Genomic DNA, 56,937 nt, shown 5'->3' on the forward strand with positions numbered 1-56,937 from the left:
GCTGCTCGGAGTGCACATCTTCGGCTCCGATGCCACCGACCTGGTGCATATCGGGCAGGCGGTGATGGGCTGCGGCGGCACCGTCGAATACCTGGTAGACGCGGTTTTCAACTATCCGACGTTCTCGGAGGCCTACAAGGTGGCCGCGCTGGATGTGATGAACAAGATCCGCGCGCTCAACCAGTTCAAGGCCTGAGGGATTTCGCGCTCGGCGAATACGCTGCGCGCCTGGAATTCGCATCCCGCCTGGGCCGTTGAGCCCGTAGGTACATTCGCCGTTTGCCTGCCGGTAAGGGACACTGGTGGGACGAGGACGCGAAGGGAGGCGTAACCATGAACAGCAATGAGGGCGCAGAGCCGCAGCCGTACAAGCCGGACCAGGACGGTCTTCGCGCAAGCGGGTCATCCAGCATGTACGAGCTGGAGTTTCCAGGCCCGCAGCTGGCATCTGCCGATGGCCGCGGCCCGGTTCTCGTGCACGCGCTGCAGGGTTTCTCCGACTCCGGCCATGCCGTGAAGTTGGCCGCAGCGCATTTGCGCAACACGCTCGAGAGCGAGTTGGTGGCCTCATTCGCGATCGATGATCTGCTGGATTACCGATCACGCCGGCCGGTGATGACGTTCAAGAGTGATCACTTCACCGAATACGCCACTCCCGAGCTCAATCTGTACGCGCTCAAGGACACCAAGGGCACGCCATTCCTGCTGTTGGCCGGGCTCGAGCCGGATCTGAAATGGGAGCGGTTCGTCAACGCCATCCGGCTGTTGGCCGACCAGCTGGGCGTGCGCAAGACCATTGGGCTGGGCGCCATTCCGATGGCAGTTCCGCATACCCGCCCGATCACCCTGACCGCGCACGGCAACGACCGTAAGACGCTCGACGAGCATCCGGGCTGGATCGACGAGGTTCAGGTACCGGGCAGCGCATCCAATCTGCTGGAATTCCGCCTGGCTCAGCACGGCCACGATGTGGTGGGCTTCGCCGTCCACGTTCCGCATTACCTGGCGCAGACCGACTACCCGGAGGCCTCGCAACGCCTTCTGGAGGAGGTGGCGCGGACCGGCGATCTGGATCTGCCGTTGCAGGAGCTCACCGAGGCGGCCGCCAAGGTGCGCAACCAGATCAACGATCAGGTGGAAGGCAGCGAGGAAGTGGCCCAGGTGGTCCAGGCACTGGAGCGCCAGTACGACGCCTTCGTCGCGGCACAGGAGAACCGCTCGTTGCTGGCACGGGATGAGGAGCTGCCTAGCGGCGACGAGTTGGCCGGCGAGTTCGAGCGATTCCTGGCCGAACAGGCCAAGTTCGGTGATGACCCGTCCGGGCAGTCGCCGGATGGCCCGATTCTCTAGCCCGGTTAAGCGCTCGCCGCGCCAAATTTGCGGCGAAGGGTGAAAATACTTCACATGAACCCTCCCCCGCGGCTGCTGCGTCCGGTGCCGGACGCCGAGCGCATCGACGGGGTCGGTGGCGACAACACCGATTCCGCCGCCGGCACACCGACGCAGCCGCGGCTGGCGTTCCGCACCATCCATGGCTATCGTCGCGCGTTCCGGATCGCCGGGTCCGGGCCGGTGCTGCTGCTCATCCACGGGATCGGCGACAACTCGGCGACATGGGACAGCGTGCACGCAAAGCTCGCCGAGCATTTCACCGTGATCGCCCCGGACCTGCTGGGGCACGGGCAGTCGGACAAACCGCGGGCCGACTACTCGGTTGCGGCCTATGCCAATGGCATGCGGGATCTGTTGGCCGTCCTGGACGTCGACAGAGTCACGGTCGTCGGACATTCGCTGGGCGGCGGCGTCGCGATGCAATTCACGTACCAGTTCCCGCACCTGGTGGAGCGACTAATCCTGGTCGCGCCGGGTGGGGTGACCAAGGACGTCAACATCGTATTGCGTTGCGCATCACTGCCGTTCATCGGAGATGCGCTGGGACTGTTGAGGTTGCCGTTGGCAATGCCCATGGTCCGGCTGACCGGTGCGGTGGCGCGGGCGACCTTCGGACGGGCGGGAATGGCTCGCGACATCCCCGACGTGCTGCGAGTTCTGGCCGACCTACCCGAACCCCGGGCCTCGGCCGCGTTCACCCGGACGCTGCGCGCCGTGGTGGACTGGCGCGGCCAGGTGGTGACCATGCTGGACCGATGTTATTTGACCGAATCTGTTCCTGTGCAGCTGATTTGGGGCAGTGACGACCTGGTTATCCCCGTCAGCCACGGGCATCTCGCCCATGCCGCGATGCCCGGCGCGACGCTCGAGATCTTCGACAAATCTGGGCATTTCCCCTTCCATGACGATCCCGAACGATTCATCGGCATCGTGCGCCAATTCATCGCATCGACAGAGCCCGGTGAATACAACGAGGACGAATTGCGCCGATTGTTGCGCACCGGGGTCACCGAACACGCCATCGGCGGGGCCGCACGCACCCGCATGGCGGTCCTCGACGCCATGGGCACCGACGAGCGCAGCGCCACATAACCTCGAGAGCTGAAGCGCCACCAAAGATTTGCCCTGTTCACGGGTACCGTCGCAGGTAGCGCATGCGGGACGTAGAGTCGAGGAATGAGCGTTGACGTCGCGGTTGTACGCGTATTCACCGACGAGACAGGCAACTTCGGCAATCCCTTGGGGATCGTCAACGGTGCCGACGTAGCGGCGCCGGATCGACAGCAGATCGCTGCCCGGTTAGGTTTCAGCGAAACAGTTTTCGTCGATCTTCCAGCCGAAGGATCCAACACCGCACATCTACGGATCTTCACTCCGGCAGCCGAGCTTCCCTTTGCCGGGCATCCGACAGTGGGGCTCGCATGGTGGCTGCGCGAACGCGGAACACCGGTCAACACCCTGCAGGTACCCGCGGGCGTGCTACCTGTGAGCTACGACGACCGCACGTGGATACAGGCCCGGTCCGATTGGGCCCCAGAGACCGATTTCCACGAAACGGACTCCCCTGCCGATGTGGAGGCCGCCGACCCCGCCGACTATGCGGACGAGCTGTTGCATTGCGTATGGGCGTGGCAGGATCGCGACGCCAGCCTGGTGCGATCACGGGTGTTCGCATCCGACCTGGGGGTCAGCGAGGACGAAGCGACTGGGTCCGTAGCGGCACGGATGACTGATTTGTTGAGCCGCGACCTGATCATCAATCAGGGCAAGGGATCGCAGATTCTCACGCAGTGGAGCCCTGAGGGCTGGGTGACGATCGGTGGCCGCGTCGTCGCCGATCAATCGCTCACATTGGATTAGCGCAACCGACACCGCGCCGGCAGGTCAGGATCCTGTCGGCGCGTCCCGATGCGCTCTCAGCGCGGCGATTTCACGTTCGAAGTCCTCGGCGGAGCTGAACCCTCGATACACCGAGGCGAAACGCAGGTATGCAACCTCGTCCAGGTCGCGCAGCGGGCCGAGTATCGCCAGGCCCACCTCATTGCTAGGGATTTCCGGGGATCCGGCAGCCCGGACGGCGTCCTCAACCTGCTGGGCCAGCAGATTCAGCGCATCGTCGTCGACATCGCGGCCCTGGCAGGCCCGGCGCACACCCTTGATGACCTTGTCGCGACTGAACGGCTCGGTGACGCCACTGCGCTTCACCACGGCCAGCACAGCGGTCTCCACGGTGGTGAAACGACGGCCACACTCCGGGCACGATCGGCGGCGCCGTATCGCCTGGCCCTCGTCCGCCTCACGGGAATCGACAACGCGCGAGTCAGGATGACGGCAGAACGGACAGTGCATTACTGCTCCTTCGCCGGTTCTGAACTCCATGTCGTTGGCCCGGGCGGGCTGACGCACCGCGCAGCGCGCCCAGACCGGTGTCGAGGATACCCGTGCTCCCGCACGCCCGAAGGTCACGTCCGTGCGCCGATCAGCCGACCGGAGAAACCAGCGTCTGACCGGCTTGCACTGTCGCCGAGTCGAGTTCATTGAGTTCACGAATCTTGGAAACCACCGCTGAGCGCGGCGCCTCCGGCGCAACACGCGAGGCCACGTCAGCCAGGGTCTCTCCAGGCGCGACCTGAACGACCGCCACACGATCCGGCACACCCGCTCCACCGACTCCTGCGGCGCTGACCTGGCCGAGCATCAACAGCCACATCGTCGCGACCGCAGCGCCCACCGCGACGACAAGGGTGGCTTTCAGGCTCACGGGGCGGCGACCATGAACTGCGGCCGAGACGCGGATACCGGTACCCCGGTACGCGACCGGCCGCCCGGCGGGCCGGCGGTAAGCGACCGTGCGCACCGGCAGTGCCCGACGCTGAGTCCGCGGATATTCCGCGCTGTACGCCCGTACTTGTGGCGCGCATTCGCGCGTCGTGTTCGCGCGGACGTGAGAACTACGTGGCGTGGCGAGAACGTTTGTGCTCATCTGCAATGCCTTCCTGTCCTGTCGATCGGTTTGCCCGTTCGCTCTTATGTTCGAATGTACTCGATCATGTGTTCGATATCCGAACATGTGATCGATTTGTAGCATTCACCACCGACAAGCGCCTCTGACCAGTGCAGATGCGCCGCTCAGCCGACCTGCCAGGCAGGATGCACGACACGCATCGAACACATGTTTGATAAATGTCGTCGACAGGTCTAGATTCGGGCCCATGAGCGATACACCCAGCAAGGGACCCGCCACCGGTTCACTGACCGAGCGCCAGCGGACCATCCTGGAGGTCATCCGCGCATCGGTGAATGAACGGGGCTACCCCCCGAGCATCCGCGAAATCGGAGACGCCGTCGGGCTCACCTCCACCTCATCGGTCGCCCATCAGCTACGCACCCTCGAACAGAAGGGATTCCTGCGGCGCGATCCCAATCGTCCGCGCGCCGTTGATGTTCGAGGACTCGAGGAAACCCGCGGCGCATCGGTCACCACCGACGTCATCGGCTCGGGCGACCTGCCGGAACCGACATTCGTGCCCGTGCTGGGGCGTATCGCGGCCGGTGGTCCCATCCTGGCCGAGGAGGCCGTCGAGGATGTGTTCCCACTCCCCCGTGAGCTCGTCGGCGAGGGCTCGTTGTTCCTGCTCAAGGTCGTCGGTGAGTCGATGGTCGACGCGGCGATCTGCGATGGCGACTGGGTGGTGGTTCGCCAGCAGAACGTCGCCGACAACGGCGATATCGTGGCGGCGATGATCGACGGCGAAGCGACCGTCAAGACATTCAAGCGGACGGCGGGTCAGGTCTGGCTGATGCCGCACAACCCGCTGTTCGAACCGATTCCCGGTAACGACGCCGCCATCCTCGGCAAGGTTGTCACCGTTATCCGGAAGATCTAGGCCTGTCCGGGCGGTGGCCCGGGCGCGGAATCATCATCCGCATGACCGTCCGAGGGCGGCAGAAATAGCTGGAAATACGCAACGTCCTGCCAGCTGCCCAGCTTGTAGCCAATCCTGCGGTAGAGCGCGACCTGCTCGAATCCCATTGCCAGGTGCAGCTTTTCGCTCGCAGCGTTGGGCACTACGACACCCGCCAGCACCGTGCGGTAACCAAGATCGCGAAGCCGGTCAAGCAATGCCGTGTACAGCTGGCGGCCCGCGCCGCGCTGGCGTCGCGCACCATCGACATACACGCTGACCTCACAGGCCCATCGGTAGGCCGAGCGTGCCTTCCAGGGCGCCGCATAGGCATACCCGAGAATTTCCCCGCCATCCTCGGCGACCAGCCAGGCGTGGCGGTGGGCCGCCGTCTGGATGCGTTCGGCAAGAACGACATCCGACGGCGGCACCTCCTCAAACGAAATAGCCGTATCGGTCACATACGGGGCATAGATCGCCGCACACGCGGCCGCGTCAGCGGCTGTGGCGTCACGAATATGCATAGGCGACTAGAGCGAACGCCCGATGATCTCCTTCATGATCTCGGTGGTTCCGCCATAGATCGTCTGGATACGGGAGTCCATGTACGCCCGGGCCACCGGGTACTCACGCATGAAGCCGTAACCACCGTGCAGCTGCAGGCAGCGGTCGATCAGGTGGACCTGCTTCTCGGTGCTGTACCACTTGGCCATCGCTGCCTGCTCAACACTCAATTCCTTCTTGTTGAGCAGCGTGATGAACTCGTCGACCATGATCCGGATCATCGTGGCATCGGTGGCGAGTTCGGCCAACACAAAGCGGCTGTTCTGGAAGCTCTTGATGGGCTTGCCAAACGCCTTACGTTCGGACGTGTACTGGATGGTCGCCTCAAGCATGGTTTCCATCGCGGCGGCCGCGACGACGGCAATCGACATGCGCTCCTGGGGCAGGTTCTGCATCAGGTAGATGAAGCCCTGGCCCTCGTCACCCAGCAGGTTGGCGGCGGGCACGCGGACATCGGTGAAGGACAGCTCGGCGGTGTCCTGTGCGTCAAGGCCCATCTTGTCGAGCTTGCGGCCGCGCTCAAAGCCCTCCATGCCGCGCTCCACGACGATGAGGCTGAAGCCCAGCGCACCCTTCTCGGGGTCGGTCTGTGCGACCACGATGACCAGATCGGCGTTGATGCCGTTGGTGATGAAGGTCTTGGACCCATTGAGAATGTAATGATCGCCGTCCTTGACGGCGCGGGTCTTGATGCCCTGCAGGTCACTACCGGTGCCCGGCTCGGTCATCGCGATTGCCGAGATCAGCTCGCCGGAACAGAATCCCGGGAACCAGCGGGCCTTCTGCTCGTCGTTGGCCAGATCCCGGAAGTACGGACCCGCGACATCGTTGTGCAAAGTGAAACCGATACCCGACTGACGAGCCTTGGTGATCTCTTCGCCGATGATGGCGTTGTAGCGGAAATCGACAAGGCCGCCGCCGCCGAACTCCTCGGGCATGTCAGTGCCCAAAAAGCCCTGCTTGCCGGCCTCGACCCACAGCGAGCGGTCGACGATCTTGTTCTCGTCCCACTCCTCCCGGTACGGCTCGGCATGCCGTTCCAGGAAGGTCTTGAACGACTCGCGGAACAGTTCGTGCTCGGGTTCGAAAATGGTGCGTTTGAACTTGACGGCGCCGGCCATGATCACCTTCCGGTTTGGGTTTACGTACTCGGCAGAATGTATACCAACCCACTGGTCGGTTGGTACTCGCCTACCTGGTTTCGACGGACAGAAAGCCTAGGCTGATCAGGGTGACCAGGCCGGCACTTTCACATACCCACTGGGGGGCATTCACGCCCGAGGTTCGTGACGGCGAAGTGATCGGCGTCACCCCCTTGGACACAGACACCGACCCTTCCCCGCTGCTGCACAACATCCCCGGCTCGATCCGGCACCGGGCTCGGGTGACGGCGCCGTCGGTCCGCCGCGGCTGGTTACGCGACGGTCCCGGCCCCAGCGCGGCGCGCGGTTCCGACGAGTACGTGGAGGTGTCTTGGGATGAGCTCACCGAACTGCTGGCCGCTGAGCTACGGCGCATCGTCGACACCCACGGCAACGAGGCCATCTACGGCGGATCGTACGGCTGGGCCAGCGCGGGGCGCTTTCACCACGCGCAGAGCCAGGTTCATCGATTCCTGAAACTCCTTGGTGGGTACACCTTTTCCCGTCACTCGTACAGCCTCGGTGCGACCGGCGTCATCATGCCGCACGTGATCGGAACCCATGACGGACTGTTCAAGAGGTCAACGTCCTGGGATGTCATCGTCGAGAACACCGATCTGCTGGTGTCATTCGGCGGAATCGCCCTGAAGAACACGGGCGTCAACCACGGCGGAACCACCGCCCACCCCGCGCGCGATGCCCTCAACCGGTTCCGCGGCCGTGGTGGACGCATCGTCTCGTTCAGTCCACTGCGCGACGATATCGACGGCGAATGCGAATGGCACGCACCAGTTCCCGGAACCGATGTCGCGGTCATGCTCGCGCTGGCACACGTGCTCGCCACCGAGGGCCTGGCGGACTTGACCTTCTTGCGCACCTATTGCACCGGTCACGAACGATTCGAGCGCTACCTACTGGGCACCGACGATGGCGTGCCCAAGAGCCCGGAATGGGCGCAGAACCTCAGCGGTCTGGACGCCGGCGGGCTGCGCAGCTTGGCGCGCCGCATGGCGGCCGGGCGCACCCTGGTGACCGTCAGCTGGTCGCTGCAACGGGTACGCCACGGCGAGCAGGCGCCATGGATGGGACTCACCTTGGCCGCGATGCTCGGTCAGATCGGCATCCCCGGAGGCGGTTTCGGACATGGCTACGGGTCGATGAACGAGCCCGGGCTGGCCCCGGTGAGTTGCCCGCTGCCGACCTTCCCGCAGGGACCCAACCCCGTCGAGACGTTCATCCCGGTGGCGGCCATCAGCGAGCTACTGCTGCGACCCGGCGAGACGTTGGCATACAACGGCCAAACACTGACCTTGCCGGATATCAGATGTGTGTACTGGGCGGGCGGAAATCCCTTCCACCACCACCAGAATCTACCCAGGCTGCGCCGTGCGCTGGCCCGCGTCGACACCGTGGTGGTGCACGATCCGGTGTGGACGGCGATGGCCAAACACGCCGACATCGTGGTGCCGTCCACCACCAGCCTGGAGCGTGACGACTTCTCCGGCAGCCGCAATGATCCGTTGCTGGTGGCGATGAAAGCTGTGGCACCGCCGTATGCCAACTCCCAGGACGATTACACGACGTTCTCGGCGCTGGCCGACCGGCTCGGGTTCGGCGCGCAGTTCACCGAAGGGCGCACCGCCTCCGAGTGGTTGCGCCACATCTACGCCGAATGGGCTGCCGCCCTGAATTTCCCGGTGCCGTCCTTCGACGAATTCTGGGACAGCGGCTCCCTGGAGTTGCCGACCGATCCCGGTTTGACCCTGCTGTCGGACTTCCGCGAGAACCCCGACGCGCACCCACTACATACCCCCAGCGGACGTATCGAGATCTTCTCGGAGACTATCGACGGGTTCGGATACGCCGACTGCGGCGGACACCCCCGCTGGTATGAGCCCACCGAATGGCTCAAGGGAAAACGGGCCGAACACTTTCCGCTGCATCTGATCGCCAACCAGCCGCGTACCCGGCTGCACAGCCAGCTCGACTTCGGCCGCACCAGCCAGGGATCGAAGGTCCAGGGACGCGAACCCTTACGTATCCACCCGGACGACGCCGCCACACGCGGTATCGCCGACGGTGACGTGGTGCGGGTATTCAACGACCGTGGCACTTGTCTGGCCGGGGCGGTTCTCGACGAGGGCCTACGTCCCCGGGTCGTGCAATTGTCCACGGGGGCCTGGTTCGACCCCATCGATCCCGCCGACCCGGATTCGCCCTGCGCGCATGGCAATCCGAATGTGCTGACCGATGACTCGGGAACCTCGTCGTTGGCGCAGGGCTGCACCGGCCAACACGTGCTGGTGCAAATCGAGCGCTTCGAGGGAACGCCGCCGCCGGTGCGGGCACACGTCCCGCCGCGGTTCGTCCCGCGCGACCAAAGCCCTTACTAACGGCCCAGGAGGACAGCCGCCAGCGCGTGCGGCACCCGGCCAACGACCCGTGTGCCATCCGCCAGGTGCTCGGTGGATTGCACTTGGCCCTCGGTATGAATTCGGGCCACCAAATCGCCACGCTCGTACGGGATCACCACATCGACGGGCACATCTCCGCGCGGCACCGCATCGGCGATGGCCTCACGCAGCGCGGCGACACCGTCTCCGGTGTGCGCCGACACGAACAACGCCTTGGGCAACGCGCGACGCAGCTGCGCCAACGCCAGATCGCCCGCCGCGTCGATCTTATTGATCACCAACAGCTCCGGCGCCGCCGAGGCATCGTGGTCCGCGACAACCTCGCCGATCACCGCGCGTACCGCCTCGATCTGTGCCAGCGGCGCCAGATCGGCGCCGTCCACCACGTGCACCAGCAGGTCCGCGTCGGCCACCTCTTCCAAGGTCGACCGGAACGCCTCCACCAGCTGGGTGGGCAGGTGTCGCACAAAGCCAACAGTGTCCGTGATGACGAATTCGCGCCCGTCGTCGAAGGTTCCGCGTCGCGTCGTCGGCTCCAGGGTGGCGAAAAGCGCGTCCTGCACCAGCACCCCGGCTCCGGTGATCGCGTTCAGCAGGCTCGACTTTCCGGCGTTGGTGTACCCGACGATCGCGACCGACGGGGTGTCGCTTTCCAGCCGGCGGCTGCGCTTGGTGTCACGCACCGTCTTCATCTCGCGGATCTCGCGCCGCAGCTTCGACATTCGCTCGCGAATCCGGCGCCGGTCGGTCTCGATCTTCGTCTCACCGGGGCCGCGGGTACCCACACCGCCGCCGGCCCCACCTGCCCGTCCGCCCGCCTGCCGGGACATCGATTCACCCCAGCCGCGCAGCCGGGGCAGCATGTACTCCATCTGCGCCAACGCCACCTGAGCCTTGCCCTCGCGGCTGGTGGCGTGTTGGGCGAAGATGTCCAGGATCAACGCGGTCCGGTCGATGACCTTGACCTTCACCGCCTTCTCCAGCGCCACCAGCTGCGCCGGGCTCAGCTCGCCGTCGCAGATGACGGTATCGGCACCGGTGGCCAACACGATCTCACGCAGCTCGATGGCCTTACCGGAGCCGATATACGTTGCCGGATCCGGCTTTTGGCGACGCTGAATCAGGCCTTCAAGCACCTCCGAACCGGCGGTTTCGGCGAGTGCGGCCAGCTCGGCCATGCTGGCATCGGCCTCCTGCGCGGTCCCATCGGTCCAGACACCTACCAGCACAACCCGTTCCAGGCGCAGCTGCCGATATTCGACCTCGGTGACATCGGCGAGTTCGGTGGATAGCCCCGCCACACGTTTGAGCGCGGCGCGGTCTTCCAGCGCAAGTTCGCCGTCGGTGGGCGTTTGGTGTGTCGTACGCATATTGGCTACCGATGCTCCCACCCCGGGCTCATCGAGCGCATCTGAATTATCCACAGGCGCCAATGCCGCCCCACCATTCGTCAGAAATATCGCCATCGGCCAGCAACATAGAAGGCCCGCGCAGGAAGCTGGATTCGTCGGTGATCGTCACCCGAACCTGCCCACCGGGGATGTTGACCACGATCTCGCCGGTCTGGTCTCCACGGTGTCGCAGTGCCGCATAGGCGGCCGCAACGGTCCCTGTTCCGCAGGAACGTGTCTCACCGACACCGCGTTCATGAACCCGCATGTGCACGGCGCCCGCCGGCCCCGCGGACGGCGCCGTCAGCACCTCGACATTGACCCCGTCGGGAAACAGCTGCTGGTCGAACGTGACCGGTGCGGCCACATCGAGCATGCGTAGCTGCTCGGTGGTCAGATCCGCATCCACGCAGGCCAGGTGCGGATTGCCCACGTCGATGGCCAAACCAGAGAATCGGCGCCCGCCGACGGTGGCTTCACCCGCACCGAATTCCTTCACCGGCCCCATGTCGACGGTGATATCGGCCGTGAGTTGGCTCCAGGAATTGATGCGCACCGGCCGCGGGCCGGCCAGCGACGCGACCACGAACTCATCGCGGTGTTCCAGTCCCACCGAACGCAGGTAATGGGCGAACACCCGCACGCCGTTTCCGCACATCTCGGCTATCGAACCGTCCGCATTGCGGTAGTCCATGAACCAGTCTTCGCTGCCTACCCCGGCAGGTTTCTCGGTCAGTACCCCGCCCTCCAGGGCGGCGCCCACGGTGGTCACGCGCAGCACGCCATCGGCGCCCAGACCGCGTTGCCGGTCACATAGCGTCTGCACAGCAGCCACCGACAGGTCACGTTTGATGTGGACATCCGGCAGCACCACGAAATCGTTCTGGGTGCCGTGGCCCTTGGTGAACTTCACGTATTCGAGGATAGGCGCCAGCGCGACTCGATTTTGCCCGCCAGCCCGCCGCTCTCCGCGGACCCGCCCGCCAGCCATGTGACGCGATGATCGCGTCCGAACCACGATCGCTGACGACGAACGTAGCGGCGGGTGCCGATGAACGTCAGTTCCCGTGCCTGCGCCAGCTCATCGGCTCCTCCCCCAGCCTCCAAAGCCGCGATGACCTGCGCGTATCCGATGGCGCGTGATGCGGTCACACCGTCACGCAACCCGACACCCAACAGATGCTCGACCTCCGCGACAAATCCCTGTTCGAACATCAGATCCGTCCGCCGTGCGATCCGTTCGTCGAGTTTCTCGGTCTCCCAATCCAATCCGACGATCAATGTGTCCCATCGCGGGGGGCCGATGGTCGGCGCCGAGGCCGCGAACGGTTGACCGGTGAGCTCGATCACCTCCAGCGCGCGCACCGTACGACGCCCATCGGTGGGCAGGATGATCGTGGCCGCTGCCGGGTCGCGCGCGGCGAGTTCGGCATGCAGCGCGGCGACACCGATCTGCGCCAGCCGTTCCTCCCAACGCGCGCGGACCTGCGCATCCGTGGCCGGAAAGGCCCAATCATCAAGCAAAGCCTGGACATACATCATGGATCCGCCGACGATCACCGGCACACGCCCCCGTGACCGGATGTCGTCGATTGTCGCGACGGCCTGTTCCTGATAGGTGGCCACGGTGGCGGTCTCGGTCACCTCGAGCACGTCGAGCATGTGGTGCGCGATGCCCCGGCGTTCGGCATCCGGCACCTTGGCCGTGCCGATATCCATGCCGCGATACAGCTGCATCGCGTCGGCGTTGACGATCTCTCCGCCCAGCCGCTCGGCCAGATCCAATGCAAGCGCCGACTTGCCGGTGGCGGTGGGACCGATGACGGCTATGGGCCGCATCACGACACCTGCCACGTGCCCGCGAAGTAACCCACCCCGTACGGAGACCCTTGGTAGAGGCAGCGGGCCTCGACGGCGTCTGACCCCACCAATCCGGTAAGCACCTGGTAGGCGGCGCTCCCGGTGATGACATCCGGTGAGTGGTGCAACACGGCCGCATCTCCCCGCGTGAGGGCGTCGACGAGGGCGAGCTGCGCCCGTTGGGCTTCGGGCCGGTAACCGCCGGGCGCCTTATCGGTGAGGGTGTTGGCGCCATCGGCGACGATGAGCACCCCCGGAGGGTTCGGCTGCGCCTCGATCTCCACGCGCAACGCCCGCCCCAGGGCGACGCCGTCACCGTGAGCGGCACCAACAAGCCGCACCTCGACCTCACCGGCTCCCGCACGCGCACGCAGCCACCCGGCGATCAGCACCGGTAACGGGAGCTCGACGGGCTCGGTAGGCGCAGCGACCGGTCCTAGTGAAACGCGCACGTCAACCCCGTATCCGGCGAGGGTGCCCAACACCTCACCGCGGTACCGGCCGGCCCCCACGCCGATCGCGATCCATCGTGTCGGCAGACTTCGCGCCGCCGTGATGGCGGCCTCACGCAGGTCAGCGGTTTCCTCGGCGGCCTCCCCGCCCAATTCGGGCACCAGCAGCGGGGTCGACGGGCAGATCGCTATCGACAGATCCACAGCCCTAGGTGGCCTTCCGAGGCGGGGGCAATGCGATATCCACCTCGGACATCGCAGCCTCCTTGCGGAATCATCTGGCATATGTTCGCCCGTGCGGCGATGACACCTGTTTGAATGAACGGTGTAGTGAGCTTAGGGCGCCGTGCTGCGCGGCAACAATTGTAGGAAGAGGTTTCGATGCCGGATCAGTCATCACAGCAAGAAAATGTCACTCCCGCCCCCCAGGCCGGAGTTACCCCCGTCCCCCGGCCGGGGCCGAAACCTCATCCGGTGCCGCGGCGTCCCGCCGCAGCGGCGCCCGCCCCCGCGGCTCATCATGTTGATCCCCACAAGTTCGGTCGGGTGGACGATGACGGCACCGTCTGGCTGATCACGAGCGCCGGCGAGCGCCAGATCGGGTCGTGGCAGGCCGGGGACGCCGCCGCGGCATATGCACATTTCGGACGCAGATTCGAAGATCTGGAGACGGAGATCCAGCTCCTGGAGCTGCGACTCGGATCGGGATCGGGTGACGCGCGCAAGATCAAAACGGCCGCCGAACACCTCGCCGAGACGCTGCCCACGGCAGCGGTGCTCGGTGACGTGGACTCCCTGTCGGCGCGGCTGTCGGCGCTGACGGAGTCCGCGGACGCTCAGGCCGCAGCGGCACGCGCGCAGCGCGACGAGGCGCGCTCGGCGAGCATTTCCCGCAAGGAGGAGCTCGCCGCCGAAGCCGAGGAACTGGCCACCAATTCCACCCAGTGGAAGGCCGCTGGTGATCGGATCCGCGTGATCCTCGACGAGTGGAAATCGATCCACGGTGTCGACCGCAAGACCGACGATGTGCTGTGGAAGCGGTACTCGACGGCGCGCGAGACGTTCAACCGCAGACGCGGAGCCCATTTCGCCGAGCTGGATCGCGAACGCGCCGGGGCTCGGGAGAAGAAGGAAGACCTCTGTAAGCAGGCCGAGGCGCTATCGGACTCCACCGATTGGGGCGCCACCGCTGCGACCTTCCGCAATCTGCTCAACGACTGGAAGGCCGCCGGGCGGGCACCCCGGGAGACCGACGACAACCTGTGGCACCGCTTCAAGGCCGCTCAGGACAAATTCTTCGCCGCCCGCAACGCCGAATCCGCCTCCCGTGACGCCGAATTCGTGGCAAACGCGGATGCCAAGCGCGCGCTGCTGGTTGAAGCGGAGAAGATCGATCCGGACACCGATGTCGACGGTGCCCGGGCGGCGCTGCGCGCTATCGGGGACAAGTGGGACGCCATCGGAAAGGTTCCGCGCGAGCAGCAGGCCGATCTGGAACGACGGCTGCGTGCAGTGGAGAAGAGGGTGCGCGAGGCCGGCGAGTCCAACTGGGGTGACCCCGAGGCCGAGGCACGTGCGGAACAGTTCCGCATTCGTGCCCGCCAGTTCGAGGAGCAGGCCGCCAAGGCAGAGGCCGCAGGCAAGACCAAGGATGCCGAGAAGGCACGGGCCAGCGCCCAGCAGTGGCAGGAATGGGCCGACGCCGCGGTGGCGGCGGTCAAGAGCCGGTCGCGCTAGCTACTCGTCCTATTTGTCCCGGTCCTCGTCGTCCTCGAAGGCGTCATCGAGGAAGCTGCGCTGATCGCGCTTGGCGGCCTCGCGCCGCTCCTGCTCGGCTGCTAGCTGCACCGCGGTACGTGACCAGACCACCCGCGCCCAGTGGAAGGTCAGCAAGATGACGGCGATCCAGGCGATCACCAGCCCGATCCCCGGGCCAGGATGCCCGGTTCCGGCGGTCTGACGCGTCCAGATCGCCAGCATGCCAATCACACTGGAGACAAACGAGCCTGCCAGTGCAATCCAGGACAGCACCCATCGGCGCGTCAGCAGTGCCAGCATGGAAAACCCGACACCGAAGATCATCGCGAGCCACACGAAAATCCGGGACGGCACCCGCACGGATTCCTGATCGGCAATCGCGCCGTTCACCAGAACGTCGAATCCTCTGGCATGACCGGTGTGTGGGAGCACGAAGGTCAGTAGCAGCGCGAAGACCAAGACCGCGACCACCATGGCGCGGGCGCCGGGATCGATTTCGCCGGCAACCTTCTTTTCGGCCGCGTCGATATCCTTTTGGAACGCCGCGAACTCGTCAGGCTCGGCGTCTTCTTTTCCCGATCCGGAGTCACTCATAGCCCGCACCCTGCAACCTCAATCTGCTCTGTCTTCGGCGCCCCGATTCCGGGCATTCCCAAGCCAATCCCCGGGGTACTGGGCTTCGTGCCCGATTCGTGTGCGTCGCCGGCACGGGTGCGCCGGTGACCGAGCACTCCCCCATCGGCGATCAGATGGTGCGGCGCGGCGCCGGTCACCTCGACGGTGATGACGTCGCCGGGACGCAGGGCCCCGTCGAGTTGTCCCTGCGGCCGGAAATGCACCAGACGGCCGTCTCGGGCTCGCCCGCTCATCCGGGCAGTCTCGCCGTCCTTGCGCCCCTCGCCGGTGGCGATCAGCACCTCGATCGTGCGACCGATCTGTTTCTGATTCTCCTCGAGCGTGATGGATTCCTGCAGCGCGATGAGTCGTTCATAGCGTTCCTGCACAACGGATTTCGGCAGCTGATCGGGCAGTTCCGCGGCCGGGGTACCCGGCCGGATCGAGTACTGGAACGTAAAGGCGCTACAGAAACGTGCCCGTCGCACAACCTCAAGGGTCTGCTGGAAGTCCTCTTCGGTCTCGCCCGGAAAGCCGACGATGATGTCGGTAGTGATGGCGGCGTCCGGCATGGCCGCGCGCACGTTGTCGATGATCGACAGAAAGCGTTCGGACCGGTAGGAACGGCGCATCGCCTTGAGGATGCGATCCGAACCGGACTGCAGCGGCATGTGCAGCTGCGGACACACGTTGGGGGTTTGTGCCATCGCCTCGATGACATCGTCGGTGAATTCGGCGGGATGCGGAGAGGTGAATCGCACGCGTTCCAGTCCCTCGATGCGACCGCAGGCACGCAATAGGTCGGCGAAAGCACCACGGTCCCGAGGAATTTCGGGATCGGCGAAGTTGATGCCGTAGGCATTCACGTTCTGCCCGAGCAGCGTCACCTCAAGCACGCCCTGGTCTACCAAAGCCTGTACTTCACCGAGGATGTCTCCCGGGCGACGGTCGATCTCCTTGCCCCGCAAGGAGGGAACGATACAGAAGGTGCAGGTGTTGTTGCAGCCCACCGAGATCGACACCCACGCCGCATAGGCCGATTCGCGGGTCGCCGGCAGCGCCGAAGGAAAGTGCTCGAGGGCCTCGACGATCTCGACCTGAGCCTCGTTGTTGTGGCGTGCGCGCTCCAACAGCGCGGGCAGCGAGCCAATGTTGTGGGTACCGAAGACGACGTCTACCCACGGCGCTTTGGCGAGCATGCCCTCGCGGTCCTTCTGCGCAAGGCATCCGCCGACCGCGATCTGCATGTTCGGGTTGGCGGCCTTGCGGGGCGCGAGGTGGCTGATGTTTCCGTACAGCTTGTTGTCGGCATTCTCACGCACCGCGCAGGTGTTGAAGATGACGATGTCGGCGTCGGTGCCATCGGCGGCCTTGACGTATCCGGCCGCATCCAGAAGGCCCGACACCCGCTCGGAGTCGTGCACGTTCATCTGACAGCCGTAGGTCCGGACCTGGTACGTCCGGACCGCCAATTGCTCGGAAGTCGCGGTACTGGTCACCGGCTTATGGTACGTGCCCGCGTTTAGGTGGTTTCCGGCGCCGATTGACGACGCTTCACGACTCCCGCTCCGGAACACGCCAGCCCTGCCACCACTCGCCGACGCTGTAGACGGCGCTGACGCTGATCCACGTCCACCAGCCGGCACCGAACCAGGCCCCGGGAAGTGTGGGTTCTACGAACAGCTCACGAAGAGCCACCAAGACAGCCACGCAGATCAGCCCAGTGACGACTACGAACGAGATATCCCGCCGGGTCCGCGGCCGCTCGAGAATCTCTGTGTCGCGCAGATGTAGCCCCGTATCGACCGTCACCTGCCCCGATGGCGTGGCCAAACGCATTAGCGAGCTGGGCAGCAAAAACAACCCGAAAACCAGCCCAAGACTCGCCACAATCCAACCCCAGTAAGTTGCCCCGTTAACGACCGCTACCGGAAAAGATGCGATGAACAGAACTGATGCCATCACCCGTGCGAATGCCTTGGTTCGCGGACCGTCGAAGGAAGACCGTCGCCGCGCCCGCATGCACCCAGTATGGCAGATGTTTGCTACAGCCGCCCACGCCGCACATCCGATCGCCCGCCGCCGAATTCGCGGCCCCATTCGTTCCGCGCTGCAGAAGTGTGAGGAACCCGTATTGTCTGACCATGCCGGTGAGTACCGACACGTCAACGAGCGGGGCTAATTCCTCCGCAACAAGCATCCCAATGATCTCTCTTGAGCATGTCGACAAGCATTTCGGCGACCTACACGTGCTCAAAGACATCACTCTCGAAATCCCACGCGGTCAGGTGGTCGTGATCCTCGGCCCCTCCGGCTCGGGCAAGTCGACTCTGTGTCGCACCATCAACCGTCTCGAACCCATCGACAGCGGCACCATCCGGATCGACGGCGACGTACTCCCCGAGGAAGGACGCGCTCTGGCGCACCTGCGCGCCGAGGTCGGGATGGTTTTCCAGTCCTTCAACCTGTTCTCACACAAAACAATCCTGGACAACGTGACGCTGGCACCGATCAAGGTGCGCAAGCACGACAAGGAAACGGCACGCAAGCGCGCGATCGAGCTGCTTGATCGTGTCGGCATCGCCAGCCAGAAAGACAAGTACCCGGCACAGCTGTCGGGCGGCCAGCAGCAGCGCGTTGCCATCGCCCGATCACTGGCCATGGGCCCCAAGGTCATGCTGTTCGACGAGCCCACCTCAGCACTCGACCCCGAGATGGTCAACGAAGTTCTCGACGTGATGGTCTCGCTGGCCAAAGAGGGCATGACGATGCTGGTGGTCACCCACGAAATGGGGTTCGCGCGCAAGGCGGCCGATCGCGTCATTTTCATGGCCGACGGGGCGATTGTCGAGGATTCCGACCCGGAGAGCTTCTTCACCAACCCGAAGTCCGAACGCGCCAAGGATTTCCTCGGAAAGATCCTCGGGCATTGATTCCTCAGGCACTGACGAGCTGTTTACGCGAAGAAGCTCGTGCACGGCGGCGACGGTGCGCTGCACTGGTGGCAGCTCTCGCCATGGTCGCCGCACTGATCAGTTCGTGCGGCAGCACCGAACCACGGCAACTGCTCGGGTCGATCCGCGGCGGCACCGTCATCCTCGGCACCAAGTTCGACCAGCCGGGCGTGGGCCTGCAACACCCCGACAAGAAGATGAGTGGCTTCGACGTCAAGATCTCCGAATACGTTGTCAACGCCGTCGCCGATGAGCTGGGCGTCAAACACCCGACCATCCGTTGGTACGAGACCCCCTCGGCACAGCGCGAGCAGCTCATCGACAACGGCACGGTGGACATGATCGCCGGGAGTTACTCGATCAACTACAGCCGAGCGCAGAAGGTCTCGTTCGCCGGCCCGTATCTCATTACCTACCAAGGGCTTCTGGTGCGCAAGGCTGATGATTCACTGACCAAGCTCGATGACCTGAACCGGGGCAAGAAACTGTGCTCGGTGTCCGGCTCGACGCCCGCGCAAAACGTCAAGAACCTGCTACCCGGTACCCAACTGCAGGAGTTCGACTCGTACTCCTCGTGTGTGGAGGCGCTGCGGCGCGGCAAGGTCGACGCGCTCACCACCGACGAGACGATCCTGGCCGGATACGCCAAGCGCTACGAGGGCGAGTTCAAGCTGATTCAGATGAACTACGAGCTGAGCAAGCCGTTGTGTATCGGGAAGCCCATGAAGGAGCGCAAGAACGGCGACCCGTTCTCCAGGGAGGTGTACGGAATCGGCCTGGCCAAGGGCGATACCGCGGCCATCGAAGCCATCGATCGCGCACTCGACAAGATGATCGCCACCGGTGTCTGGGACTCCGATCTACGGGAAGCGCTTGGCGGCAACACGATCGACGATTGGGAAAAGCGCGCCGCAAGCGGCGTCTATGGGTTGCGGCCCGACCCGTCATTGGCCGCGATCGACAAGATAGCGGGCACCAAGCCCGTCGCCGATGCGGTGTGTGAGGCCGCGTGAACGCGCTGTGGGCGAGCATGGGTCCGCAGCTGTGGCCTGCGTTCTGGACCACCCTCAAACTGACGTTCTTCTCGGCGGTAGGTGCGTTTGTCTGGGGCACAATCCTTGCGGGTCTGCGAGTCTCGCCGGCGCCAATCATGCGAACCTTCGGAACCTGGTACGTGAACCTGATCCGGAACACCCCGCTGACCCTGATCATCCTGTTCTGCTCGGTGGGGCTCTATCAGAATCTCGGAATCGCGTTGGCACCCGAGAACTCCAATTTCATCAAGAACAACAACTTCTGGTTGTCGGTCCTTGGGTTCTCTTTGTACACAGCGACTTTCGTCTGTGAGACGCTGCGCTCAGGTTTCAACACCGTCCCCCTGGGCCAGGCGGAGGCGGCCAGGTCTCTCGGGTTGTCTTTTACGCGGGTGTTGTCTCTCATCGTGTTGCCGCAGGCCATCCGATCGGTCCTGGCTCCGATGGGCAGTGTGCTGATCGCGCTCGTCAAGAACACCTCGATCGCCTCCGCGATCGGTGTCGCCGAGGCCGCCCTGTTGATGCGTTCGGAGATTGAGCTGTTCGCCGATCAGATCCTTTGGATCTTCCTCATCATCGCGGCGGGATACATGGTGATCACCTTGACGATCGGGCTGACATTCGGGTACTTCGCGAAGCGGTTGGCGGTGAAGCGATGACCGGCAGCGCCACCGTCATGTATGACGCCCCCGGACCGAAAGCACGTGCTCTCCATCGGATTATCGCCGTCGCGTTCGCCGTCGTGGTGGGCGCGGTGGCGGCGTGGATAATCTGGACTTTGGTCGCCAACGAGCAGCTCACCGCAGAAAAATGGTCACCCTTCCTGCGCCTGAACACATGGACGACATACATCCTGCCGGGCCTGTTCGGCACCATCAGCGCGGCAGCGTTGTCGATCGTCTTCGCGCTGGCGCTCGGGGCGGTGCTCGGCATCGGCCGGCTTTCCGAACACCGTGCGGTGCGCTGGATTTCCAGCGCCCTCGTGGAGTTTTTCCGCGCTATCCCCGTGCTGATATTGATGGTGTTTTCGTACTACCTGTACGGCCAGCAGGCAGTTTTCCCGTCCGAGTACCTGGCGTTCGCCGCCGTGGTGACGGGATTGTCGCTGTACAACGGTTCGGTCATCGCCGAGATCCTGCGTTCCGGTATCCAGTCGCTGCCGAAGGGACAGTCCGAGGCTGCCGTGGCGCTAGGCATGCGCAAGTCGCAGATGATGCGACTCATCCTGCTCCCCCAATCGATTGCCGCGATGCTGCCCGCGCTGATTTCGCAGATGGTCATCGCGCTGAAGGACTCAGCGCTGGGCTACGCCTTCGGCTATATCGAGGTGGTGCGCTCGGGTATCCGATCCGCGTCCTACTACGGCAACTACCTGCCGGCCCTCGTCGTGGTCGCGGTCATCATGATCGTCATCAACTTCGCGCTGTCCTCGCTGGCCACCAAGGTCGAGCGTCAGTTGCGCGAGGGCTGGAGGAAAAAGAGCCTCGGTAACGATCTGCGCCAGGATTACGGCGAGTAGTCAGCGGATCGGCAACGGCGATTCGTCGCCGTCGGGCCGCGGGCCAAAGATACGGCGTTCTGTGTCGGCGATCGGGGTGTCGTTGATGCTGGCCTCGCGCCGGGACATCAAGCCCTCCGGGGTGAATTCCCATAGCTCGTTGCCGTAACTGCGCCACCACTGTCCGGCCTCGTCGTGCCACTCGTACTGGAAGCGCACGGCCATCCGGTTCTCCCGGAATCCCCAGAGCTCCTTGCGCAAGGCATACCCGTTCTCCTTGGACCACTTTCGGGTTAGAAACGCGATAATCTCGGCGCGCCCGGTGATGAACTCGTCGCGGTTACGCCAGAGCGAATCCTCGGTATAGGCGGCCGCGACGCTCTCCGGGTCGCGAGTGTTCCACGCATTTTCGGCGGCCCGCACCTTCTGGCGGGCGGAGTCCATATCGAACGGCGGCAGCGGCGGACGTGTCATGTGTCTTCCTTGTCTACAGCGGTGGATTGGCGGGCGAGGGTTCAGCATCCCCCCACCGCAGTGGGCTGGCGTTGATGGTCTCAACAACCTGCTCGATGGTGAAGTCGACCGAGCACTGCGCTCCCGGGGCGAAAGTGCCCTCGTCCCAATTCAGGCGTGCCGTTCCGGTGAGTTGCACTGTCGATCCGTTGTGCCAGTTCGGGATCAGCAGACCGCACCGCGGATCGACATGCAGATTTCCCAATGTCATGAACATCGAGTTGCCCAGGTAATCGGGCCAGCGCAGCAGGTTGGGTGAGAGCACCTGCAGAAAACCGGGATTGCCGCCCCGATGCGATGCGTCGGCATTGCCCTCACCGTCGGCCGTGCCGATGATGAAGGTGTCCGTCGCCGACACCGTCTGCCGTTGACCGGCGCCCAGGGAACTCCCACGGCGCGTTTCACCGGGCAGTCCGGAACCGATGCCCGAGACATCGCGCCGGGCAATGTACTTGGGGCAGTTCGAATACACCTGATCGGTGGAGACGATCAGCCCTTCTCCCGTCGGCACCGCTGTGCCGTTGACACGCATCCGCCGGCGACGTTGCGGTTGCAATGCGATCATTCCGATCTTGCGTTCCGATCGCAGCGCCTCGGCCAGCGGATCACCGTGGACCGGCACGCCCTCGATCGCGATCGTTCGAGCGTCGATGGCGTGCGCGAAGCCGGGTGGACCGACAATCTGGCTCGCCCACATGCGGCCACCCTCATCCCGCGCCGAGACGAACACCAGCGGCTGGGCGGCGAGAAAGGCCGCCGCAACCTCCGGTATTTCCGCCGAAATGATCCGGCCGACGCGAATGGCGCTGTCGGACTGACCCATTCGACGCTGGACGGCAAGCTCGCCGGCGTGATAGGTCATCTCAGAAGAATCCGCATGTCGGCGCGTCGCCCGTGGGTGCCGCGTGTGGCTCAATGCCTGTGGCCGCGAATACCTCAAGACGAATCCCATCGGGATCGGTGAAGAAGATTCCGCCGGAGGACGCGCCTTCCCGGTGCGCGACGACGCCGTCGTGCATAAACACCGTCGATAGTTCCTTCAGGGTCGCTTCCACCTGTTGCACCTGCTGTACAGAATCCACTTGGAATGACAAATGATGTAAGCCTGGTATGCCCGCCGAGAATTCCCCGCTGCTCTGTTCCCACAGGGTGAGCACGGGGCCCGCTTCGAATCCGAGGAAAGCGAAGCGCTGCGCGCCGTCTGTGCTGGCGGCGAGCTGCTCGAATCCGAACGCCTTGCGATAGAACGCGACGGACCGCTGCAAATCACTGACGTTCAGCCCGACGTGACCGGTGACCACACGGGGTGCGATGGCTGTGCTCATGAACAACCCTTTCTAACCGATAAATTAGTCTTACCGGTTATACGGTAATCAGACTCGTCGACACTGTCAACCATCTATATCCTTTTATCAGTTAGAATTTCCGGTACAGGTTCACTACACAGGGAGGCGGCTAATCTCAGGCCATGTCCGATCCACGCCCCCATCTCGGCGAACCACTTGCACTGGACCTGCTGAACACCCGGTGGATGAGTGGTGATGGACCGCAGGATCTACTGTCCGACCTCGACGGTCTGCGAATCTGGTTGCACACCAACAATCTTCACGACCGATGCGCGGACGATCACCAGACACTGGAGGCCTTGCTCACCGCGCGTGACGCCATCTACCGCGCGGTAAAGAATTCTCAGATCGATGACATCAACGCCGTACTGTCGCGCGGCGCGATCCGCCGCTCACTGACCGTCGATGGGCCCGTCGACACCGCCGAGGTTCCCGAATCGCACCAGCTTGCCGGTTGGCTCGCCGCCGATAATCTGCTCACCCTGGTGTCCGAGTCCCCTGATCGAATCAAACAGTGCGCCCATCCGCAGTGCGTGTTGTTCTTCTACGACACATCCAAGAACGGCGCCCGCCGGTGGCATTCCATGGCGACCTGCGGAAACAGGGCGAAGGCCGCACGGCACTACGCCAAGAACATGTGATCAATCTTCACAGCAGCACCACAGGATAGATTCTTACTCAACTATCACAATCGAAGTATTACGTAACAGGTATCACTTCGTTACCATAGTCACCATGCGGAACATCGTATTGACCATCGGCGTGTCTGCCGTTTTCGGAGCAGCGTGCACGGGGGCAGCACTCACGGGCGCACCGGTGGCCTACGGCGCTCCCCTGAACTTCGACTGCCTGCAGGTCGCGACGCCCATCGGAATGAACCTGACCTGCGTGAACCCGACCCCATTCACCATGGATGCACATTTCAAGGGCAATTGCGGCCCGCTGCCGATGCTCAATGAGGACACCGAGATCGGCCCATTCAAGACGATCTCCCGCCAAGTACCGTGCCTGCCGGGCGTGCAGTCACCGACAGCCGAGGCGTCTATGAGTATGCGATCCACTGGCGCCGATGAAGGCGACCCACCGCCTAACCCCCCAGCCCGCCCGTTCGGTTTGTAGCGACCGCCTCAGTCATCCGACGTTGCGTCGGTCCTTTTCCGAAGCAAGCGCGTTCTTCACCACGTCATATGCCATGGACTGGCCGTATCCACGACGCGCGAGCATGGCGACCAATCGTCGCGCGGCCTTGACCCCGCCGTCGTCCAGATTTTCCGACCGGAGTTTCTTGTCCACGAGCTGTGCCGCCCGCACACGCTCGGCATCTCCATCTATCTGGGACAGCGCTGCCTCAGCGTTCTCGGCCGAGACTCCCTTGGTTCGAAGCTCTGCAGCCAAGGCGCGCTTGCCTTTTCCGGAATAGGTATGCCGGGATTGCACCCATTGGGTGGCAAAGTCGGCGTCATTGATCAGTCCGGCGGCAATCAGCCGTTCCATGATTCGATCGGAAAGGTCATCGGGGTACCCGCGCCGAGTCAACCTTTCGGTCAGCTCGGCGCGGGTACGCGCCCGACTTGTCAACAGGCGAAGGCAATATGACCACGCCTGCTCGTCCCGCGAGTCAACAGGTTCACGCGTCGGGGCTTCGGGGACCGACACGACCCGGGCTCGCAGTTCGTCTAGGAATTCTTGAGAACCCAACTCGGACAGGGGATCAGAAATCGACTGGGGCCGGGACGACTTCGTCATTGGTCAGCACCGCTCCGATACCGAGCTTTTCCTTGATCTTCTTCTCGATCTCGTTGGCCACATCAACGTTCTCCAACAAGAAGTTGCGGGCGTTCTCCTTGCCCTGGCCCAGCTGCTCACCCTCATAAGTGAACCAGGAACCGGACTTACGGATGAAGCCATGCTCCACGCCCATGTCAATGAGCGACCCTTCCTTGGAGATGCCCTTGCCGTAGAGGATGTCGAACTCGGCCTGCTTGAACGGCGGTGACACCTTGTTCTTGACGACCTTGACGCGGGTACGGTTACCCACCGCATCGGTGCCGTCCTTGAGGGTCTCGATACGGCGCACATCAAGGCGCACCGAGGAATAGAACTTCAAGGCCTTACCACCCGTGGTGGTTTCGGGCGAACCGAACATCACACCGATCTTCTCGCGCAGCTGGTTGATGAAGATCGCGGTGGTGCCCGAGTTGTTGAGGGCACCGGTCATCTTGCGCAGGGCCTGGCTCATCAGGCGGGCCTGCAGGCCGACGTGGCTATCGCCCATCTCGCCCTCGATTTCGGCGCGCGGCACCAGCGCGGCCACCGAGTCGATGACGATGAGGGAGATGGCGCCGGAGCGCACCAGCATGTCGGCAATTTCCAGCGCCTGCTCGCCGGTATCCGGCTGGGACACGAGCAACGAATCGGTATCTACACCAAGCTTCTTGGCGTATTCCGGGTCGAGTGCGTGCTCAGCGTCGATGAACGCGGCGATACCGCCGGCGGCTTGCGCGTTGGCGACGGCGTGCAGTGCCACGGTGGTCTTACCCGAGGATTCCGGGCCATAGATCTCGACCACACGGCCGCGCGGCAGACCACCGATGCCCAGCGCCACATCCAGCGCGATGGATCCGGTCGGGATCACCGAGATGGGCTGACGCACCTCGTCACCCAGCCGCATGACCGAGCCCTTACCGAAGCTCTTGTCGATTTGTGCGAGCGCGAGCTCGAGGGCCTTCTCGCGATCCGGTGCCTGCGCCATGGTGTTCTCCGTTTCGTGGTCATGTTCGAAGATCAGGTCTTCGATCGGTTGAGACAGACGCTAGGACAGAGGTCCGACAAGTTATCTGACCTGCGCATACCTTCTCGCTCGAACATCACCCACTGTAGGCGAACATCTGTTCGATTGCACGCATAGACACGCCGGGAAATCGGGCACTCGGCGCGCGGCCATCGACGGATCAGTCGACAAGCACCACCATCTTCCCGCCGGCCTCTCCGGCCTCCATAACCCGGTGCGCCTCCCGGATCTGGTCGAAGGAGAAGACTCGCGATGCTTTGGCCTCGAGCCGGCCGTCACGGACCTTGTCGGCGATGTCCTGCAGGGGAACATCCGACAACGGAAAGCCCGGGCTGCCGAACACGAAGCTGCCGAAGAAGCTCAGATTGACGCCGCTGGCCATACGCAGCAGCGGGTTGAAGTCAGGGATCGGGTCCAGTCCCCCAAGCCAACCGGCCAAACATGCGGTGCCACCCCGCCGCAGCATGTCCAGCGAATCCAGGATCGTGCTGTTGCCCACGAGGTCGAGAACGGCATCAATCTGCTTGGCTTCGGCGATGCGGGTGCCCAGATCGGGAGTCTCCCATTCGGCACGCACCGCGCCCAGAGCCGTCAGCGAGTCAAAGCGCTTCGCGCTACGCGTCGTCGCGATCACACGCGCACCCGCCTCCACCGCCAGTTTTACCGCCGCTTGACCGAAAGACGATGTCGCTCCGCGTATTACGACGGTCTGTCCCGCAGAAAGGTTAAGGTTGCGAAACAGGCAGGTCCATGCGGTGGCATAGGTCTCGGGAAGTGCTGCCAGCTGATCCCACGGCAGATCCGACTCGATCAGTGCGACATTCTCAACCCGCACTCGGGTGAATTCCGCGTAGCTGCCGTTGACGGTGCGCCCGAGCCCGCCCATGAGCGCCGCGACCTTGGCACCCACCGCGAATTCGCCTCCGGGACAAGCATCGACGATGCCGACACACTCGATGCCGCTGACTTCCGCGGCCTCGGCCCACTCACCGCGACGCATATGCATCTCGGCGTGATTGATCCCGAAGCCCTTCACCCTGATCACCACCTCCCCGACCTTGGGCAAGGGTTTGGCGATCTCGGCGTGGGTCAAGACGTCCAGTCCCCCGAAACCGTCGAGGACAATTGCTCGCATCGCCGGCCCACCCGGACGTTCCCTCACGACCGCGGGTTCAGTCGGTGTCACCGATGCTGTTGCTGTGGTATCCATGCGGCCATCTCCTCTGAATGACGTTCCTCTGCTTTATTTTTCGAACGCTTGCACCAGTTGAGTCGAAAGATCGACGAGATCTGATGCGACGAGATCCGGGTACGGCACACCCGGGGCACGCAAGGGCGCGTTGCCAGGACGGGTGATGAGGGCACCGCCGAATCCGACGGCCTGCGCGCCGACGGTGTCCCAGGCGTGCGCGGCCACCATCATGCATTGCCCTGGCCTTACCCCGAGTTCCTGTGCCGTGTGTCGATACAGCACCGGCGCGGGCTTGAACATTCTCAATTCGTCGACGCTGAACTGCCGCTCGAAGTAGCTGCCCAAACCCGCGTTCTCCAATGGACTGGGCCGACCTCCGCGCACCGGCGAATTGGTGAGCGCCACCAGTCGATACCCATCGTCGCGCAGTCGCGAAAGCCCTCGCGCCACTTCCGGATGTGCGGGCATGGTGGCCATCGCGTCTGCCAGCGCCGTGACGTCGCCGTCGGTGAGTTCGACGTCCCGATACGCGGCGATCATCCGCAGCACCGACTGTCCCAGCAGGAAGAAGTCGACATAACGGTCCGATACGGTGACCGTCATCGAATAGGTGACCAGTTGCCCGAACCACTCTCGAAGCACACCTGCATCGCCGAAAACCTCTGTGAAATAGGGGGTCAACGCTTCGATGTCGATGAGGGTTTCGTTGACGTCGAAGACAAGTACGTCCGGACGGGTAGCGGGAGCCATGACGGTTATTCTGCGCCGACACGCTGCAGGAACGCCGTGATCAGATCCGCCACCAGCGCTCCCGCGGTCTCCAACAGAAAATGTCCCCCGTCGAGCAGATGGACTTCCGCATCGCGCGCGTCCCGCTCGAAAGCCCGCGCACCATCCGGGCCGAAGATCGGGTCGTTGCGACCCCAGACGGCCAGCACCGGTACTGCGCTAGCTCGCAGATATTCGTGCAGCGCCGGATACATCGGCGCATTGGTGGCGTAGTCCCGGAACAGCTTCAGTTGGATCTCGTCGTTACCCGGCCGGGACAACAACGCACTGTCCAGGATCCAGGTATCGGGGCTTACCGCCGACTCGTCCGGGGCCCCGGTCAGGTACTGCCATTTGACGGACTCGACGTCCAGTGCGGTGCGGATCGCCGCCTCTGACCGCGCGGTCTGTTCACGCTGGTAATCCCAGATGGTCTGCCAGAATTCCTCGACGAACCCCTCGTCATACCCGTTGCCGCTCTGCGTGATGATGGCGCTGATGGCCTGCGGTCGATTCAACGCCAGTCGCCAGCCGATAGGCGCGCCGTAGTCCTGGACGTAGATTGCGTAGCGAGTCACGCCCAGCTGGTCCAGCAGGGCCTGGGTGAGGCCCGCCAGTGCGTCGAAGGTGTAGTCGAATTCCGTTACCAGCGGCATATCCGAGTAACCGAAGCCAAGGTGATCGGGGGCTATGACGTAGTAGTTCTGCGCCAGACGTCCGATGAGATTGCGAAACATGAAGGAACTCGTCGGAAATCCGTGCAACAACACGATTGCCGGAGCATCGTGGCTTCCCGCCTGCCGGTAGAACAGCCGGTGCCCATCCACGGTGGCGTAGCGGTGCGCGACGGAGACATCCATAACTAACCCCTTAAGTGATTTTGATAGTTAGGAGTCAAACACGAGTCAACTAACCTGTCAAGACTGTTTTAACGGTTACATGAAGCTGCGACGACGGCAGGCAATACCCCATGGGCAGATCTACCAAAGAGCCGCACCGAGGCGGCGTGACCGTTTAGAGCCGGCGCAACCAGCCGAAACTCACCACTGATCGCGCGGCACGTCGAAATCGGCGCACAGCGCCCGCCAGACGTCACGGGGTTCTGCCCCGTCTTCGACGGCCTGGGCCGCGGTGCGTCCGCCCATCGCGGTCAGCACGTGGTCGACCAGTACGGACGAGCCGTAGACCGCCCCGAACCGACCGGTGACCAGCTCATGAAATTCCGTCAGACGCACACGGTCACTTTAGGGCCGCGACCGCGTCCTGGCACACCCGTACCGGATCCTTGACGTCCACGGCGCCTGCGGCCGCCCGGCGAGCGGCCTCGGCATAGCGCCGCTCCCCCAACACGCGACCAATGGCGGCGGCCAGTGAATCTCGGTTGAGCGGACGGACCAACTCGGCGCTACCTTGCCGCACAACACGATTCGCGAGCTCCCATTGATCGCCACCACCGGGAACCACCACGGCCGGCACCCCGGCAAGCAGCGCCTTACTTAAAAACCCATGTCCCCCACCACAAATGGCCAAATCAGCGCCCGCCAGCAATAGATCCTGGCGGGCCAGCCCGGCAACCGCCCACGTCGGCAACCCCGAAGCGGGCGGATCCAGAGCCGAAACAACCACCCGCGCACCCGCCGAATCCAAGGCCTGCACCGCCAGTTCGGTCATCCCCTCGGCCCCGGTGAAGGCCGTTGACGGCGCGATCACAACCACGGGACCCGGCCCCGAAGGCGGTTGCAGCACAACGTCGGTAGGTTCCCAGTGCAGCGGTCCCACCAACACCGCCTCCCTCGGCCAGTCGGGACGGGGTACCTCAAGCGCAGGGAGCGTCGCGATCAACCGCCGAACAGGCCCGGGGTCACGCGCGGGCAAGCCGATCTCGACCCGCGCCTGCGAACGTTGCCGCAGCCCTTCGTCGATTGATCTTTGTGTCAACCGGCGCATCACCTCGTCGCGCAGTCGGCCACGCCAACCCTCGCCGGGAGCCAGCCCACTTCCCAATGGCGGCAAACCTTTTGAAGGCAGGTAGAGCGGATGTGGGTTGAGCTCCACCCACGGCACATCGAGCAGCTCGGCGGCCATCCCACCACAGGCGGTAATGACATCGGACACGATGAGGTCCGGCGCCAGTTCCCTGAGCTGATCCAGGTTGGCCAGCGCCATGTGGGCGGCCCGCTGATGGATCTTTGCGCCCGCATCCGTGTCATCGTCGGCAACCCGGGGCTGCAGCCCCAACAGCTCCCTTGCCTCGAGCCCGACGGCACGGGCCTGCTCCAGCCAGCGTGGCCCGGTCAGCAGCACCGGATCGTCGCCGGCGGCGGCGAATTTCAGGCATAACGCGATGGCGGGAAAGGCATGCCCCGGATCTGGACCGGCGACCACGGCGACACGCACCGCCCTACCCTGCCACAGCGATTCGGACTACCTTGAAACGCATGACCTACAGCACGCTGGAACTGGCAGCTCTCACCCCGGCGCAGACCGTCACCCGCTTCCTGGAAGCCGCCCAGAACGGTGACACCGACTTCGCGGAAAGTGTCCTGGACGAGAATCTCGTCTATCAGAACGTGGGCCTACCGACGATCCATGGGCGTCGCGCCGCGCTCAAGGTGTTCGAGCCACTCAAACGCCCCGGGTTCGGTTTCGAGGTGCAGATCCATCGCACCACCACCAACGGGAACACCGTGATGAATGAACGTCACGATGCCATCGTCCTCGGCCCGCTGCGCTTGCAGTTCTGGGTCTGCGGCGTCTTCGAGGTTTCTGATCGGGGCACGATCACCCTGTGGCGCGACTACTTCGACATGTTCGACATGTTCAAGGCGACGCTCCGCGGCCTGATCGCCATCCCGTTGCCCGCACTGCGACCGAGTTTTTGACCGCTAGTCGGCCTACGAACCGGTCCAGGCTCCCTTGGGCTGCAGCCCGATATCTGGACACAACCCTTCTCTGAGCGTCCCCGTGTGTCTACCGTTGCCTCATGACGGAGACGCTCGCCATCACTGCCCCCATCGAGATCGTCGAGGGATTTTGGGACGCCATGCGCCGCAGCGACCTGCCGGCCCTCGATGCGCTGCTCGATGACACCGTGCGCTGGGAAAATGTGGGTCTGCCCACGGTGCGGGGGCGTATGACGGTGATGCGGGCCTTGTCCGCGCTGAACTTGCCGGGCGCCGGTTTCGACGTCAAAATCCACCGGATCACCGTCAACGGCAACACAGTGATGACGGAGCGCACCGATGTCATCATCGTGGGTCGGCTGCACATTGCGTTCTGGGTGTGCGGTGTCACCGAGCTTTCCGCGGAGGGCAAGGTCACACTTTGGCGCGACTACGCGGACGTCTGGAACCTCACCAAGGGCCTCGCCCGCGGCATCGTGGGAATCGTTGTTCCCGCTCTGCGCCCGAAGCTCTGAATCTCACGGCAGCGGAGTCTTGTCGGATTCCGTCACCGCGCGATACACCAGCACTCCACCGAGAATGAGCACGCCGACCACAAGCATCGGAACCACAAGCTTGAAGATGGCACCTACCACCAGGAATGCCAGCCATACGACCAGCAGCACGCCAATGATTTTCCACAACACAGGTACCCACCGTTCTCTCGACTTGCCGCGATAGCAGAAGCCTGGCAGGACAATTGGCGCCTGAGGAAGCCTGAACGCCGAAGATCAGGGAAAGATCGGGGATTACCCTGACAGCTGCCCGAGCTCGTCGAGCGCACCGGCCCACCCGGTGAGACGATCGGTGGCCTGCACCAGATCCTCGAAGAGCGGGCCCCGCGACATCGGCGACGTAATCACCGCGCCACCATTGCCCGCCGAAACCAATTGCGCTGCCGCGGTGACCAACTCGTTGTACTGGCGTACGCCCGTATCGAGCTGCGTGGTGAAGGCATTGATGGTCGGCTGCAGGTATTCGCGGGTGTGCGGAGCCTCGACAGCGGCCCGCTCCATGGACACCACTTCCTTGGCGGTGGCGGCCATCACATAGGCGGCCTGGTTAGCGGCCGAAAGAACCTGCCGCCCTTCGCTGTCCGGAATCATGTTGCCACGCTCGACCACGCCGAGCAGGGAGAAAAGTGAACGCTCGGCCGCGTCCAGGGCCGCCATCGGTGGCCGGGCCGACGACCCGAAGGGTGGCAGCCGCCGCTCTACCCCGGGACGCGGTGGCGGCAGCGGCTCGGCCTTGAGGACGCGGTACCGCACGAACAAATAAGTGGCTGGAATCGCACATCCGGCCGTCAGCAGTGCCGGGATGATCAACAGCCAGGGTGGTGCGCCGGTGGTGGCGAGCACTGTGGTCACCAGCAGACCGGCCGCGCAAGCCAGCGCCCAGCGGATGCTCCAGCGCTTGGCCCGCAGCCGCTTTCGCAACAACTTCTCGCGTTTATCGGACATCGCGCGCATTCGCGCCGCGAGTTCCTCACCGAGATCGTTGACGTTGGTGGCCAGGCGGCGCAGCAGCTGCTCCCAACCTCCGTGCACCGCGGCGCGGCGAGGCGGTTGGGGTGTCATATTCACATTGTGCCCGAAAATTTGGCGTCCGCCGAGTGCGAATGTCGATACAACAAATCCGCCGAGGGTGAGTGCGGGCGCACACCCTCGGCGGATTTGGAGAGAAGAAAGTTACTGCTGACCCAGCGGGTTGGCCGGGTTGGCCTGCTCGGTTGCCGTCGCCGGCGCCGGGATCGCGGTACCCCCAGCGGGGAGTGCCTCACCCTTCATCGAGGCGCGGATCTGCTCCAGGCGGGAATGCCCGGCCATCTGCACACTGGCCTGCTCCACCTCGATCATGCGGCCCTGCACGGAGTTCTGCGCCAGCTCGGCCGAGCCCAGGGCGTTGGCATAGCGGCGCTCGATCTTGTCGCGCACCTCGTCCAGGCTCGGGGTGTTACCGGGAGCGGCCAGCTCACTCATCGACCGCAACGAGGCGGATACCTGCTCTTGCATCTTGGCCTGCTCCAGCTGGCTCAGTAGCTTGGTGCGCTCGGCGATGCGCTGCTGCAGCATCATCGCGTTCTGCTCGACGGCCTTTTTGGCCTGGGCTGCGGCGGCGAGCGCCTGATCGTGCAGAGCCTTGAGATCCTCGACGCTCTGTTCGGCGGTGACCAGCTGCGCGGCGAAAGCCTCGGCGGCGTTGTTGTACTCGGTTGCCTTCGCGGTATCACCCGCGGTGTTCGCCTGGTCGGCCAAGGTCAGGGCCTGGCGAACGTTGACCTGCAGCTTCTCGACGTCGGCAAGCTGACGGTTGAGGCGCATCTCCAGCTGGCGCTGATTCCCGATGACCGAGGCGGCCTGCTGCGAGAGCGCCTGGTGGTTCCGCTGCGCCTCTTCAATGGCCTGCTGAATCTGTACCTTCGGGTCTGCGTTCTCGTCGATCTTCGCGTTGAACAGTGCCATCAGGTACTTCCACGCCTTGACAAACGGGTTAGCCATGGGATCGATCCGCCTTCTGCTGCTTGGATGCCGGTAGTCGTCGCTGCCTACGACTGCGTGGGTCCCAACTTATCTGTTGCACGTCGATCCCCACACCCCCTACGGGGGCGCAAAACAATGCGACCGCCACAGTAGTTAGGCGGCCGCCATTGCGCGAACCTGGGGAATGACCACCTTGGTGGCGACGTCGATCCCACCCAGGGAACCGGCCGTCGACGTCACCGCGGGCTGCGGAACCGCGGCCGGAGCCTCGCGCCGCGCCAGTCTCACGCTGACCTCGGACAACACCTGCGAGAGCGGGACCTCGAGCGCGCCGCAGATCGCCGCCAGCAGCTCGCTGGAGGCTTCCTTCCGACCGCGTTCTACCTCGGACAAGTAACCGAGGCTGACCCGCGCGGTGTCCGACACCTCCCGCAGCGTCTTGCCCTGCCCGGAACGTGCGCTCCGCAGGGTGTCGCCGATGGCTTCTCGAAGCAACAGCGCCATGTCCTTCTCCTTAACGTCTGTCCGCGTCCATACCGCGTGGTAGTTGAGTCTGCCTTGCTCAACGTTGCCGCGCACGCAGAGGTTCCCAGGGCGTGATGGACGCCTCAGCCCGGTACGCAAGTAGCGGTACGCAAGTATCTGCCGCGAATTGCTCGAGGCAGTCCGCCGATCAGAACTGCGGTGAGAATCTAGGGGCATTCAAGACACTTCATTGCCCGCAACCGCATTTCATCGCGTCACGCCGTTGAGTACGGCGCGCACAATCGTGCCGGAGTTCAGCGTCTTGACGCCGCCAGGACTGAACAATGCACGGGCGAGAATGGGCCCCATCAAAAGTTCAAAAACGAGCCGGTAGTCAACGTCTTCCGGCACGTCGCCGCGTTTCCTGGCCCGTTCGGCAATTCCGGCGCACTGTTCCAGACGAGCCCCGAAGTAAGCGCCTCGTAGTTCCCCTAGTGCGGGATCGCTGGACCGCATTGCATCCAAGAGAACCGGCCCCAGCGGTGATTGGTACAGGGCGAGTACATCGTCGAGCATGCCGGTGAGTTCGTCATACAGGTTGTCCGTGTCTCGGACGGGTACGGCCGTGTCGACGGCGTCGAGCAGGGCGTCGCGAATCAATGTCGCCCTGTCGCCCCACCGACGGTAGATGGATGTGTGATGCACCCCCGAGCGTTCGGCGACAGCCGTGATGGTCATCGCATCCAGACCCTCTTCGAGCAGGATCGCCGTGGCGGCGTCGAGAACGTTGCGACGGACTCGGGCGCTGCGGCCACCGGTCCGGCGTGCTGACTCTGACATGCCACGATTCTAACGCACAGACACTTGCTTTAGCGTCCCGCTTGTGCCTACAGTGAGTTATTGCACAAACATGTGCATTTAAATGATCAGAGGAGGAGCCATGCAGCTCTTTGTTATCGGGGGCACTGGGTACATCGGGTCGGTGGTGTGCCAACGATTGTTGGCGGACGGGCATGTGCTGCGTGGCCTGGCGCGCAGCGACGAATCGGCGGCGCAGCTGTCCGAAGCCGGGGTGGAACCGGTGCGCGGATCCATGGGAGATAGTGATGTCATCCGCGAGGCGGCCGCGGGCGCCGACGGAGTGGTGCAGATCGCCACCGGCGGGTTCCTGATTCAGGCGTTGGAGACGGTCAGCGAGGCGGCATTGACCACGGACGCAATCCTGGAGGCGCTGGCCGGAACAGATAAGCCGTACGTCGTTACCGGCGGCACCGGCGCCTGGATGGATACCGGGCTGGTCAATCCCGAGCGGGTGGTCACCGAGGCCGACCCCATGACTCCACCGTTCTTCTATAAGCATTTTCAGGCGATTACCGAGAAGGTCCTGTCAGCCAAGGGTGTCCGGACTGTCATCGTGTCGCCCGGGCAGTTGTACGGCCGGCGCGGCGGGTACATCGGACCTATCGCCCGCATGTTCAATGGGCTCCGCAAGCACGGAGTGGTTCATGCGGTCAACTATGACAACGCGGTCACCTTCGTGCATGTCGACGATCTAGCCGATCTGTATGCCATTGTGCTGCAAGATACCTCGGCGCGGGGATTGTATTTCGCGGCAACCGATACCGTTCCCGTCCTCCAGGTTGCCAAAGCAGTCAGTGCGGCGGCCGGACTTGGTGGTGAGGTTGAGCTGGTCGACTATCTGACCATGAGGGCCCTTAACGGCCGATTCAACGAGCTGGACTTCTTCGGCAATGTCCGCGCTTCGAGCGCCAAGGCACAGAAAGAACTGGGCTGGCGCCCGCATCGTCCAGGTGTGATCGACGACCTGGCGACGTTGCCGAAACCACTTGATCTGAACAGTGTTTATCCCGAACCCAAGCGTCACGCGGCGGCCGCTCGGGTTTCGTTCTAGCCGGGCGTTACGCGATGACTACCATCACATACGCAAAGGGACTGCACGACTTGGGCAATGGCTGCTACGCGTGGCTGCAACCCGACGGCGGTTGGGGGTTGAGCAACTCGGGCCTGGTGACGGGTTCGGATGCCTCACTGCTGATCGACACGCTGTACGACCTGGCGAGTACCCGCGAAATGCTCGATGGGATAGCGGTTTTGACCGATCGCCACCCCATTGCCACTGTGGTGAACACGCATTCGGATGGGGATCACTATTTCGGGAATCAACTTGTCGTGGGCGACGGGGTGCAGATCATTGCCTCCCAGGCCGCGGCAGAGTTGATGACCCAGGAGTCTGTCGAGGAAATGGCGGCGGTCACGCAATTGTCCGGGGCGTTGGGCGATTTGGCACGGAAGTTCTTTGGCTCCTTCGACTTTGAGGGGATCGTGTCGACCGGCCCAACCCGGATGTTTACTGATCACGAGCAGATCGACGTCGGCGGCCGCGAAGTGCGCCTGATCGAGGTAGGCCCGGCGCATACTCCCGGAGACACCCTCGTGCATGTCCCGGACGCCAAGACGCTGTACGCCGGGGACATCTTGTTCATCGGCGGCACTCCGATTGTGTGGGCCGGTCCGCCGCAGCGCTGGGTCGACGCCTGCGACTTGATTCTCGACCTGGATCTTCGCGTGATCGTGCCCGGCCACGGCCCGGTAACCGACAAGAGAGGGGTGCATGAGGTGCGCGAGTATCTGAGCTACATCATCGTCGAAGCCACCAAAAGATTCGACGACGGTCTCAGCCTGGACTCAGCGATCGAGTCTCTGGGACAAGGGAAATACGCCGCCATGCCCGAGCATAGCCGGATTGTGCAGAACGTAGTCAGCGTCTACCAAACCCTGGATCCCGAAATCACACTCAGTCGCCTGGAGGTATTCGAACGGATCGCCGCCCTCGAAGGCATCGGCACACACGGGAAGGTCAACAATCCATGCGCTGGGTAACATACGGAACATTGAAGGAGCCAGATCGCGCCGGGCTGATCCGCGGCGACATGATCCATGCTCTGAAACCCGGTGTAACACTGCTGAATCTGCTCGACGAGCAGGACGGGCTCGCGGCCGCCAAGCAGCAGGCGCTCACCTCACCGGATCAGGTTGTCCCTCTCAGTAGTGTAGAACTGCGGGCGCCACTGCAGCCGCGTTCCATCCGGGACTGCCTAGGATTCCTGCAGCATCTGCACAACTGCGCCTCCGGCGGTCAGTTCGAGATCAGCGAACGCTACGCGCAGGTGCCGGCGTTCTACTTCGCCAACACCGCCGCCGTCGTCGGCCCACACGATGACGTACCCATCTCGCCAGGAACGCAGCAATTTGACTACGAACTGGAGGTTTGTGCGGTAATCGGCAAATCCGGGGCGAACATTCGCCGCGAAGACGCACCCGATCACATCGCCGGCTACATGATCTTGTGCGACTGGAGCGCACGTGATCTGCAAGTACAGGATATGTCGATGGGGTTGGGGCCATCAAAGGGCAAGGACGGCGTCAACACACTGGGACCGATGCTGGTCACCCCCGACGAGTTGGCGCCGCACCGCGGCCGAAAAGGCTTCGCACTGAGCATGACCGGCCAGGTCAACGGCGAGACCGTAAGTCACGGCAGCTGGGACGATATCGACTGGGACTTCGCCGACATGATCGCCTATACGTCGCGCGGCACCCAGCTACGCCCCGGTGACATCATCGGCTCGGGCACGGTGCCCACCGGTTGCCTCCTCGAGCACTATCGGATGGAGCCCGACAACTTCCGCGGGTGGCTGGCACCGGGCGACGAAGTGCGTTTGGTTGTCGACAAACTGGGCGAGATCCACCAGCGCGTCGTCGACGGCCCGGCACTTCATCCGCTGTCAACGGGCTTTTGATGGCAAAGAACATGAACAAGACCTTTGCATCGGCGTCAGATGCGGTGTGTGACGCTACCGACGCGACCCTCGAGCGCTGCGAATGACCATGTATATGCGCGGGCGTTTGACAACCCGAGGATTGTGACACGTTAGTGAGAATCACGAGCGCACAAGTTCATGCAAGCAGACGCCTACAACGCGGCCTTGCACGCGTCCAGGGAAAGTAGGAACTCCTCTTTCGCCGCCGGAACAATCCTGGCGAAATCAAGATATCCGTGGACCAGGGTGTCGGCGTTGTGGAGCTGGACCGCTACCCCCGCATCCTCCAGTAGTGCCGCGTAGATCCTGCCGTCGTCTCGAAGCGGGTCGTATTGCGCGGTGGCGATGTACGCCGGGGGCAGACCCTCGAGGTCCCCGTTGACCGGCGCAACGGTGAACGGAAGTGCTGCCGGGTCAGCGGTTTCGGATAATTCACCGAGATATGCCTGGCCAAAAATCCTCATGATGTCCCGGGAAAGGACCGGGCCGGCGGCATTCTCGATGACCGAGGGCAAGGAGAGATCGCTGGTGGTGCCCGGGTACCAGAGCAGCTGAAACTTCAGATGTGGACCACCGCGGCTTTTGGCCAGCTGGGCTGCCACGGTGGCGAGGTTGCCCCCCGCGGAATCGCCGGCTACCGCGATTCTGGCCGGGTCCGCACCCAATTCCGTGGCATGCTCCGCCGCCCAGGTGAGTGCGGCGAATGCGTCGTCGACAGCGGCCGGGTAGGGATTTTCGGGCGCGAGGCGGTAATCCACGGACACCACCACCGCTTCGATATGTGCGCATATCGAACGTGCCACCCAGTCGTGAGTATCGATGCTGCCCAGCGCAAAACCGCCGCCGTGGTAGTAGACGGCAAGTGGGAGCTCTCCGGCATCTTCGAAGCCCATCGGCCAGTAGACGCGCGCCGCGATGGGGGGTGCGTCGGTCACCGGAATCACGATGTCCTTCACACGGCCAACCGCGGTCGACGGCGCCTCACCGCGGACAGCATGTCGGCGGGACTCACGTGCCAGAGACAAATCCGCCGGCCGATCAAGATGCACCGCGGGGCTCGCATCGAGGACAGACTTCAAGACGGCATCAATGGGCCTGATCACGATTTCCTACCTTCGGCATCGGCGGGTGGTGCGTCGCGGACAGTGAGCGCCAGCAAGAAACCGAGGCCCATCAATCCGCTGATGTATATCAACAGACCAGCCCATCCCGCATCCGTGAGCACGCGGCTACCGACGAGCCCGAACACGGCGCTCCCACTGAAGCTCGACGCGAGAAAAAGCGAGGACGCCTGCGCCCTACCTTTATGCGCGATCGTCGCCGACAGGCTCGTGAGACACGTGTACCCCGCAAACCCTCCCCCGGTGACAAGCGCTGCTCCAAGCACAATGATCCACACCACGGGAACGGCTAGCAGCGCTACTCCGGCCAGCATCAAGACAACAGCCAGAAGTAGCGTATTCCTGATTCCGATCCTCGCGGCTACGGTACCCGAGGTCTTCGCGGTGAAAACGCCCACCAGAATAACCAGAAAGAATGTGCCGTACATACTCGGCGATATATTGAATGGTGGCGATTCGACCCTGAAGGGCAAGGCATTGAATATCGAAATAATCGCCCCCATGAAGCAAAATATCAGCAGATAGATGACGAGCAACCGAGGGTTCGAAAGGTGCGAGAGGAAGAGCCTGGCTTCCATAGCGTACGAAATATCGCTGGATATGAAGAAGTTCGAGCGCGGCAGTGTGATAGCGGAAACAACAATTACCCCAAGCAGTAGCACGGCCAGCACGCCGAGTGCCAACCGCCATGAACCCGTGCCCCCAACAATCCAGGCCGGCAACATTTGGCCCAAGAGTGACCCGAGGGCGTTTCCTGCCGCGTATATCCCCATCGCAGGGGTAACAGCCTGGGGTTCGAACTCTTCCCCTATGTATGCCATCACAATGGCAGAAACACCGGCCAGCAAGACTCCCTGCAGTCCTCTCAACAAGATGATTTCAGTGAGGTTGTCGCAGAACACCAGGAGCAGATAAATCAACGTTCCCAGTGTTGACGACGCCAGCAGTATGCTCCGCCTGCCATAGCGTTCCGACAACAGACTGATGGGGATCAATCCAAGCGCAAAACCGGCAAATGCCGCCAGGAAAATGAGTTGGCTGTCGCCCGCAGAGATCTGTAGCCCCTCCGCGACCTGCGGCAGAATTCCCTGGATGCAATACAGCTGCGCGGGTCCAATCATCGAGGCGAGGAGCAGGCCAACTGCCGCGACGCGAAACTCTCGGGACTTGGCACGGATCCTGCCTGCGGCGCCGCTTTGCTGCGATTCAGCTGCGGACATCGACATCATGTTCCGTTCCGCGCATTTGCGAGGGTGGTGCCGGACGTACCCGCCGGCGGGCGCCAACGCACGATCCGCGGCCACCAGAACCATGGGCCCAAAATCCTGGCGATCGCCGGGACGATGAACGAACGCACGATCAGGGTGTCAAGCAGAAGGCCCACACAGATAATCGAGCCCACTTGCGAGATGGCGCGTAGATCATTCGGCACCATGGACAGCATGGTGAATGCGAATACCAAGCCGGCGGCTGTCACAACACCACCGGTTGACCCGACCGACCGTATGATCCCAGCCTGGATTCCGCCGTGCAATTCTTCCTTCATTCGTGCGATTAACAGCAGATTATAATCCGAACCGACTGCGACCAAGAGGATAAAGGTGAGCGGGAGGACCATCCAATGCAAGTTCAGGCCAATTATGTGTTGCCAAATCAATATGCCCAACCCAAAAGCTCCTGAGAACGAGAAAGCTACTGTGCCGATAATGGTGAATGCGGCGATGAGGCTCCTCGTGATGATCAGCATTATCACGAAGATCAAAGTGAACGAGGCGATAGCAGCGATCAACAGGTCGGAGGCTACGTACTTTTCGATATCCCGATAATTCGAGGCCGAGCCTCCGAGGTAGATCTTCGCCCCGGCGAGAGATGTGCCTTTCAGCCCCTCATAGGCGGCCTTTTCGATGGCATTAACATGGGCTACCCCCTCGGGGCTCAGGGCCTCACCGTCATGGTTGATGATGAACCTGGCCGCGGTGCCGTCCGGCGAGACAAGAAACCGGAGAGCGACCTGAAAGTCAGTATTACTGAAGATATATTTCGGCGCATAGAAGAGGTCGTCATTACGGGAATCGTCAAAATCCTGACCGATATCGATCATGTCGTTTGCGTCATCGGCCGCAGTGTAGGTGTTCAGCGCCTGTGTGCCGCGCGACTTGACCATCATCCCGCGCATGATGGTCATGTCACTTAATGCCATGCGTGTCTGCGCGAGCATGCGGGGCAGCAGCTGGTCCATGACCTGCATGGAGGCCAGCGCCTCCGCTGTCAGTGCCGTCATCCCGTCGATGCTGTCCATCGAATCGAACATCGACCGCCCCATCCAGCAAATGGGGATGTCCGCGCAGTGCGGTTCCCAGTAGTAGTAGTTCTTAATAGGTCTGAGGAAATCGTCGACGGCACTGATGTTTATTTCCACCTGGTCGGCGAGTGCCTTCATCTCCTCCATTGTCCCCACCATGTCATGGGTGAGTTGCGTCATTTGATCCATGAGCCCAAGAATTGTCTGCATGATCGAGATGGTGTGATCCATGACGGCCACTTGGTTATCTAAATCTGCTACTTGGTTCTCGGTAAATGGCAGCTGTTGACCACTGCTACTACCCTGTCCCGCCAGTATGTTGGCGATTGACGCGCGCTCCATTGGACGGCCCTCGGGCCGCGTGATGCCTTGAACTTGGGCGATCCCAGGCGTGTGGAAGATGGTCTTGGCGATATGATCGAGTGAGATGAAATCAGCGGGATTTCGCATGTCGTGATCGGATTCGATCAAGAGCATTTCCGAGTTCAGTTTTCCGCCGGCGAAATGCCGGTCCGAGGCCATGAATCCGGCGTTGGCTGGAGTGTCGACCGGCTGGAAGGCCCGCTCGTTGTAGCTCACTCGGTAGGACGGCAGAAATACGGCTCCCACCAGTACGGCCGCACTTGAGGCCACCAGCACCGGCTTTGGCCAGCGCACGACGATCGTGCCCACCCTGCGCCATCCCCGGGACTGCCCGCGGGTTGGCCGGGGGTCGAGAAGACCAAATTTACTTGCGATTGCGAGCAAGGCCGGGCCGAGCGTCAAAGCCGCCGCGACGGTGACCAACATGGCGATGGCGCAGGCCGGCCCCATCGTGTTGAAGTAGCCAAGCCGCGCAAAACCGAGGCAGAGGCATGCGCCCGCAATGGTGAGCCCCGACCCCAGAATGACGTGCGATACGCCGTGAAACGTGGTGTAGAACGCGCGGTCCCGATCCTCGCCCGCATTGCGCGCCTCGTGATACCTGCCGAGCAGAAAGATGCCGTAATCCGTTCCGGCTGCGATGATGAGTGATTCGACCATGCTGGTCGCGAATGTCGATATGCCGATGATGTTGTGCACCACGAAAAAAGAAACAATGCCGTTGGATACCGTGAATTCAAAAGCGACGGTAATCAATATCAACAGCACGCATGAAATGGAACGGTAAACCAGGACCAGCATGATGATGATGACGGCAATCGTAAAAAGCAGCACCCGCTTCATACTTTTGTCGCCGGCGTCAAGCAGGTCCGCAGACAGCGGAGCCGCTCCCGAGACGTACACCTTGAGTCCGGGTGGGGGCGGGGTTCGCTCAAGGGTATTTTGCACCGTCTTGCGCAGTGCGATGGTGGACTCGTTGGCGGCGGCCTCGCCGATATCGCCGACCAAACGCAGCATCACGTAGGCGGCCTTGTTGTCGGGGCTCTGACTGCCCGCGGCCGTGATCGGCTTACCCCACATGTTCATGATGAACTGAACATGCTGCTTGTCCGCGTCGAGCAAACGGATCAACTCGTCGTAGTACTTGTGGTCGGCATCCCCCAGTATTCGCCCCTCGGTCTCCAGCAGGATGTAGGCGAGGCTCGTGGAGGTCGATTCTTGAAACTTCTCGCCAATGTGCAGCATTGCGCGCTGCGAAGGCGCATCCAGGGGAACCATCGGCCCTGCGTGTTGCTTTGTCACGCCGTCGAGCTTGGGGACTAACAAGCTAGCCGCAACGGCAGCGCCGACCCAGAAGAGGACGATCGGGATCGCGAGCACCCGAACAGCGTGCGCGACGAAAGGGCGCCTTTCGCCGCCGTCGGGCCCCACATGCTTGTTACCCACGGGCCACGTCGTCTCGTGCGGTGGTCATGCCGACTTCACCTTGCATGCGACCGATCCCTGCTCGCGACTCTGGACCTGTTCGTCGCGAACCTCGCCGTTGACGATGATCCTGCAACCGAGTTCATCTCCCGTTGACTGGGCCATGAGATTGGCCAACATCGATGTACGCGTCGTGACTTCTTCGTGCGTCCAAGGCAACGTCGTGAAGTCGACACGGTGTGGTCTGCTGTCGACGTCGAGGTAAGTGAGCGTCCCTGTGCCCGCGGATTCCCCGAACACCATGTAGACCACATGCTTAGGAGCGAACGACGGGAGCTTCGGTGCGCCCTTCGGACTCACCACCGGCCCCGACGGGGCAGATAGTTCACGCACCTTCGCGACGGATACGAATGCGAGCGAGGCCACGACCGCTATCACCACGACCAACCAGCCGCGCCGGACAACATTGCGCCCGAACGCACTGAGCCCTCGAGGGAACGCCATCAGACGCGAGCGTCTATCGCCGCGGTCAGTTCGTCTTCGATGTGCACGAGAAGCTCATCGCTCTTTTCGTAACTTCCGGCTAGGAAACCCACCCGCAGTCGTTGATTCAGCGAGTCAATCGTGTACACCGAAACTTCCCGACCGTACAAGAACGTATAAATAGCTGGCCCCAATGCCGATGCATGACTGGACGTGATGTCGTCCACGACCAGATTCCCCGGTAGGCGGGGAACACGAATTCGACCTAGCTGGGTGGCATGAATTGCGCCACCAAAAGACTTATCAGCGAGAAGCTTCGTTGGCTCATTTCTAACACGCGTTCGGTGAATTGTGCCGTCCGCTAAGTCCCTGTCGAATTGGACATGTATCTTTCTGGCGAGTGTGACGAGGTCCGGCCCGATCTCAACATCGCCGAACCATGCGTTGGAGAGCAAATTGGTCGCTTCGGTGGGGGCAACCGGAGGCGTCACACAGTCACGAAGATCTACCGGATAGAAATACAGTGGGACTGGGTCGCCAGCGCGGACATGCGCACGAATCAGCGCTGCGGATACAAGCGCGTTGATCGAGATGCTTTCGATATTGCCGAGGCGGGCGAGGCTTGCTCTGCCGAGTTTTTCCAACGTCATCTGTTTGGCGAGCGCGGGCTCCCGAGGGGGCGGGAGTTTCTGGGCAAGCGCGGCCTCATCCCACAGCGGCACACGCAATACTTCATCCGCCTTCACGCTCGGATCCGCGCCCGGATACTGAGTGCGGTTCAGGAAGTACTCCCCCGACTGTGGGAATTTTTGGGTGAGGATCGGCGGGAACTGCCCTTCCTCGACGCGCTGAACGTAAAGGCTCCAAAACTCGATGAGGATCGCAGATCCGTGGCGGCCGTCCGCGATTGAGTGGTGGACGAAGAACGTTACGCGGGCCTGGCCGTCCCCGAGAAGCAGATCGACGTAGAAAAGCTGCTGCGTCTGATCGAATACGGCCTCACGCCCAGTGGACCGGGTCCCAAGGTCTTCTCCCTCGAATACGCGGATCGATTTGGGCGGTTGGTGCGTCGCCACAAACTCGGGGACTTGATCATTCTTACGGATGATGCTTCGCAGGGATTCGTGGCGGAGCTGCATCTCAATACAAGTGTCATTCAGCGCCTCGATATTTAGATCCCCCGAGATAAGCATTGACTGCCCGCCGAAATGACCAAACCCAAAAGTGAAGTATGTCTCCAGGCGGCTAAGTGGACGAATTGGCTCACCAGGCGCGTCCACCGTGCCCTGATGCGGTCGCGTGTCTGTCACGTTGCCTCCTTTCTCGGCTATTCACCCTGTTACGCATAGTGTTCGCACGGAACGTGGCTAATCAATGGCGAACTCGCCGGTGAGCAACTCCACGTCCCCCGGCTCGCGGATGGCGACAGTCTGAAATTTTGCGTCCAAACGTTCCGCCAGACGGGTCAACGGTCCGCTTGGTGCTAGTTCGATGAACAGGGTGTCGGCGGTTCCTGCCTCGGCGATCGCGGCAGCGCAGAGGTCCCAACGGACCACCGAGTTGATCTGGGCGATCAACCGCTTTTTGAAGTCCACGGGACCTGCGATGATCGCCCCGTCGCTATTGCCGATCATGGGAGATGACGGTGCCGAAACCGGACAGCTGTTCACTGCTTCCGCAAACGCGGATATCGCGGAATCCATCGCCGACGTGTGAAAGGCGCCCGCCACATCCAGTTTCATGACACGCATGCCCTCGGGTGGCGCATCAGCAAATTGCTCGACAGCGTCGAGGGATCCGGCGACGACGAACTGGTTGCAGCCATTACGGTTGGCGGTCGAGAGGCCATGTTCATGCGTCTTGGCCACGATCTCGTCATCTGACGCGCCGCCCTTTTTCGTCGGCATCACCGCGGCCATACCAGTAGCGGCGAGGGCGCATGCCGACGACATCGCACCGCCCCGCACGCCGGCCAACGTCAGCGCGGCCTCCTCAGTCAGATAGCCCGCCCCAACCCCAGCGGCGAGCTCGCCCACCGAGTGGCCGGCGAATAGTGCGCCGTCTCCGGAGATGTCGACTTTCTCACGCAGCAGGCTCAGCGACAGCAGGGCCGCCGCGATGATGACGGGCTGAGCGACGGCGGTATCACGTAAAGAGTTCTCATCTCTGCTGGCGGTCACCAGGTCGAACTTGACCCCGTCAGACCAGAGAGCGATGCGATCGCGCGCAGTGGGCAGGGCTAGCCAAGGATCGAGCATGCCCGGCTTCTGCACACCCTGCCCGGGGGACGTGACGATGTAGTTGTACACATTTCCTCGCTTTCCCAGTGGGGTCAGAAATTCTGCGGCAGAAGCTTTTTGCATAGTCGCCTAGATGATTGGGCTGACGTTGAACGCCTGGATGAGACAGGCGCTTACTTCGTCGATGTGGTCTTCCAAGTAGAAGTGCCCGCCGCCGCGGAATATCCGCAGATCGAAATTGCCACGTGTGTGTTCGCGCCACGAACTCACCCGCTCCTGTGGGGCCAAGACGTCGTTGTCACCGATGAGCGCGGTGATATCGCACGCGACGGTCGCGTCGGGCGGTGGGGTGTATGTCTCGCCGGCAGTGAAATCGCTTCGCAGCACCGGTAAAAGAGCGCTAAGGGCCGAGGGGTCGTTGAGGATTTCGGGTGGCAGGCCACCCAAAGCCGCTATCCGTTCGATTCCTTCGGCTTCGTTGAGTAGCCGGTAACCGAGATCGACCACCTTGGACGGTGCCACGATGCCGGACACCACAAGTTTGCGAACGGGCAGCCTCTGCGCAACCTCGAACGCGATGTGGCCACCGAGGCTGTGACCGAACAGTACGTCGTGCTTATCGCTAGCGGGTAGGGCCGCTGCGATGCCTTCTGCGAGCAGGGGAACTGACTCTATCGGCTTCTCGCGCAACCTATTTCCCCGCCCCGGATATTGCACGGCGAGCACTTCGGTGTCGACGGGCAGCATCTTTGCCAATCGCCTGAAGTAACTGGCGGAACCGCCTGCATGGGGGAAACAGATCACCCGCGTCGCACCGCTCCCGTCGCGGAGCCTGCGCAGCCAAGGATTGCCAGGCAACAACTCATCGGTCCTGCGCACCTGTCCTCCTTGATCTGTCGAGGCGTCCGTCTGTGATGAAACCCGGCGGATGCTGTGTGAGAAATTCTGTTGCGTTCGCGCTCTTCGCCTTTGAGCGCTATTTCATCTTGTACCCGCCGTCGATATGGAGAACCTCGCCCGTGATGTAGGTGTTCTGGCGGCTCGCGAGATACAGGACAGCATCGGCGACTATTTCCGGCTTTGCGAAGTCTTTGGCCAGTATCTGGGCCTTCAAGCGTTCGAAGGTGGCGGGAACATGAGTACGCGTAATCTCCGCCATGTCGGTGTAGATAACGCCTGGCGCCACCGCGTTCGAGATGATGTTTCGCGACGCGAACTCGACGGCTATGGCTTTGGTAAACGACTCCAAGCCACCTTTGGTTGCGGCATAAGTAGATTGGCCGCTATCGGGCTTGTCGGCGGCCACGGAGGAAATATTGATGATTCGTCCGTATCGCTGGCCCAGCATGTGTGCGACGACAGCTCTCGTCATCCGGATGGGGCCAAGGAGGTTGGTGGCCACCGTCTCCTCGAGATAGTCCGGGGCGATGTCAAGGAGCAGGCCGGCTCCGTGGGTGCCCGCGTTGTTCACGAGGACATCGATCCGGCCGAATTCGGCGTGCACGGTATCCGCTAGTAGCTCGGGCACTGCCGGATCGGCTATGTCGCCCTGACAGAGGAGGACCTGTCTACCCAATGCGGATATTTTTTCGGCGACCTCTTCTGCGGCCGATTTCGAATTTCCGTAGTGCACTGCGATATCCGCCCCATGTTCGGCAAGCGCCAATGCGATGGAACGTCCGATTCCGCGTGAGGCCCCGGTGACAAGCGCAACCTGACCTTCAAACTCTTTGCCGCTCAAAGACACGTTTCTCCCTGGTTTGTGATGCTCAAGTGGTCCTGATGTTCAGGCCGCGCCCGCTGCGTCTGGACGTTTGGCCAGTACCGCACTGGAGATTCCGTTGAAGTTGGTGTAGGTGCCCAGAACTGAGTCGATCCGCTGCTCTCGGGGTCCGCCCTGTACGAACTCCAGCTGATCAGACAGTGGATCCCCGAGATGGGCGATTGCCGGCAGAGTATTTTCGCTGAAAATTTTCCCAGCGAGTGCCAGATCGACCAGCGGGCCGGCCGCGCCTGGTGTGCCGGTTATCGGCCGAACGGTCGATACGGGTATGCCACTGCCCTTGAACAAGGTGGTGAGCAGTTCGATCTCGGCGGTGTCGTAGCCGGGGGCCGCCTTGCCGTCGGCCAGCACCGCGCCGAGTTGCTCTGTCCCAATTCCGTTCTGGTGCAGCATGTCGTCGTAACGGTGAGCGATGTGCGCGGGCCCGGCGCCGCGGCTGCCCGAAACGACAACCGTGTCACGTAATTGGACCAGCGGTGTGGCACCGCGCGCCGCCGCGTCTCGTGAGCGTTCCAACACCAGCGCTACCGCGCCCTCGCTCAGGATCGTTCCGTCCTGTGTACTATCGAAACTCCGCAGCTGGCCGTCGCCGCCAGCGTCTTTGCTGAGATGGCCCAGGCGGTAATGCCCGGCCAGCGTGAGTGGTTCGTTGTAGCTGCCCGCACCCACTACCAGCGCGATATCGCAATGCCCGTTACGCAGACTGAACGTGGCACGTTGCAGTGCGGTGACCGCCGCGGATTCGCCCTGGACCAGCGCTGCGCAATCCCCGCGGAGTTCATGGACGATGCTTACCAGCGCGAGCGTGTTGTTGTTAAGGGCATGGATGATGGTAAACGGATCAAGCCCTCCGTTCATGAGCAGCTCGTTTGTCAATGCGCCGAAATCGATTTCGCGCCCCTCACCCAGCTGTGCTAGTCCTCGAGCGAAGGTTCCGATGCTAGGCGTAGTGGAATTGTCTTGTGCGACAAAGAGTCCGCGTCGATGGTCGTCGATGGTCGCCCAGCCAGGTCCCGCCTCGGTGATCGCATCTTGAGCTGCCAATACCGCGTTGAAGGTGTATGGGGTGCCGTATTTCCGCTGTCTGTGTGGAACTGCTTCACGGCTTTGCTCCACGACCTCGGCCGGTATATGGCCGAAATGCGTGATCCGGCGCGTGGAGACCAGCGGATCGCGGTACGGCGAAATAGCCGGTTTTCCGTCAGTCCAGGCGTCCCACAAGGGCGTGATGTGACGACCCGTGGGCAGCACCACGCCGGTTCCCGTCACGACTATTGATCGATCTGAATGTTCAGTTGTCATAACGGCGTACCACCAGAGCAGCGTTGAGCCCACCGAACCCGAGCGAGTTGTTGATTGCCACCTCGATATCGGCCTTGCGGGCCTGACCAGGCACATAGTCAAGGTCACAAGCCGGGTCGGGGTTCTCCAGGTTGAGCGTCGGCGGAATGATCCCGTCGCGCAACGACAGCACCGTCGATATCAGCTGTTGGGCGCCCGCCGCGGCGAGCATGTGGCCCAGCATCGTCTTGATAGAGCTGACCATGAGTGAGCGGTAATGCTCACCAGTCCGGAACACTTCCTTGATCGCCGCTGTCTCGGCCGCGTCACTCAGCGGGGTGGATGTACCGTGCGCACTGACATAACCCACCTCGGACGGAGCGACTCCAGCATCGGCGAGGGCACGCTGCATCGCCAGAACCGACCCGCCTCCTTGCGGATGCGGTGCGGTGACCTGATATGCGTCCAGCGAGCTGCCAAATCCCGCGACCTCGCCGTACACGTGCGCACCGCGCGCCAACGCCGACGACTCGCTCTCCAAGAGCACCATTGCTGCCCCCTCGGCGGTGACCATCCCACTGCGGTCGCGGTCGAACGCCCGACATAGTCTGTCGCCATAGAGTTTTGATGTTGATGGGGCGCCGAGCAGGTACAGACTCGTCATTATCGGCAGGTTCAGTGGGCTAACCGCTCCCCCGGCGATCACGGCATCCGTTTCCCCGCGCCGGATCATCCGGAAGCCGTGCCCGAGTGCGTGTGTTGCTCCGGCGCACGCCGTATTGAGGTTCAGCGTGGGACCAGCTAGGCCAGAGCGCGTGGCGATTTCGGTCGCCAGGGCATCGCCGGTGGCCAACGGCGCGTGCGACCGGTCAAGGCCGATCTGTTGTTCGTATACGCGTTTCCAGTCCACGACGCCATCGACGTACGCACTCAACAACTCACCCGATTCACGTTCTGGCATTTCCGAGGCGATCGAGACACCGACACGGCCCAGTGCCGCGGCGTTCGTCACACCGGCGTCCTCCAGTGCTTGCTGCGCGGCGGCGAGGCCGAACCGGGTGCGCTTCTCCATCGGCGCACCGAAATCGGGAAACAACGCGGTGAACGCTTGGTCGTCTACCGGTGCCGCGTAGCCAACGGGAAAGTTCGGAACATCGGGCGGCGACCATGCCTGTATTGCCGAACGCCCGTTTACCAATCCGTCCCACATGGACTGCCAGTTCATGCCGAGGCCACAGACGACACCAAGGCCCGTCACCAGTACACGATTGCCGTGTCGGGGCTGGTTCACATCGCTCATCGCGCTACCTTTTCCACTACGACAGCGCAAACCTGTCCTTGGACACCGCAACTGAGCACCACAACCGCCTGATTGTTTGACAGTGATTCTTCGGCCACGGCATCGTCGCCGTTTCCGTTCACCGGGAGCAGCCGTAGCCCGCGCAGCAGTCCATGCCGGGCCAACAACACGTGCACCAAGGGCTGAGCGGGCCCGGTTACTCCGATAGCCTGCTCGGCGGAGAACACCGGTGCCTGGTCGTTGAACACGCTACTGATCGCGACATGTTGAGCGTGGGCTACCTCGTCAGTCCATGGGCTATCGGCCAGGATCCAGCCCACGTCCTCAACCGATATTTCGGCCACGCGCAACGCATTTCGTAGTGTATCCGCGAGTACCTCGGGGCGAGTCTGGCTGGTAGCGAACCCGCGGCTGTAGCCCGTGAGTACAACATCGCTGGACTGTCCGACGCTGAAGAATGCCGCCGCTTCGCCGGGGATCGCTCCGTTCCAGTCCAGATCGTCGTATTGCAGTGCCAACCACGGGGATATGGACGGGCTTACCGCGCCGACCAACGCGGTTTCACAGTCGCCTTCGGCAACTGCGAGTGCGCCTTCGATCAGCGCCTGCATGCCTGCGTCGGAGAAGGGCGAATACACCGATGTAGGACCGGTCAACCCAAACAGGATTGCGATATGGCCAGCCACCGTATTGTTCGAATCTGTCAGCGCGAAGAACGGTGGAATATCTCGAAGATACAGCTCGGCGATCTTTTCGGGATCTTGCGCCACCTCGCCAAGGTTGGGCGTATCACACTGCGGCAGTAGCGGACTGAGAACCATGGGCAGTCCGAGATAGGCGCCCCATTCAGGGCGGCCAACATCTGAGATGCCCTTCAGCGCCAGTTGGGCCCCATACATCGCCAAGCGAGTTTGTTTCACGGTCGTGCGCAGTGCTTTTCGGTGGATGCCAAGCGTCGATGCATCTGGATCGGGAACTGCGAAGACTTCAGGAAGTTCGGACCACGATCCGAACATGAATTCGTTTGGGACAGTGCTCTTTTTTCCAACTCGCAGTGCTTCCCATACGGTCTCCACGCCAAGCCCGGTTGCGGAATACAAGCCTGGATTACACAGTCCTACCGCCAAGCGTTGATTCATCGAGTGTCACGCTTCCTTTGCCAGGATTAGTGTGCAGTTCATGCCGCCAAAGCCGAAGGAGTTGGAGAGCACGGTGTCGAATTCGTGGTGCCGGGCCTTGGTCACTACATCGAGCCCCTTCGTGACATCATCCGGTTCACTGAAATTCAGCGTGGGCGGAATAACCTGTTCCCGCAGGCTCATCGCAGACAGCACGGCTTCGATGGCGCCACTTGCCGCAAAACCATGACCGAGCGAGGACTTGGTGCTGGTCAACGGAATTGAGGCCGCGTCGGCACCGAACACCAAGTGCAGGGCCGCAGCTTCGCACTCGTCGTTGGCTTGCGTGCCCGTCCCGTGCGCGTTCACATGATGTATGTCTGACGGACTCAGACCGGCATCAGCGATCGCGGCACGCATACATTCCGCGTATGTCGCACCGTCCCGCTCGCTTGAGGTTATCCTTACCGCTTCAGCACTGCCCATGTAGCCGGCGACTCTCGCCAGCGCCTGTGCACCACGCGCTTCGGCATGTGAGCGTCGTTCCAGCACAAGGAATGCGGCGCCGTCCGCGATGACGAAACCGTTGCGCCCCTTGTCGAATGGCCTGCTTATCTCGGCGCTTGGTTTGTCACCGGTGGGAGCGAGCGCGCCGAGCGCGGCGAAAGCCGTGACGATACTGTAGGTAGTCAGTCGCTCGGCACCGCCGACCAGCGCCACATCCAATTCGCCTGAGCGAATATGCCGGTAGCCGCTGCCGATCGCCACACCGCCCGCAGCGCACGCCTCCGCATGAGTCACCAGCGGCCCACCAAGGCCAAAATACTCGGCCAGAGAGGCGGTCATTGTATCCGGAAGAAACTGCAGAAGATCATCCGGAAGATCCGATACGGCCTCGAGATGGTCCAGGTAGGCGTCGAGGTCGAACGTGCCGGCTTGCCGGTCATAGAGCCGAGACAGATCCGCGAGTGCGTCCGGCGCGAACGCGAGCTTGTTGCACGCGGCAAACACACCGACCCGGTCGCTGCCCGCAAGGTTGGGCAGGCCACTGCGCTTCCAAGCCTCTACTGCCGCATGCCATCCGAGCACGCCAGCCGCACCAACCCGAGCCGCCTGCTCCGGCAAGGCGCTCGCCAGCTTGCGCACGGTTTCCTCATCCACATGCCCAGAAGCCGACGCGGGCAACTCGGCATCGCGATGCCCTTGGTGTTGCCGGATGAAGGAGGCACCGTCATTCAACTGCCAAAATAGCTCCTCGGGATCGGTAACCGTACCCGCGACAAGTCCAATCCCTGTGATGACTATATCGTCGTCATCAGGTGACTGTTTCTGTAGCTCCATCTGTGAGGATGCTTTAGCTAAAGACGCTATGCGACAGCCGAGTTGGCCTGAGTAAGTGCTTCCCGCACATCGGCGACCAGAAGTTCATCGCCAGTGACCGGACCAGCCGAAGGGTTGAGGAGGCGATGCGCCATGGACGCCCAATGCGCGGTCGTTGTCGCCCCCGAAACCTCGTGCGGCCAAGCACCGGCCTGGAAGTCGTCAGCCGTGTAGCCGAACGCCGATTGATACAACGCATCTTCAGCCAGTTTGGTGATCCGACCTTCCGCGTCGTACACGCGGTCCTTACCTCCAAGCTCATCGGCGAGAGCGCTGAGAACATTGCTGCGCGGGAAGGTAACGCGGAACTTCGATTCCAGATTGCGCCGGAGTTCGACGATGTCGAGCGACTCTACGCCCTGGTCAGCCATCGGCGCCGTCGTGACTTCCTCGGTCTCGATGCCGAGCACCTCGGCCAATTCCTCACGCACAATGGTGTGAACCTGGTCGTAGCTAAGCAGATTGCTCATGGGTATCAGAGTGCCTTTCATCTATGCCGTCTGGTTCGCCCCAGCCGAGCCGGAAATGACTCTGGCGGTTGGCGATAGATTCGAACTTCGATCAGGTGACAACGTTGGCACTTGGCGATCACTCGCCGTGAACCTGATACCAGAAACGATAAGACTGGGAGATGGGCTTCGCAACTGCTAGACGAAATCTGTCATCTCTAGGTTGAGAGTCCAGGCACGATGGGACTGGCGCCAGTGATGCTGTAACCCACGATCACGGGGAAGGCACGCGGAAAGGCCCTCCGGGTACCCGACACCGCGCGGAAATCGTTGCACAGCAATCTGAACGCGTCGCGGTGCTGGCAGGTTTCCGAGGAATTGGCCGGTGTCACCTTCGCCTGAACCCCTTAATCGACCGGCAGTCCAATGACCACGGACTCCACCCGACATGTCTCACCGATGATCAGGTCGTAGAGCCTGTCGAGAAAGCCCTGATCGATACCGTGTTGCTCGCCATATCGGGCGGCACGTTCCTTGACGACGGTGATCCGCTTCGGCTGCACGACCGGCACGCCGGATTCGGCCTTGTACTCGCCGATCCGTACACAGCATTCGATTCGGCGGCGAAGAGCATCGAGGAACTGCTCGTCGATCTTGTCGAGCTCATCGCGCAACAGTTGGAGCCGAGCGGCCGAATCGATGCCCGGAGTGAGTTGTTCAGTCATTGCTTACCCCTTCGCTGATTCGCTGCTCGTTCACCCCGAGCGCCTCGAACATCACCTGACAATGCTCACGATGTCCGGCCAACGTCGACCCCGCATAGTCCGCGATCTCCGCGAACATCTGCGCGAAACTCTGTTCTCCTTGTGCAACAGAATCATTCAATTTCCGCACTCCGGCCGCCAATGCCTCGCGCGCGGCCGGCGCGTTCGGGTTCGCGTCCTGGATATCCCAGTAGACCTCGCTGGTGCCGCCGGCAATACGAGCCAACAACGCGAGCATCGCGTGAAATGGAGGCGGCGCGATGCTTGCCAACTGCGCAGGGTCAGTGCCAATCTCGCGTAAGGCGAGCCCGAACCCGAGGATGCTGGCATGTGTCAGTACCTGCATGGAGGCCGTCGCCTCGTCATGCTCGTCGGCGTCCATGACGACAACATCTGCCCCCCAGTTCTGCATCATCGTCACCAACGCCTGCGCTTTCGGCCCGTCACGCAGCATCACTGCCGCGATCGGGCGTCCCCGCACTCCCAGCGACGGCGCGAACATCGGGTTGAGACTCACCGCTTCGACATCGGCCTCGATAGAGGTCCAGGTTGCCGCCAGGTTGGTTTTCACCGACGCAGTGTCGGCAAGCAGAGCACCCGGTTTCAGCATCGGTACCAAGACCGGAATAGCAGCACACGCAACATCTTCGGGCAGTGCCAGTAGCACCACATCCGCATCGGCCAGTGCGGCCCGTAGCGGTGGACCCGCCTGCAACACGTCCCCTTCGATCACGTCATATGAGCCGCGATCCGGTGCACTGTGCGCTATGCCGGGCAGGTCCACCAACGTCGTCCGCAGACCTGCCGCTGTCAGCAGATCGATGAACATGGTCCCCACGGCACCGGCACCACCGACGACGATCACGTTCTCGAGGGAGTTCACGATTGCCGCTCACCCGTCTCGACACCCGCCAGTGCGGTGAGGATCGCGCGCGATTTCACCAGGGTTTCTTCGTACTCGCGCCGGGGGTCGGATAGCGCGACGATGGCGCCTCCCACCCCAAACGTGACCGCGCGGTCGGCAACAACCAGTGTCCGTATGACGATGCTGAGGTCGGCGGCGCCGCCAAGCGAAAACCAGCCGAGGGCACCGGAATACACACCTCGCGCTCCGTCTTCGAGTTTGTCGATCAACTCCATCGCACGCAGCTTGGGCGCGCCGGTCATGGACCCGCCGGGAAAGGCCGCCCGGACACAGTCGACGGCACTCACCTCGTTGCGCAGAGTCCCCCGAATGGTCGAAATCAATTGATGCACTGAGGAGTAGGACTCGACGTACATCATGTCCGGTACATGTACCGAGCCCACCTCACACACCGTGTTGAGGTCATTGCGCACCAGGTCGACGATCATGAGGTTCTCCGCACGATCCTTCTCGCTGTGCATCAGTTCCAACCTGAGATGCTCGTCTTCTGCCTCCGTGAGTCCCCTGGGCCGGGTTCCCTTGATCGGCTTGGACTCGACGATTCGATCGGGGCCTATCGTCAGGAATCGTTCGGGTGATCCGCTGAGCACCGCGACCCCCGGAAACTGCAACAACGCCCCATACGGCACCGGGCTGGCGTCCCGAAGTCGTAGATAGGTATCCAGCACGTCGATTTCCGCGGCGACTTCGACCTGGTTGGTCAAGCAGATCTGATAGGACTCCCCCTCACGTATCTGGTGAAGGGATTCCTTGATGCGCTGTAGATACGCACTCATATCGTGCCGGGGGCGTAAAAAACCTTGCCGCTCAAACACATCGGGTGCGGGCACCAACGTCGGCGGCTCCCCCGGTGCCGGGTCAGAATCGGTCAGAGACTCAACGCATTGCGCGATGGCATCCATCCACAACTCGGCGGACTGATCGTTATCGTCAGCGGCCAGGGCAAGCACATAACAGTTCTTGAGCTCGTGGTCGATAACCACTGCGCGGTCCACGAAAAGCATTGCCGCATCCACCGTCCGAGATGTATGCGCATTCGCTCCGAGCAGATCCGCCTTCAGCTCGTAACCGAGAAAGCCAACGTAGCCGAGATTGAAGTTGAATGGCAGATCATCGGGCTTTTCCGCGAATCGGGCGTTCAACTCTTGGTCGAGGTAGTCGAAAATGGATCCTGGGACCATTTCCTGCCGACCGTCCGATGTCATCACTCGAACTTTCTGTTCCAATACCCGGTAGGAAACAAACTCGGCCAGCGGGCCCTCACCGCTGCCCAGGATCGAATAACGCGACACACCTTCGATGGCCGCACTGCTGTCCAACCAGAAAGACATGGGCGATTTGGCAAAACATTTTTGATAGATGGCAACTACGTCGGGGAAATTCGCGAGAACTCGAGACTTCACCACTGCAGATCGCCGTATGGGCGGCTCGGGCCGACTAGGCCGCGTCGATTTCAGCGCCAGATCGCGGAAGTTGGTCATGAGCTCGGCACCACACTCGGTCCCGATGGACTCGGGGTGAAACTGCACCCCCCAGATGGGTGCGGTTCGATGGCGCACAGCCATCAGCAAGCCCTCATCGGTCCACGCGATCTCCTCGAGATCGGTGGGTGTGTCCTCCACGATCAGGGAGTGATACCGAATCACCGACATCGGCGAGGGAAGACCTTTGAACAGGTCAATACCTTTGTGTCGCACCTTCGATGAGCGTCCATGCATGGGCTCCGGAGCGTGACGGACCGCTCCACCGAACAGCTGCGCGATACCTTGATGACCGAGGCAGACCCCCAACGTGGGAAGCCCGCTTTCGGTGATTGCCCGAGCACTGATACCGAAGTCGCGCGGGCGGTCCGGCCGTCCGGGTCCCGGGGATATGACGATCGCGTCGTACTCGTCGAGCATCAATTGCGTCCACTGCACGTCATTGCGCACCACCGTGGGCGGCCGACCACAAACCTCGCCTATGAGTTGATACAGGTTGTAGGTGAACGAGTCATAGTTATCAATGAGCAGTGTTCTCATCGCGTAGACCTCACAGGTCGGCACGGCCGCACGTACTCCGACCATTGGACAACGACTTAACCCCGACCCCTGATGTGGGTACTCTTGTATGTCAATTTCATTGGCGCTATCGAACCGGTTGTTGCACGCTACCCCACGGCAATCCCGTGCGGCAGGCATTCGCACCACCCATGCCGCACTCAATATGTCTTTCGAATAGCTAGACCGAATCGACATAGGTCAGGCATGATGCACCATGCGGTGCACACCAAGCCATCACGAGCCTTCGCTCCCGCATTCGAACTTGACCTTGGCAGGAATTAACCATGTCATGTGCTGAGATGTCGGGAAAAGATAGGCGCGTCCTCATCGTCGGGTTGGGAATCAGCGGAATGGCCACGGCGATTCGTCTCAGCCAGATCGGGTGGACGCCCATCATTGTGGAACGTGCTCCGGCGCGCCGAACCGGCGGCAATTTCGTCATCGTCTTCGGTTCGGGTAGATCGGCCGCGGCACGGCTCGGCATTTCGCCGCATCTGCGTGACCGGCGCCCGACCGGGACTTCCTACGAATTCGATCGGGACGGCGGCCGGCGGGTCGGCATGAACTTCATCGACCTGCCGGGTGAGGCCTGGATGGTGCTGCGGGGCGATGTGGAAGCCGCGGCGTTTCAGACACTTCCCGA

General features: G+C 62.5%; 60 protein-coding genes and 1 pseudogene (1 of these 61 only partly in view). 19 read left to right on the forward strand and 42 right to left on the reverse strand.

Going from position 1 to position 56,937, the window contains the following annotated elements; all coding sequences use genetic code 11:
* The 4 genes and pseudogenes from BKG76_RS23060 to BKG76_RS23075 all read left to right on the forward strand — a co-directional run.
* Positions 1–196: pseudogene (locus BKG76_RS23060) on the forward strand (Si-specific NAD(P)(+) transhydrogenase); the annotation flags it as partial.
* Between the two features lie 137 nt (positions 197–333).
* Positions 334–1,350: a proteasome assembly chaperone family protein gene (locus tag BKG76_RS23065; protein ID WP_070940088.1), complete on the forward strand. Its 1,017-nt coding sequence runs from the start codon at positions 334–336 to the stop codon at positions 1,348–1,350.
* Positions 1,351–1,404: 54 nt separating this feature from the next.
* Positions 1,405–2,484, forward strand: coding sequence for an alpha/beta fold hydrolase (locus BKG76_RS23070; RefSeq protein WP_109420984.1), 1,080 nt, complete (start codon positions 1,405–1,407; stop codon positions 2,482–2,484).
* Positions 2,485–2,568: 84 nt separating this feature from the next.
* A complete protein-coding gene (locus BKG76_RS23075; protein WP_070940089.1) occupies positions 2,569–3,252 on the forward strand; it encodes a PhzF family phenazine biosynthesis protein in 684 nt (227 codons plus the stop codon).
* 24 nt (positions 3,253–3,276) lie between these two features.
* Here BKG76_RS23075 and nrdR read toward each other — a convergent pair whose 3' ends face one another.
* Positions 3,277–3,741 (reverse strand): transcriptional regulator NrdR, encoded by a 465-nt coding sequence (gene nrdR / locus BKG76_RS23080; RefSeq protein WP_030093814.1) that lies wholly within the window; start codon positions 3,739–3,741, stop codon positions 3,277–3,279.
* 130 nt (positions 3,742–3,871) lie between these two features.
* On the reverse strand, positions 3,872–4,375 hold the full coding sequence (locus BKG76_RS23085) for a LysM peptidoglycan-binding domain-containing protein (RefSeq protein WP_070940090.1): 504 nt from the start codon (positions 4,373–4,375) through the stop codon (positions 3,872–3,874).
* Positions 4,376–4,604: 229 nt separating this feature from the next.
* Between BKG76_RS23085 and lexA the strand changes: the two genes are divergently transcribed.
* Positions 4,605–5,279 carry a transcriptional repressor LexA gene (gene lexA, locus BKG76_RS23090; protein WP_070940091.1) on the forward strand — a complete coding sequence of 225 codons (675 nt, stop codon included), beginning with the start codon at positions 4,605–4,607 and terminating at the stop codon, positions 5,277–5,279.
* Here the strand turns inward: lexA and BKG76_RS23095 are convergent.
* A complete protein-coding gene (locus tag BKG76_RS23095) occupies positions 5,276–5,821 on the reverse strand; it encodes a GNAT family N-acetyltransferase (RefSeq protein ID WP_070940092.1) in 546 nt (181 codons plus the stop codon). The genes lexA and BKG76_RS23095 overlap by 4 nt on opposite strands.
* Positions 5,822–5,827: 6 nt before the next feature.
* Positions 5,828–6,982: an acyl-CoA dehydrogenase family protein gene (locus tag BKG76_RS23100; protein ID WP_070940249.1), complete on the reverse strand. Its 1,155-nt coding sequence runs from the start codon at positions 6,980–6,982 to the stop codon at positions 5,828–5,830.
* Positions 6,983–7,092: 110 nt separating this feature from the next.
* On the opposite strand from BKG76_RS23100, the gene BKG76_RS23105 reads away from it, so the two are divergent.
* Positions 7,093–9,396 (forward strand): molybdopterin-dependent oxidoreductase, encoded by a 2,304-nt coding sequence (locus tag BKG76_RS23105; RefSeq protein ID WP_070940093.1) that lies wholly within the window; start codon positions 7,093–7,095, stop codon positions 9,394–9,396.
* On the opposite strand, the gene hflX is transcribed toward BKG76_RS23105, so the two are convergent.
* The 4 genes from hflX to BKG76_RS23125 are packed head-to-tail and all read right to left on the reverse strand — an operon-like array spanning position 9,393 to position 13,324.
* Entirely contained in the window at positions 9,393–10,787 is a 1,395-nt protein-coding gene (hflX, locus tag BKG76_RS23110; RefSeq protein ID WP_070940250.1) for a GTPase HflX, read from the reverse strand. The two genes, BKG76_RS23105 and hflX, sit on opposite strands and share 4 nt — an antisense overlap.
* Positions 10,788–10,833: 46 nt before the next feature.
* Positions 10,834–11,721, reverse strand: coding sequence for a diaminopimelate epimerase (gene dapF / locus BKG76_RS23115; RefSeq protein WP_070940094.1), 888 nt, complete (start codon positions 11,719–11,721; stop codon positions 10,834–10,836).
* A complete protein-coding gene (gene miaA, locus BKG76_RS23120) occupies positions 11,718–12,647 on the reverse strand; it encodes a tRNA (adenosine(37)-N6)-dimethylallyltransferase MiaA (protein WP_070940251.1) in 930 nt (309 codons plus the stop codon). Before miaA ends, dapF begins: the two co-directional genes overlap by 4 nt.
* Positions 12,647–13,324, reverse strand: a complete 678-nt coding sequence (locus BKG76_RS23125) for a class III extradiol ring-cleavage dioxygenase family protein (protein WP_070940095.1) — start codon at positions 13,322–13,324, stop codon at positions 12,647–12,649. The genes miaA and BKG76_RS23125 overlap by 1 nt, the downstream gene beginning before the upstream one ends.
* Before the next feature lie 270 nt (positions 13,325–13,594).
* Between BKG76_RS23125 and BKG76_RS23130 the strand changes: the two genes are divergently transcribed.
* On the forward strand, positions 13,595–14,857 hold the full coding sequence (locus tag BKG76_RS23130) for a DUF349 domain-containing protein (protein ID WP_207543803.1): 1,263 nt from the start codon (positions 13,595–13,597) through the stop codon (positions 14,855–14,857).
* Between the two features lie 9 nt (positions 14,858–14,866).
* Here BKG76_RS23130 and BKG76_RS23135 read toward each other — a convergent pair whose 3' ends face one another.
* Genes BKG76_RS23135 through BKG76_RS23145 form a run of 3 tightly spaced genes read right to left on the reverse strand, consistent with a single transcriptional unit; the run spans position 14,867 to position 17,458 of the window.
* The gene (locus tag BKG76_RS23135) at positions 14,867–15,472 is read right to left on the reverse strand and encodes an Rv2732c family membrane protein (RefSeq protein ID WP_070940097.1); all 606 of its coding nucleotides are present in this window, start codon (positions 15,470–15,472) and stop codon (positions 14,867–14,869) included.
* Positions 15,469–16,992, reverse strand: a complete 1,524-nt coding sequence (gene miaB / locus BKG76_RS23140; protein ID WP_070940098.1) for a tRNA (N6-isopentenyl adenosine(37)-C2)-methylthiotransferase MiaB — start codon at positions 16,990–16,992, stop codon at positions 15,469–15,471. Before miaB ends, BKG76_RS23135 begins: the two co-directional genes overlap by 4 nt.
* A gap of 55 nt (positions 16,993–17,047) precedes the next feature.
* Entirely contained in the window at positions 17,048–17,458 is a 411-nt protein-coding gene (locus BKG76_RS23145; protein ID WP_070940099.1) for a hypothetical protein, read from the reverse strand.
* Between the two features lie 239 nt (positions 17,459–17,697).
* On the opposite strand from BKG76_RS23145, the gene gluA reads away from it, so the two are divergent.
* The 4 genes from gluA (at position 17,698) to BKG76_RS23170 (ending at position 21,000) form a co-directional block, all read left to right on the forward strand.
* Positions 17,698–18,426 (forward strand): glutamate ABC transporter ATP-binding protein GluA, encoded by a 729-nt coding sequence (gluA, locus tag BKG76_RS23155; RefSeq protein ID WP_070940101.1) that lies wholly within the window; start codon positions 17,698–17,700, stop codon positions 18,424–18,426.
* 83 nt (positions 18,427–18,509) lie between these two features.
* The gene (locus tag BKG76_RS23160; RefSeq protein WP_236737639.1) at positions 18,510–19,460 is read left to right on the forward strand and encodes a glutamate ABC transporter substrate-binding protein; all 951 of its coding nucleotides are present in this window, start codon (positions 18,510–18,512) and stop codon (positions 19,458–19,460) included.
* The gene (locus BKG76_RS23165) at positions 19,457–20,140 is read left to right on the forward strand and encodes an amino acid ABC transporter permease (RefSeq protein WP_070940103.1); all 684 of its coding nucleotides are present in this window, start codon (positions 19,457–19,459) and stop codon (positions 20,138–20,140) included. The genes BKG76_RS23160 and BKG76_RS23165 overlap by 4 nt, the downstream gene beginning before the upstream one ends.
* On the forward strand, positions 20,137–21,000 hold the full coding sequence (locus tag BKG76_RS23170) for an amino acid ABC transporter permease (protein ID WP_070940104.1): 864 nt from the start codon (positions 20,137–20,139) through the stop codon (positions 20,998–21,000). The genes BKG76_RS23165 and BKG76_RS23170 overlap by 4 nt, the downstream gene beginning before the upstream one ends.
* On the opposite strand, the gene BKG76_RS23175 is transcribed toward BKG76_RS23170, so the two are convergent.
* Genes BKG76_RS23175 through BKG76_RS23185 form a run of 3 tightly spaced genes read right to left on the reverse strand, consistent with a single transcriptional unit; the run spans position 21,001 to position 22,817 of the window.
* Positions 21,001–21,453, reverse strand: coding sequence for a nuclear transport factor 2 family protein (locus BKG76_RS23175; protein WP_070940105.1), 453 nt, complete (start codon positions 21,451–21,453; stop codon positions 21,001–21,003).
* Between the two features lie 13 nt (positions 21,454–21,466).
* Positions 21,467–22,354 carry a pyridoxamine 5'-phosphate oxidase family protein gene (locus tag BKG76_RS23180; protein ID WP_070940106.1) on the reverse strand — a complete coding sequence of 296 codons (888 nt, stop codon included), beginning with the start codon at positions 22,352–22,354 and terminating at the stop codon, positions 21,467–21,469.
* Between the two features lies 1 nt (position 22,355).
* Positions 22,356–22,817: a VOC family protein gene (locus BKG76_RS23185; protein WP_070940107.1), complete on the reverse strand. Its 462-nt coding sequence runs from the start codon at positions 22,815–22,817 to the stop codon at positions 22,356–22,358.
* 143 nt (positions 22,818–22,960) lie between these two features.
* On the opposite strand from BKG76_RS23185, the gene BKG76_RS23190 reads away from it, so the two are divergent.
* Together BKG76_RS23190 and BKG76_RS23195 are read left to right on the forward strand one after the other, a co-directional pair.
* Positions 22,961–23,479: a CGNR zinc finger domain-containing protein gene (locus tag BKG76_RS23190; protein ID WP_070940108.1), complete on the forward strand. Its 519-nt coding sequence runs from the start codon at positions 22,961–22,963 to the stop codon at positions 23,477–23,479.
* Between the two features lie 94 nt (positions 23,480–23,573).
* Positions 23,574–23,957 carry a hypothetical protein gene (locus BKG76_RS23195; protein ID WP_070940109.1) on the forward strand — a complete coding sequence of 128 codons (384 nt, stop codon included), beginning with the start codon at positions 23,574–23,576 and terminating at the stop codon, positions 23,955–23,957.
* Between the two features lie 12 nt (positions 23,958–23,969).
* On the opposite strand, the gene recX is transcribed toward BKG76_RS23195, so the two are convergent.
* The 7 genes from recX to BKG76_RS23230 form a co-directional block, all read right to left on the reverse strand.
* Positions 23,970–24,584, reverse strand: a complete 615-nt coding sequence (gene recX, locus BKG76_RS24675) for a recombination regulator RecX (protein ID WP_083338208.1) — start codon at positions 24,582–24,584, stop codon at positions 23,970–23,972.
* Positions 24,550–25,590 carry a recombinase RecA gene (gene recA, locus BKG76_RS23205; protein WP_070940111.1) on the reverse strand — a complete coding sequence of 347 codons (1,041 nt, stop codon included), beginning with the start codon at positions 25,588–25,590 and terminating at the stop codon, positions 24,550–24,552. The genes recX and recA overlap by 35 nt, the downstream gene beginning before the upstream one ends.
* A gap of 199 nt (positions 25,591–25,789) precedes the next feature.
* Entirely contained in the window at positions 25,790–26,839 is a 1,050-nt protein-coding gene (locus BKG76_RS23210) for a zinc-binding alcohol dehydrogenase family protein (RefSeq protein ID WP_070940112.1), read from the reverse strand.
* Positions 26,840–26,872: 33 nt separating this feature from the next.
* Positions 26,873–27,571, reverse strand: a complete 699-nt coding sequence (locus tag BKG76_RS23215; protein ID WP_070940113.1) for a haloacid dehalogenase type II — start codon at positions 27,569–27,571, stop codon at positions 26,873–26,875.
* Between the two features lie 5 nt (positions 27,572–27,576).
* A complete protein-coding gene (locus BKG76_RS23220; RefSeq protein WP_070940114.1) occupies positions 27,577–28,449 on the reverse strand; it encodes an alpha/beta fold hydrolase in 873 nt (290 codons plus the stop codon).
* A 180-nt stretch (positions 28,450–28,629) separates the two neighbouring features.
* Positions 28,630–28,824: a DUF3046 domain-containing protein gene (locus tag BKG76_RS23225; RefSeq protein WP_070940115.1), complete on the reverse strand. Its 195-nt coding sequence runs from the start codon at positions 28,822–28,824 to the stop codon at positions 28,630–28,632.
* A 4-nt stretch (positions 28,825–28,828) separates the two neighbouring features.
* Positions 28,829–29,986 carry a glycosyltransferase gene (locus tag BKG76_RS23230; RefSeq protein WP_070940116.1) on the reverse strand — a complete coding sequence of 386 codons (1,158 nt, stop codon included), beginning with the start codon at positions 29,984–29,986 and terminating at the stop codon, positions 28,829–28,831.
* 41 nt (positions 29,987–30,027) lie between these two features.
* Here BKG76_RS23230 and BKG76_RS23235 point away from each other — a divergent pair, with 41 nt between their 5' ends.
* Together BKG76_RS23235 and BKG76_RS23240 are read left to right on the forward strand one after the other, a co-directional pair.
* Complete coding sequence (locus tag BKG76_RS23235) at positions 30,028–30,471, forward strand: limonene-1,2-epoxide hydrolase family protein (protein ID WP_070940117.1); 444 nt, start codon at positions 30,028–30,030, stop codon at positions 30,469–30,471.
* A 101-nt stretch (positions 30,472–30,572) separates the two neighbouring features.
* Positions 30,573–31,007 (forward strand): limonene-1,2-epoxide hydrolase family protein, encoded by a 435-nt coding sequence (locus BKG76_RS23240; protein ID WP_070940118.1) that lies wholly within the window; start codon positions 30,573–30,575, stop codon positions 31,005–31,007.
* A gap of 3 nt (positions 31,008–31,010) precedes the next feature.
* On the opposite strand, the gene BKG76_RS24950 is transcribed toward BKG76_RS23240, so the two are convergent.
* The 5 genes from BKG76_RS24950 to BKG76_RS23260 form a co-directional block, all read right to left on the reverse strand.
* A complete protein-coding gene (locus BKG76_RS24950; protein WP_165611558.1) occupies positions 31,011–31,178 on the reverse strand; it encodes a hypothetical protein in 168 nt (55 codons plus the stop codon).
* Positions 31,179–31,280: 102 nt separating this feature from the next.
* The gene (gene pspM / locus BKG76_RS23245; protein ID WP_070940119.1) at positions 31,281–32,108 is read right to left on the reverse strand and encodes a phage shock envelope stress response protein PspM; all 828 of its coding nucleotides are present in this window, start codon (positions 32,106–32,108) and stop codon (positions 31,281–31,283) included.
* 111 nt (positions 32,109–32,219) lie between these two features.
* Complete coding sequence (pspA, locus tag BKG76_RS23250; protein ID WP_070940120.1) at positions 32,220–33,029, reverse strand: phage shock protein PspA; 810 nt, start codon at positions 33,027–33,029, stop codon at positions 32,220–32,222.
* 135 nt (positions 33,030–33,164) lie between these two features.
* The gene (locus tag BKG76_RS23255; RefSeq protein ID WP_070940121.1) at positions 33,165–33,515 is read right to left on the reverse strand and encodes a helix-turn-helix domain-containing protein; all 351 of its coding nucleotides are present in this window, start codon (positions 33,513–33,515) and stop codon (positions 33,165–33,167) included.
* A 228-nt stretch (positions 33,516–33,743) separates the two neighbouring features.
* On the reverse strand, positions 33,744–34,316 hold the full coding sequence (locus tag BKG76_RS23260) for a TetR/AcrR family transcriptional regulator (protein WP_070940122.1): 573 nt from the start codon (positions 34,314–34,316) through the stop codon (positions 33,744–33,746).
* A gap of 100 nt (positions 34,317–34,416) precedes the next feature.
* Here BKG76_RS23260 and BKG76_RS23265 point away from each other — a divergent pair, with 100 nt between their 5' ends.
* From BKG76_RS23265 to BKG76_RS23275, 3 genes are read left to right on the forward strand one after another with little or no spacing between them, the layout of a single operon-like run.
* Positions 34,417–35,388 carry an NAD-dependent epimerase/dehydratase family protein gene (locus tag BKG76_RS23265; protein WP_070940123.1) on the forward strand — a complete coding sequence of 324 codons (972 nt, stop codon included), beginning with the start codon at positions 34,417–34,419 and terminating at the stop codon, positions 35,386–35,388.
* 14 nt (positions 35,389–35,402) lie between these two features.
* Complete coding sequence (locus BKG76_RS23270) at positions 35,403–36,377, forward strand: MBL fold metallo-hydrolase (protein WP_070940124.1); 975 nt, start codon at positions 35,403–35,405, stop codon at positions 36,375–36,377.
* Between the two features lie 11 nt (positions 36,378–36,388).
* Positions 36,389–37,297 carry a fumarylacetoacetate hydrolase family protein gene (locus BKG76_RS23275; RefSeq protein WP_207543804.1) on the forward strand — a complete coding sequence of 303 codons (909 nt, stop codon included), beginning with the start codon at positions 36,389–36,391 and terminating at the stop codon, positions 37,295–37,297.
* Positions 37,298–37,470: 173 nt separating this feature from the next.
* Here the strand turns inward: BKG76_RS23275 and BKG76_RS23280 are convergent, their stop codons facing one another.
* From BKG76_RS23280 to pabB, 16 genes are all read right to left on the reverse strand, one after another.
* On the reverse strand, positions 37,471–38,421 hold the full coding sequence (locus tag BKG76_RS23280) for an alpha/beta hydrolase (RefSeq protein WP_109420987.1): 951 nt from the start codon (positions 38,419–38,421) through the stop codon (positions 37,471–37,473).
* Complete coding sequence (locus tag BKG76_RS23285; protein ID WP_070940253.1) at positions 38,418–39,659, reverse strand: MFS transporter; 1,242 nt, start codon at positions 39,657–39,659, stop codon at positions 38,418–38,420. The genes BKG76_RS23280 and BKG76_RS23285 overlap by 4 nt, the downstream gene beginning before the upstream one ends.
* A 5-nt stretch (positions 39,660–39,664) precedes the next feature.
* Positions 39,665–42,550 carry an MMPL/RND family transporter gene (locus BKG76_RS23290; protein ID WP_070940126.1) on the reverse strand — a complete coding sequence of 962 codons (2,886 nt, stop codon included), beginning with the start codon at positions 42,548–42,550 and terminating at the stop codon, positions 39,665–39,667.
* A gap of 24 nt (positions 42,551–42,574) precedes the next feature.
* Positions 42,575–43,033, reverse strand: coding sequence for an MmpS family transport accessory protein (locus BKG76_RS23295; protein ID WP_070940127.1), 459 nt, complete (start codon positions 43,031–43,033; stop codon positions 42,575–42,577).
* Positions 43,033–44,322: a phthiocerol/phthiodiolone dimycocerosyl transferase family protein gene (locus BKG76_RS24680; protein ID WP_083338211.1), complete on the reverse strand. Its 1,290-nt coding sequence runs from the start codon at positions 44,320–44,322 to the stop codon at positions 43,033–43,035. Before BKG76_RS24680 ends, BKG76_RS23295 begins: the two co-directional genes overlap by 1 nt.
* 57 nt (positions 44,323–44,379) lie before the next feature.
* Positions 44,380–45,321: an ACP S-malonyltransferase gene (locus BKG76_RS23305; protein ID WP_070940128.1), complete on the reverse strand. Its 942-nt coding sequence runs from the start codon at positions 45,319–45,321 to the stop codon at positions 44,380–44,382.
* A 60-nt stretch (positions 45,322–45,381) separates the two neighbouring features.
* Positions 45,382–46,131 carry a thioesterase II family protein gene (locus tag BKG76_RS23310; RefSeq protein ID WP_070940129.1) on the reverse strand — a complete coding sequence of 250 codons (750 nt, stop codon included), beginning with the start codon at positions 46,129–46,131 and terminating at the stop codon, positions 45,382–45,384.
* A gap of 97 nt (positions 46,132–46,228) precedes the next feature.
* Complete coding sequence (locus BKG76_RS23315) at positions 46,229–46,999, reverse strand: SDR family NAD(P)-dependent oxidoreductase (protein WP_070940130.1); 771 nt, start codon at positions 46,997–46,999, stop codon at positions 46,229–46,231.
* Positions 47,000–47,038: 39 nt separating this feature from the next.
* Positions 47,039–48,304, reverse strand: a complete 1,266-nt coding sequence (locus BKG76_RS23320) for a beta-ketoacyl synthase N-terminal-like domain-containing protein (protein WP_070940131.1) — start codon at positions 48,302–48,304, stop codon at positions 47,039–47,041.
* Between the two features lie 22 nt (positions 48,305–48,326).
* The gene (locus BKG76_RS23325) at positions 48,327–49,616 is read right to left on the reverse strand and encodes a beta-ketoacyl-[acyl-carrier-protein] synthase family protein (RefSeq protein WP_070940132.1); all 1,290 of its coding nucleotides are present in this window, start codon (positions 49,614–49,616) and stop codon (positions 48,327–48,329) included.
* Positions 49,613–50,755, reverse strand: coding sequence for a beta-ketoacyl synthase N-terminal-like domain-containing protein (locus tag BKG76_RS23330; RefSeq protein WP_070940133.1), 1,143 nt, complete (start codon positions 50,753–50,755; stop codon positions 49,613–49,615). Before BKG76_RS23330 ends, BKG76_RS23325 begins: the two co-directional genes overlap by 4 nt.
* A 6-nt stretch (positions 50,756–50,761) precedes the next feature.
* Complete coding sequence (locus BKG76_RS23335; protein ID WP_070940134.1) at positions 50,762–52,075, reverse strand: beta-ketoacyl-[acyl-carrier-protein] synthase family protein; 1,314 nt, start codon at positions 52,073–52,075, stop codon at positions 50,762–50,764.
* 26 nt (positions 52,076–52,101) lie between these two features.
* Positions 52,102–52,605 (reverse strand): phosphopantetheine-binding protein, encoded by a 504-nt coding sequence (locus BKG76_RS23340; RefSeq protein WP_070940135.1) that lies wholly within the window; start codon positions 52,603–52,605, stop codon positions 52,102–52,104.
* Between the two features lie 365 nt (positions 52,606–52,970).
* Positions 52,971–53,288 (reverse strand): chorismate mutase family protein, encoded by a 318-nt coding sequence (locus BKG76_RS23345; RefSeq protein WP_070940136.1) that lies wholly within the window; start codon positions 53,286–53,288, stop codon positions 52,971–52,973.
* Positions 53,281–54,210, reverse strand: coding sequence for a prephenate dehydrogenase/arogenate dehydrogenase family protein (locus BKG76_RS23350; RefSeq protein WP_083338212.1), 930 nt, complete (start codon positions 54,208–54,210; stop codon positions 53,281–53,283). Before BKG76_RS23350 ends, BKG76_RS23345 begins: the two co-directional genes overlap by 8 nt.
* Positions 54,207–56,273 carry an aminodeoxychorismate synthase component I gene (pabB, locus tag BKG76_RS23355; RefSeq protein WP_070940256.1) on the reverse strand — a complete coding sequence of 689 codons (2,067 nt, stop codon included), beginning with the start codon at positions 56,271–56,273 and terminating at the stop codon, positions 54,207–54,209. Before pabB ends, BKG76_RS23350 begins: the two co-directional genes overlap by 4 nt.
* 305 nt (positions 56,274–56,578) lie before the next feature.
* Between pabB and BKG76_RS23360 the strand changes: the two genes are divergently transcribed.
* Positions 56,579–56,937 carry the 5' end (the start) of an FAD-dependent monooxygenase gene (locus BKG76_RS23360; protein WP_083338213.1) on the forward strand. 880 nt of this gene lie beyond the right edge of the window, so only the first 359 of its 1,239 coding nucleotides appear in the window; its start codon is at positions 56,579–56,581; its stop codon lies off the right edge, out of view.

The organism is Mycobacteroides franklinii, assembly GCF_001853795.1.
In the GTDB taxonomy this organism is placed as follows: Bacteria; Actinomycetota; Actinomycetes; order Mycobacteriales; family Mycobacteriaceae; genus Mycobacterium; species Mycobacterium franklinii.

Coding starts and splice junctions, on each gene's coding strand:
- BKG76_RS23065 (WP_070940088.1), top strand. CDS start 334: ATGAACAGCAATGAGGGCGCAGAGCCGCAGCCGTACAAGCCGGACCAG.
- BKG76_RS23070 (WP_109420984.1), top strand. CDS start 1,405: ATGAACCCTCCCCCGCGGCTGCTGCGTCCGGTGCCGGACGCCGAGCGC.
- BKG76_RS23075 (WP_070940089.1), top strand. CDS start 2,569: ATGAGCGTTGACGTCGCGGTTGTACGCGTATTCACCGACGAGACAGGC.
- nrdR (WP_030093814.1), bottom strand. CDS start 3,741: ATGCACTGTCCGTTCTGCCGTCATCCTGACTCGCGCGTTGTCGATTCC.
- BKG76_RS23085 (WP_070940090.1), bottom strand. CDS start 4,375: ATGAGCACAAACGTTCTCGCCACGCCACGTAGTTCTCACGTCCGCGCG.
- lexA (WP_070940091.1), top strand. CDS start 4,605: ATGAGCGATACACCCAGCAAGGGACCCGCCACCGGTTCACTGACCGAG.
- BKG76_RS23095 (WP_070940092.1), bottom strand. CDS start 5,821: ATGCATATTCGTGACGCCACAGCCGCTGACGCGGCCGCGTGTGCGGCG.
- BKG76_RS23100 (WP_070940249.1), bottom strand. CDS start 6,982: ATGGCCGGCGCCGTCAAGTTCAAACGCACCATTTTCGAACCCGAGCAC.
- hflX (WP_070940250.1), bottom strand. CDS start 10,787: ATGCGTACGACACACCAAACGCCCACCGACGGCGAACTTGCGCTGGAA.
- miaA (WP_070940251.1), bottom strand. CDS start 12,647: ATGCGGCCCATAGCCGTCATCGGTCCCACCGCCACCGGCAAGTCGGCG.
- BKG76_RS23135 (WP_070940097.1), bottom strand. CDS start 15,472: ATGAGTGACTCCGGATCGGGAAAAGAAGACGCCGAGCCTGACGAGTTC.
- gluA (WP_070940101.1), top strand. CDS start 17,698: ATGATCTCTCTTGAGCATGTCGACAAGCATTTCGGCGACCTACACGTG.
- BKG76_RS23160 (WP_236737639.1), top strand. CDS start 18,510: ATGGTCGCCGCACTGATCAGTTCGTGCGGCAGCACCGAACCACGGCAA.
- BKG76_RS23170 (WP_070940104.1), top strand. CDS start 20,137: ATGACCGGCAGCGCCACCGTCATGTATGACGCCCCCGGACCGAAAGCA.
- BKG76_RS23175 (WP_070940105.1), bottom strand. CDS start 21,453: ATGACACGTCCGCCGCTGCCGCCGTTCGATATGGACTCCGCCCGCCAG.
- BKG76_RS23180 (WP_070940106.1), bottom strand. CDS start 22,354: ATGACCTATCACGCCGGCGAGCTTGCCGTCCAGCGTCGAATGGGTCAG.
- BKG76_RS23185 (WP_070940107.1), bottom strand. CDS start 22,817: ATGAGCACAGCCATCGCACCCCGTGTGGTCACCGGTCACGTCGGGCTG.
- BKG76_RS23190 (WP_070940108.1), top strand. CDS start 22,961: ATGTCCGATCCACGCCCCCATCTCGGCGAACCACTTGCACTGGACCTG.
- BKG76_RS23195 (WP_070940109.1), top strand. CDS start 23,574: ATGCGGAACATCGTATTGACCATCGGCGTGTCTGCCGTTTTCGGAGCA.
- recX (WP_083338208.1), bottom strand. CDS start 24,584: ATGACGAAGTCGTCCCGGCCCCAGTCGATTTCTGATCCCCTGTCCGAG.
- recA (WP_070940111.1), bottom strand. CDS start 25,590: ATGGCGCAGGCACCGGATCGCGAGAAGGCCCTCGAGCTCGCGCTCGCA.
- BKG76_RS23210 (WP_070940112.1), bottom strand. CDS start 26,839: ATGGATACCACAGCAACAGCATCGGTGACACCGACTGAACCCGCGGTC.
- BKG76_RS23215 (WP_070940113.1), bottom strand. CDS start 27,571: ATGGCTCCCGCTACCCGTCCGGACGTACTTGTCTTCGACGTCAACGAA.
- BKG76_RS23220 (WP_070940114.1), bottom strand. CDS start 28,449: ATGGATGTCTCCGTCGCGCACCGCTACGCCACCGTGGATGGGCACCGG.
- BKG76_RS23235 (WP_070940117.1), top strand. CDS start 30,028: ATGACCTACAGCACGCTGGAACTGGCAGCTCTCACCCCGGCGCAGACC.
- BKG76_RS23240 (WP_070940118.1), top strand. CDS start 30,573: ATGACGGAGACGCTCGCCATCACTGCCCCCATCGAGATCGTCGAGGGA.
- pspM (WP_070940119.1), bottom strand. CDS start 32,108: ATGACACCCCAACCGCCTCGCCGCGCCGCGGTGCACGGAGGTTGGGAG.
- pspA (WP_070940120.1), bottom strand. CDS start 33,029: ATGGCTAACCCGTTTGTCAAGGCGTGGAAGTACCTGATGGCACTGTTC.
- BKG76_RS23255 (WP_070940121.1), bottom strand. CDS start 33,515: ATGGCGCTGTTGCTTCGAGAAGCCATCGGCGACACCCTGCGGAGCGCA.
- BKG76_RS23260 (WP_070940122.1), bottom strand. CDS start 34,316: ATGTCAGAGTCAGCACGCCGGACCGGTGGCCGCAGCGCCCGAGTCCGT.
- BKG76_RS23265 (WP_070940123.1), top strand. CDS start 34,417: ATGCAGCTCTTTGTTATCGGGGGCACTGGGTACATCGGGTCGGTGGTG.
- BKG76_RS23270 (WP_070940124.1), top strand. CDS start 35,403: ATGACTACCATCACATACGCAAAGGGACTGCACGACTTGGGCAATGGC.
- BKG76_RS23285 (WP_070940253.1), bottom strand. CDS start 39,659: ATGTCCGCAGCTGAATCGCAGCAAAGCGGCGCCGCAGGCAGGATCCGT.
- BKG76_RS23295 (WP_070940127.1), bottom strand. CDS start 43,033: ATGGCGTTCCCTCGAGGGCTCAGTGCGTTCGGGCGCAATGTTGTCCGG.
- BKG76_RS23325 (WP_070940132.1), bottom strand. CDS start 49,616: ATGAGCGATGTGAACCAGCCCCGACACGGCAATCGTGTACTGGTGACG.
- BKG76_RS23330 (WP_070940133.1), bottom strand. CDS start 50,755: ATGAATCAACGCTTGGCGGTAGGACTGTGTAATCCAGGCTTGTATTCC.
- BKG76_RS23335 (WP_070940134.1), bottom strand. CDS start 52,075: ATGGAGCTACAGAAACAGTCACCTGATGACGACGATATAGTCATCACA.
- BKG76_RS23340 (WP_070940135.1), bottom strand. CDS start 52,605: ATGAAAGGCACTCTGATACCCATGAGCAATCTGCTTAGCTACGACCAG.
- BKG76_RS23345 (WP_070940136.1), bottom strand. CDS start 53,288: ATGACTGAACAACTCACTCCGGGCATCGATTCGGCCGCTCGGCTCCAA.
- pabB (WP_070940256.1), bottom strand. CDS start 56,273: ATGAGAACACTGCTCATTGATAACTATGACTCGTTCACCTACAACCTG.